Below are 43,445 nucleotides of genomic sequence, written 5' to 3'. Positions count from 1 at the left end.
GGTCGGGGCCGAGCCCGTCGTACGGTGCGGGGTGTCAGGCGCCGGTGGGCACCGTCCGGCCGGGCACCTGCGCGGTGATCAGCTCCGCGACGTACGGCAGATGGTCGTTCAGGAAGAAGTGGCCGCCGGGCAGCACATGCCGCTCGAAGGCCCCCTCGGTCTCCTGCTCCCACGCCTGTGCGCCCTCCAGGGTGACCCGGGGGTCGTTGTCACCGGTCAGCACGGTGACCGGGCAGCGCAGCGGCGGCCCGGGCACATGGACGCGGGCGGAGAGCATGGCGTAGTCGGCACGCATCGGAGGCAGCGCCAGCTGGAGGATCTCCGGATGCGTCAGCAGCTCGTCGTCCGTTCCGGACAGCAGCCGCATCTCCCCGACCAGGTCCTCGTCGGTGGGCGAGTCCGGCAGCCGTACGCGCCGGGGCCGCGAAGGCGCCTCGCTGCCCGAGACGAACAGGGCCGCGGGCTCGCGCCCCTCGGCCGCGAGCCGGCGCGCCGTCTCGTACGCCAGCAGGGCGCCCATGCTGTGCCCGAACAGGAACAGCGGCCGGTCCCCGGTCACCGGGATCGAGGGCAGGACCGCGTCCACGACGTCGCCGAGCCGTTCGGCGAACGGCTCGGCGATGCGGTCGTGCCGCCCCGGGTACTGAACGACCAGTCCTTCCGCCGACCCCGCGAGCGCGGCCGACAGCGCGTGGTAGCCGCTGGCCGAACCGCCCGCGTGCGGAAAACACACCAGCTGCGCCCCGGCTTCGGGGGCCGGGTGGAAGCACCGTATCCAGTTGTCCACGACATCCCTTCTCTCGTGCTCTCGTCCGGTACGTGACCGGACGGCTTGGGTCTTTCTCCGCTCAGCGCTCGGCGGCGATCCAGCTCTCCAGTTGTTCCCGGGTGGTCGCCGGGTCCGCGACGAGAACGGCGAGTTCGTTGTCGCGGGGCTCCAGTGTCGTGAGGGCGGGACAGCGGTGGCAGGCCTCGACACCGGCCTGGTTCCACCACTTGCAGTGCGGGCGGAGATGGCACCGTGGTACAGCGGTTGGATCGGGCTGGGCCGGCACGGTCCTGATCCGTTCGATCAGCCCGCAGGCCTCGCCGACCCGGTTCGCACAGTCCGACACGCAGTGCGAGGCGAACCGGAGCACCCGGTTGGGGGCGATCCCCTCCGGAATGCTACCGAGAACATCGGCGGCGGGTACGGGTTCTGCCAGGTAGACAACCTGATCGTGTTCCCCGGAACGTACGCCGAGGACAACGGTCTCCGGGCGGCGGGCATCACCGCTCGGACACCACCTGAGGGGTTCTTCGCTCCCGTCGGGGGCGCGGTCCGCAGTGCTGTCCACGGTGCTCACCTCCTTCTCGTCAGCAGAGGCCGCGGACGTCCGACGTCGAGTCGGCCACCATGCCGCCGATGACCCCGCCGGTGACCGGACCGCGCTCCTGCTCGGCCGCGACCGCCAGGGCGATGGACCGGGCCAGCTGTTCCTGGCTGGTGATCCGCTCCGGCCGCTCGGCGGCGGCCGCGCCGCTGGTGCCGGTGGCCGTGACGAGACCGGCGACGAGAGCGGCGGCCGCGGCGGCCGTACGGATGTTGTTGTTCATACCTGTCCTCCATGGCGTCGGTACTTGCGTTCGGTACTTGTGTGCAGGAATCGACCGTAGGGTCGGTCACCCCGCGTCGACCGGCAGTACCGGCGGCGGTTTCGAAGGGGTGTGTCCCACCGATTACTGTTGCGGTCATGGCATCGAGCGTGCAGCAGAAGCGAACCCGCAAATCCCCGTCGGACCGGCGTGCGGAAATCGTCGAAGCGGCGTCGGCCATCGCCCTGACCGAGGGGCTGGAGTGCATCACGCTGCGGCGGATCGCCGAGGAACTGGGCGTCCGTCCCGGTCTCATCGGCCACTACTTCCCCGCGGTCGAGGAGCTCGTCGCCGAGGCCTTCGGTACGGCGGCCGGCGGCGAACTGGACACGCTGCTGCCCGCGGAGCCCGCGGGGGAGAGCCCGACGTCCCGGCTGACACGCTTCTTCACGCTCGCGACGGGGCCCGCGTACGACGACGTCAGCCGGCTGTGGATCAACGCCCGGCACCTGAGCCGCTACCGCCCCGTGCTGCGCGCCCGGGTCGACCGGCAGGAGGCCCTGTGGCGCGGCCGGCTGGAGAAGCTGATCCGTGACGGGGTCGAGGACGGCGAGTTCCGCACCGCCGACCCGTATGTGACGACCATTCAGATCCTGGTCGTCATCGACGGTCTCGGCGCGCATGCCAACACCTCGGCCGTGGAACGCCCCGCGGCGGTCACGCGCATGGCGGTCCGCACGGCGGAACAGCAGCTCGGCCTGGCGAGCGGCGCACTCGGGGCCTGACCGGCCGTCCCCGCGCCCGGAGGCGATGGCGTCGCGTCACGACAGGGCCGCGCCGACCACGGACGCCGCCTGCGCGATCAGCTTGTCGTCGGCGGGGGCGTCCTTGCTGTCGCGGTGGGAGAGGATGGCCATGACGACGGGGGCGGAGTCCGGCGGCCACACGACGGCGATGTCGTTGCGGGCGCCGTAGTAGGTGCCGAGCCCGGTCTTGTCGCCGACCTTCCAGCCCTTGGGCACCCCGGCCCTGATCAGTGCGTCGCCGGTGGTGTTGTCCTCCAGCCACTTCGTGAGCTGCGCCCGCTCCCGCTTCGCGAGGACGTCGCCGAGGACGAACGCGCGCAGGTCCTCGGCGATGGCCCGGGGCGTCGTCGTGTCCCGCCGCTCACCGGGCACCCATCGGCTCAGCTCGGTCTCGCGGCGGTCCATCCGCGTGACGTCGTCCCCGATGGACCTGAGTACGGAGTTGAGGCCGGCGGGCCCGCCGAGCACGTCGAACAGCAGGTTGGACGCCGCGTTGTCACTGAAGCGGACGGCGGCGTCGCACAGTTGGGCCAGCGTCATCCCCGTCTCGACGTGCTTCTCGGTCACGGGCGAATTGGAGATCAGGTCGTCCCGCGAGTACTTGATCACTTCGTTCATCCCGTCGAGGGAGTACTTGCGCAGCACGGCACCGGCCTGCAGGGCCTTGAACGTGGAGTTGTAGGCGAATCGCTCGCCGTCCCGGAACGCCACTTCCCGTCCGGTGCCGGTGTCGACGGCGTACACGCCCAGCCGCGCGTCGAACTCGCGCTCCAGCGCCTTGAGCCGGTCCGCGTACGGCTTCACGGCGGCGCCCCGCCCCGTCGCCGCCGAAGCGGTCGCCGACGGCGAGGAGGACGAGGAAGCGGCCCGGTCTCCGGTACCCGGACCGCAGGCCGCCAGCGGGGCGAACGCGAGAAGGGCGGCGAGCGCACCGAGAGCGGCGCGGCGGGAACGTGTGTGTCGCATGGGTCCGGACCTCCGGGTGCCCCGCGCGGGGCAGGGCTGTCGGGGAGAGAGCGGCGTGCGGCTCCCTCCCGGTGGGTTGTGACGGGTGTGGGAACACTCTGACCACCGCGCGGTCATGCGGTCCAATGTGCTTGTGAGCAGTTCCATGCGGTTTCGACATGGAACCTGCCTAGGATGTGCGCGTGGACCTCGTGGGGGCGTGTCGCGCGTTCGTCAGTGTCGGCGAGCGCGGCGGCTTCACCGTCGGTGCGGCCGCGGCCCGGATGTCGCAGCCGGTGGCCAGCCGCCGCATCGCCGCGCTCGAGGAACGCTTCGGTGAGCAGCTGTTCGAGCGAACCTCGCGACGAGCCGCTGTCCTCACCCCGTTCGGCCGGGACATGCTTCCGGTGGCCCGGCAGCTCGTCCAGGCGGCCGACGCCCTGCTGCACGAGGCACGGACCGCCAGGAGCAAGCCGTTGCGGCTCGCGGTGCCCGGCATCTGTTCCACCGTCGCCCTCGCCCGTCTGGTGGCCGAGGCGCGGGACCGCGGTCTTGTCCTCGACGTCCGCGTCGCCGCGCCCGCGCAGCGCGCCGAACTCGTGCGCAGCCAGCAGGTACGTGCCGCCCTGCTGGCCGTGACGGCGGACCGGGCGACGTGGTCGGTCCCCCTCGGCCTGGCCGGTGTCCGGGATCCCGGGGTGAAGCGCTTGTACCTGGAGACACTGCGCCTCGGGCGGGGTTCCCCCGATCCGGCCCGCCGCGTGTGGCTCCAGCCCGAGGACGACGTGCCGCACGTGCGCGACCCGCTGACGCGACTGCGGGACGTGCTGGGCCTGCGCCCCGCACAGCTCGCCGTCGCGGCCGATCTGACGACCGCCGTGGCGGAGGTTCTCGGGACACCGGACCTGCTGTTGTGCTCCCCGGACCAGGCCCGGGAATTCGGCCTGTACTGGCGCCCCGTCGGAGAGCTCGCCCTCAGCCGCGGGTTCGCCCTCGCGGCAGCCGCGGAGGGCAATCCCCGGCACATCCGGGCACACCTGGACGACGCCATCGCCCGATACCTCGGCGCCACCACCCGGACAGCCACCACGCAAACCCTGCCGAGCACCGGACGCACCGGCAGCAGCGAGAAGGGCCCCACGACATGAATATCGAGCCTCTGCTGCGCGACCTGCGCCGCCGGCTCGACGACGGCGGCCTGCGCGGCTTCCTGCTCGTCCGTGACCTGAGCACCGGCGACGAGCTGGGCATCGATCCGGACACGCAGTTGCCCTCGGCCTCCCTGGTCAAGGTCCCGCTGGCACTGGCGACCGCGGAGCGCATCCACCGGGGCGAGCTCGACGGGGCAACCGTGCTCGACGTCCTCCCCGGCCGGATCACCACACCCGGCCCGACCGGACTGAGCCGTTTCCGCCACCCCGCCCGCATAGCGATCGACGACCTGCTCTACCTGAGCACCTGTCTGAGCGACAGCGCCGCCGCCGACGCGCTCTTCGGCCTGACCCCACCGTCCCGAGTCACCACGATGCTGCAGGAGTTCGGCCTGGACGGGATCACCGTCCGGCACACCATGGGCGAGCTGACCGACACCCCCGTCGAACACCTCGGCGCCGCGCGGACACACCTCGCCCACACTCTGGCCATCGACGCCGGCACCAGCGGCCGCGGGCACCGCGTGCCGCAGCTCGACACCACCCGCGCCAACACCGGCAGCGCCCGCTCCTTCGTCGACCTGCTGCAGGCCCTGTGGGTGCCCTCGGCGGTCCACCCGGAGGTGGCCGAGCGGGTCCGCGGCCTCATGGGACACAACATCCACCGGCACCGGCTCGCCCCGGACTTCAGCTCCGACGCCAGCATCTGGTCCTCGAAGACGGGCACCCTCCTCAACCTCCGGCACGAGATCGGTGTCGTGGAACACGCCGACGGCCAGACCTTCGCCATCGCCGTGCTCACGGAATCCCTCGTCCCGGCGAGCACCCAGCCTGGAGCCGAGGCTCTCATGTCCCAGGTGGCCCGGCGCCTCCGCGACCACCTGCGACAGCTGTAGCCCGCCGACCGGCCACACCGGGGGCGGTGACCGGCGTCCCGGGCCCGGACGCCGTCGGGATACGGCAGGAGGCAGCCGGCTCGTGCTCCCGGCGTCCGCCTCTCCGCCCTCGGCCGTCCCCGCCCCGGGGACGCCTCACGCTCCTGGACGACACCACGTGCGGGAACGGCACCACGACTCGTCCGGTGCCGGACACCCGGCCAGATACGTCATGCACGGCTCAACCATTGATCAGGCCGGAGGGCTCGACGCCGGAGGCGCGAGGGCGGGTGCGTCGTGGGAGCGCAGGGCCGCCTCGACTCTGCCGCGGAGCAGCTCGTACTCCTCACGGAGCCGGACGATCTCCGCGGGCCGGACGATCACCTCGCCGCCTACGACGGCCTCCTCCGGGGCGAACTGTTCGCGGGTGAGGTCGACTTCGACACCCATGCCCAGCCGGTTCCACCAGTGGTAGTCCACCCGCTCGCCGTTCACCCGCACCTCGCCGCGCATCAGGTCGCCGCCCAGCAGGTCGTGCACGACGAGCGCGGTGACTCCGCACTGGTCCCGTGCGGGGTTGTCCGGTGTCCAGTGCGGGCGATGGGCCGGGGTCGTGGTGTCCGCGCCCCAGCTGTCGCGAATGGCCCGTTCGAGTGCGCCGAAACTCCTCAGTGTCATGCCGTTCAGCCTCGCAGACGGCACTGACAGCGCGCCTCGCCGCTCATGCCCGCGCGCGCTTCTGCCGATGACCCGATGCGGGAAGCCGGAATGCCGGAAGCACCACGGAAGGACGAGCCAGCATGAACACATCGCGCAGTCACGGGGTCGACCCGGGGCGCCGGACCGTCGTCGTCGCGGCCGGGACCGCCTCGGTGGCGGCCGTACTCGCCGCCTGCGGAAACTCGAAGGAGTCGAGTGGTTCCAGTACCGCCGAACCGTCCGCGCACACCACCGCCGCCACCCCCACCGCCACCACCGGCGGTGGCACCGTACTGGCGGACACGGCCGAGATTCCCGAGGGCGGTGGCAAGATCTTCGCCGACCGGCATGTCGTGGTGACCCAGCCGAAGGCCGGCGAGTTCAAGGCGTTCTCGTCCACCTGCACCCATCAGGGATGCACGGTCTCGCGCGTCGCGGACGGCACCATCGACTGCCCCTGCCACGGCAGCAAGTTCAACGCGGCGACCGGTGCCGTGGTGCACGGCCCGGCGACCAGGCCGTTGCCGGCCAAGCGGATCACGGTCGCGGGCGGCTCGATCGCGCTCACTCCCTGACCGGGCGCTCCTGCCAGCAGGCCAGTACGTCGTCGGTACGGGTGATCGTGGCGACGAGGGCGAGGGTGTTGCGGATCATCGCCGGGGTGTACTCGGCCGGGACGCCCGCGATGGCGTCGGACGGCACCACCGCGGCGTAACCGAGGTTCACCGCGTCGAACACGGCGTTGGGGACGGCGATGTTCGCCGAGACCCCGGTGACGACCAGGGTCCGGCAGCCGAGGTTGCGCAGCAGCGCGTCCACGTCCGTGCCGGCGAGCGGCGAGAGGCCGTGCAGTCTGCGCACGATCAGGTCCTCGGCGGCCACTTCGATCGGGGCCGCGACCCGTACCGCCTCGGTGCCGCGGTGCTGTTGCACCGGCAGGCGCCCGGCGGCCCGGAACAGCCGGGCGTTGCTGTTGGCGCCCCGCCCGTCGGGGCGCCGCTCGGCCACGGCGTGCAGTACCTGGACGCCCGCCCGATGGGCGGCCGCGACGAGCAGGGCCACCCGGTCCAGCGCCCCGGACGACCTGGCCTGATCGGCCAGTTCGGGCAGCGCGCTCCCGGGGCCCACCACCCCCTGCTGGCACTCGACCGTCAGCAGGGCGGTGGTGTCCGGATCGAGCTGTTCGACGAGATGGTTCTTCGGCGGCACGACTGCCCCTTCTCCACGGCGGACGGGGCGCGCGAGGCTATCCGCCATTGCGTGATGAAGGAAGAGGCCACATGCTCTCTGACACATAGTCAGACATCGGGAGGGGACAGCATGGCCACCATTCAGCGCCGGGGCCGCCGGATCATGATGACGGACGCGGAGCGCGACGCGTACCTCGCCGATCAGCGCACCTGCCGGGTGGCCACGGTGGCCGAGGACGGACGCCCGCACATCGGCGCGCTCTGGTTCGCCTGGGACGGCCGGTCGCTCTGGCTGTACTCGATCACCCGCAGCCTGCGCTGGTCCCAGCTGGGGCGCGATCCGCGGATCGCGGTGGTCGTGGACGACGGGGTCGAGTACGGGGAGCTGCGCGGCATCGAGCTCTCCGGGGAGGCCGTCCCGGTCGGCGAAGCCCCACGCACCGGCGAGCCATGCCCCGAACTCGACGCGCCGGAAGCGCTGTTCGCGGCGAAGTACTTCGGCATGGACGCGATGCCGCACGACGGCCGTCACGCCTGGCTGCGCCTGACTCCGCAGGCCATCACCTCCTGGGACTTCCGGAAGATCTAGCAGCGATTCGCCCGGGGCCGGGCGACGGCTACGGGGACTGCGCCTCCCGCCCGGCCAGGCACAGGGCCGCCACCGCCGCTCTGACCGACGGGCGCCGGTCCGCGTCGGTGCGCCAGACGGCGTGCACATGGCGACGCATCCGTTGCCGTACCGGCACGAGCCGCACCCCGTCCGGTACTGGCCCGCGGCCGAGCCGTGGCGCCACGCAGACTCCCACCCCGGCGGCGATCAGGGCGAGCTGGGTGTGGTGCTCACCCGCCAGGTGCGAAATGCGCGGCTCGATGCCCTTGGAACGGAGGGTGAACATCAGCCAGTCGTAGCAGAACTCCCCCTCGGGCCAGGACACCCAGTCGTCTTCCGCGAAGTCCTCCAGATCGACCTCGTCCCGGCCGGCGAGCCGGTGGCCGGCCGGCATCGCGATGTCCGGCGCGTCCTCCAGAAGCTCGACCCTGGCCAGCCCGCCCGGGACCGGCAGCCGTTTGTTGCTCCAGTCGAGCACCACCGCGAGGTCGATGTCGCCTCTGATCACCGCACGGATTCCGTCCTCGGGCTCCAGTTCCCTGGTGTGCACCCGCAGTTCGGGGTGGTCCCGGCGCAGCGCGCCGAGCACCGCGGGGAAGAGCCCGCGCGCCGCGGTCGGGAAGGCGGAGAGCCGGATCTCGCCCACCACCTCGCCGCGCTGTGCCTCGATGTCCGACTGCGCCAGCTCGACCTGGGAGAGGATGCGGGCCGCATGGTCGGCGAGCAGCCGTCCGGCATCGGTGAGCCGGACTCCTCGGCCGTTCCTGGCCAGCAGCCGCTGGCCCACCTCCCGCTCCAGCTTGGCCATCTGCTGGGAGACCGCCGACGTGGTCACATGCAGCCCGGTGGCCGCGCCGCTCACCGAGCCGTGCCGGGCCAGCGCGTCCAGGGTGCGTAGCCGCTCCAGGTTCAACATGTAAGCAATGCTACGCAGAGCTGCTCACAAACTCTCGCTTGTCCTACTTGGTTGCGCTCGTCATCGTTGAGCCCATGAGCGTCGCCAGACCCGAGACCGCGTCCCCCGCCCGGCCGTCCGCCCGCACCTCCGCCGCATCCGCGCCTCCACCGCCTTCCCCCTCCCCCGCCCCCTCCGCTTCCCCTTCCTCGCCCTCATCGCCCTCGCCCTCGTCCCGGGCCCTGGACTGGCGGATCCGGTTCGGGGCGCTCTCGCTGATCTGGGGCTTCAGCTTCCTCCTGATCAAGGTCGGCACCGAGGGATACGCCCCGTTCCAGGTCACCCTCGGCCGTCTGGTGTTCGGGACGGCGGTGCTGGCCGTCGCGATGCTGGTCCGCCGCGAGCGGCCGCCGCGGGGCGCCCACACCTGGGCGCATCTGGCCGTGGCCGCGTTCTTCCTCAACGCGTTGCCGTTCTCGCTCTTCGCCTACGCCGAGCTGACCGTCCCCTCGACACTGGCCGGTATCTGCAACGCCACCTCACCGCTGTGGGGCATGGCGCTGTCACTCGTCGCGCTCTCCGAGGACCGGCCGACCCGGCGCCGGGTCGCCGGACTCGGGCTCGGCTTCCTCGGGGTACTGACCGTACTCGGCGCCTGGCAGGGCTTCTCCGGGCTGGATCTCGGGGGTACGGCCATGGCGCTGCTCGCCTCTCTCAGCTATCCGGTCGGCTGGATCTACGTCCGCAGGATGCTGGCGGGCAGCGGCTCGTCGACGCTGTCGCTCACCGGCAGTCAGCTACTGCTGGGCACCGTGCAACTCGCTCTGGTGACACCGCTGTTCACCTCGGCCCCCACGCACTTCCCGCTGCTCCCGACCCTGGCGGTGGTGGCCCTCGGGGCGCTCGGGACCGGGTTCGCGGTTCTGGTCCAGTACGGGCTGGTGTCCGAGGTCGGGCCCACGACCGCGCAGATGGTCACCTACTTCATCCCGGTGATCGCGACCGCCGCCGGGGTGTTCGTGCTCGGCGAACGGCTGAGCTGGAACACACCGGTGGGCGCCCTGGTGGTCCTGGCGGGGGCCGCACTCACCCAGAGCGGCCCCCGGTCCCGGTCCCGGCGCCGCTCCGCCGGGCGCTCCGGGGGCGGAAAGGGATCCGGCGCCGGAAATCACCCGTAGGTCAGCGGTCTCACCGGCCCCACCGCCGCCGCCACCGCGTCCGCGAGCGGCCCGATGTCGGCCTCGGTGAGCGGGGAGACCGTGAGCCGCACACCCTGGGCCGCGGTCATCCGGAACCGCGCGCCCGGCGCCACGGCCCAGCCCGAGTGCATGAGCCGCGCCACCACACCGGTCTCGTCGGCGACCGGCACCCAGACGTTCATCCCACTGCGCCCGTGGGCCGGGACGCCCCGCTCCACCAGCGCGTGCACCAGGCCGTCGCGCCGTATCGCGTACGCCCTCGCCACCTCGGCCGGATCGACGGCGCCCGACCGCCACAGATGCACCACGGTCCGCTGGAGCAGTCGGCTGACCCAGCCCGGGCCGAGCCGCTGCCGCCCCGCGACCCGGTCCAGCGTGACCGGGTCGCCGGTCAGCAGGGCGACCCGCAGGTCGGGCCCGTACGCCTTGGCCACCGACCGCACGAAGGCCCAGCGGTCGGTGGCACCGGACAGCGGATGGAGCGGCAGGTCCACGATGCCGTGTCCGTGGTCGTCCTCGATGAGCAGGACGCCCCGGTGGCCGGCGAGGACGGCCCGCAGCTCGACGGCGCGGCCGGCACCGATCGCCGCACCGGTCGGATTCTGCGCGCGGCCGGTGACCACGAGCGCACGGGCACCGGCGCGCAGGGCCTGCTCGACGGCATCCGGCACCGGCCCCTCGTCGTCCACCGCGACCGGCACCGGGCGCAGCCCCAGCGCCGGGACGAGATCCAGCATGCTGCCCCATCCGGGATCCTCGACCGCCACCGCGTCACCGGGCCTGAGGTGGGCGGCCAGCACGCGCTCGATCGCGTCCAGCGCCCCGGAGGTCACGGCCACCGGGCCGGCCGCCACACCGTCGGCGTCCAGCGCGGCGCGGGCGAGCGCGGCGAACTCCGGGTCCATGGGCGGCTGCCCGTACATCGTGGGCGCCCGGTCGTACTCCGCCGCGACCGCGGCGAACACCTCAGCCAGGCCGGGCAGCAGGGCCGGGTCGGGGTTGCCGGCACCCAGGTCCCGCACCCCCTCGGGCGCCTCGGCCCAGAGCGCATCGCGCGCCGTGCTCGCGGGGCGGGACCGCACCCGGCTGCCCCGGCGCCCGGCCGTCTCGATCACCCCGCGCTCCCGCAGGATGCGATAGGCGGCCGCCACGGTGTTCGGATTCACGCCCAGCTGCTCGGCCAACTCCCGCATCGGAGGCAGCACTTGACCGGGCTCGAGCTCACCGGCCCCGACCCCGCTCTCCACGCTGGCGGCGATTTCCGATGCGCGCCGCCCCACAATCCGATATTCTCCTAGCACAAACAACATTATGCACTAGTGCAATGGAGTACGCAATGCCGGAGACCGGTTCACCGCAGCCCACCGATCCGAGGACGACCACGTACGAGCCGACCGAGCGTACGGTCCCGACCCGCGCCCGCGAGCGCGCGGCATACGACCACGAGGTGGTGCACGCGATACTCGACGAGGCGTACGTCTGTCATCTCGGCTTCGTCCGCGACGGCGCGCCCGTCGTCCTGCCGACGCTCTTCGGCCGGGTGGGCGACCGGCTCTACGTCCACGGCTCGACGGGCTCGCGGCCACTGCGCGAGACGGGCCGGACCGACCCCGGACTTCCCGTGTGCCTGACGGTGACACACGTCGACGGCCTGGTGCTGGCCCGCTCCGCCTTCCACCACTCGATCAACTACCGCTCCGTGGTCGTCCACGGCATCGCACGGACGGTGACCGACCCGGAGGAGCGGCGCATCGCCCTCGACGCCATCGTCGACCATGTGGTGCCCGGCCGCTCCGCCGATTCGCGGCCCGCCGACGAGAAGGAGCTGGCCGCGACGGCGGTGATCCGCCTGGACCTGCGGGAGGTGTCCGCCAAGATCCGTACGGGCGGCCCCAACGACGAGGCCCGCGACCTCGCACTCCCCCACTGGGCCGGCGTCGTCCCGCTGGCCCGCGGATACACGGCGCCGCTCCCCTCGGAGGATCTCGACCCCGCGATCGCGGTTCCGGACTACATCACCGCGCTCTGACCGGTCGACGACGACCGCCCGCCACCCGGGGAACACCGGGCGGCGGGCGGCAGGGCCGTGCAGAGGGCATCACGTCACGGGCGCCCCGCGGGCAGCTCCCCCTCGGTACGGACCTCGGGGCCGCCACCGGCGTTCGACGCGACGGGGCCCGAGGGCGCCCGCGGTGTCGACGACTGGGCGATGAAGGCGCCGAGCAGCACCATGGCGCCACCGAGAAGCTGGGGAGCCGACAGGTGCTCGCCGAGCATCACCCAGGCGAGCACGGTGGCGATGACCGCCTCCAGGCACGCGACCACGCCCGCCACCGCCGGTGACAGCAGCCGCACCGAGATCACCCCGGTGACGTACGCGATCACGGTGGCCAGCAGCACGATCCAGACGAGCAGCAGCCAGGCCGGAACGTCCCGCCCGTCCATGCCCGCGGCACCGGCCAGCACCGGCCAGTCCATTCCCCAGGGCCGGGCGATCACGGTGAGCACCACCGCGCCGATCAGCAGCCCGTAGGCGATGACGCCCACCGGGTGCGGTGGTTCCTCGCCCTCCGCCCGGTCCGCGCTCCCCTGGTCCGACAGGACGAAGTAGCCGACCTGGCAGCAGGCGGCACCGAGCGCGAACAGCAGCCCCACCACGTCGAAGCTCAGCCCGGACCAGACCTCGACCACACACGTCAGCCCGCCGACCGCGACCACCACACCGGCCGCGGCGCGCCGGGTCACCGGCCTGCGCTGCACGAACCGGACCCAGCCGAGCACGAGCGCGGGTGCCAGGTACTCGACCAGCAGGGCGACGCCGACGGGGACACGCGAGAGCGCGGCGAAGTAGAGGGCCTGCACACCCGCGACGGCGAGCAGCCCGAAGCCGAGCAGCAGAACCGGCCGGCTGCGCACCAGGTCCCGATGACGCCAGGCCACCGGCAGCATGACCAGCGCCGCACCGGCCACCCGCAGCCACACCACATGGAGCGGATCGAGCCCCGCCTCGATCAGCGGCTTGGCCGCCACCCCCGAACCGCCGAATGCGAACGCCGAGGCCAGGGCTAGTCCCAGGCTGGCGCTTCTCCCCTGAGACGCGTGCATCGGCCCATCATGACAGCTGCGGTCAGCAGCGTCACCCCGGTCACCCCTGACCTGTCGCAGCGAACCGGACGGCTCCGCTCCGCCGTTCCCGAAAGCCCCGGCCTTCCGTCCGACGGCCTTCCGCGGCCCGTACGGCACAGACGCCGGACGGTCAGCCCCTCGCCTCCGGCACTCCCCGGTCGCGCACATCAGCGACCCGGGCAGCCAGCTCGTCCGCGTCGACGCCGGCCCGTGACAGCACTTCGACGGCCCGGCACTCGCGGTCCACGGCCAGCGCCGCGAGCAGGTCGAGCCCTCCGGCCCGTACGTCCCCGCGCTCCGCCGCCCGGCCGAGCGCTCCGGACATCGCCGCGGCGGCCGAGGGCGACCAGCCCTCCACTCCAAAATCCCGCACCGCGAGGTCGTTGCGCGAGACGACCGGGAGCGCTCCGGAGTCCTCCACCGACCCCTGCCAGCGGAGTCCGTACCCGATACTGCGCTGGACGAGGTAGCCGAGCACCCGGGCGAGCTGGGAGCCGCCCTCGAAGGCCGCCCGGACCTCCGGGTCCGATTCGATCAGGGAGTGCAGCAGATGCGCCGTATCGATCTGCCGGTCACCGTCGCGCAACGCACGCCTGCGGGCACCCGTCACCACGGCGGCCAGTTCCACAGTGAGTCCGGTGTCGGGCCCGGCATGGTTCAAAACGGGCTGCTGGGGAATCCACGGCATCCGATATCGCACGCTTCCTACCCCATCAGTCCTGCGGCGGCGGCACATCCCCGGCGGGACCCATCCAGTCATCCCACGCAAGTTGGGCACACCCGCACGACTTCTCCTCCTTGCGGATGAGATCCCGCCCATTCCTGACCCGATCGGGAAAAACGGCGCGCGCCGCCTTGCCACGCGCTCCCCGGGCAACCGGAATCCTTGCCCTTACGTCCCACAAGCCGTACTCGACGCACCAGCCGGAAGGGGGAGCGCGGTCTTGCCCTGGTTGGTCGCTCTGCCCGCGCTGGACGGACGGGAGTACGTGTACCGGGTCCACGCACCGGCCGACGCACTGCGCGCCGATCTCTTCTGGTCCGCGTTCCACTGCCACGACGACGGCCCGCACCCGCGTGCGTTCGACCGGTTCGACGACGCGCTGATCTGGCACGCGAACGCGGACGGCTCCGACCCAATCGACCTGACAGTTCATCAGTATTGAATGTTCCGGTCACTGCGGCTACGTTCCGCAACACCGGAACCCGCCGAGAAGGGGTGGTCGCATGGCCGAAGTCAGCGCAGAGGCACGCATCGAGGCGCCGGCCGAGAAGGTGTGGGCCCAACTGACGGACTTCACCGCGTACGGCCGATGGAACGCCACCCACACCAGCTTCCCCAAGGGCGGCCCGGCAGCACTGGAGCTCGCGGCCACCTACGAGGAGAACATGAAACTGATGGGCTTCCCCGCCGAGGTGACCTGGACGGTGGCGGAGCTGGAGACCGCCCGATTGCTGACCACCAAGGGCAAGGGGCCGATGGGCGTCAACCTGGCCATGCGGTATTCACTCACCCCCGACGGGGAGGCCACCACGGTCCGCATCGACGGCGAGTTCACCGGGGCCGCGGTCTCACTGATGGCGGGCAAGCTCAAGGACTCGGCGACGGCCGCGCTCGTCGAATCACTGCGCAAACTGGACGGGCTCGTCACTGCCTGACCACGCCCCGCCCACGGGAAAGGGCCTCGCGGCACAGCCGCGAGGCCCCGGACCGTACACGCCCACGGGCTCAGCCCTCGTCGGCGAGGATCAGATACATCTTCTTCCGGGCTTCGCCGACGACCGCGAGGGCCTTCTGGCGCTGATCGGCCGAACCGGTCCTCCAAACCTGGCCGAACGCCTCCATCAGACCGAAACCCGCCTGCCGGATCTCGTTGGCGCTCTCCCAGTCGATGCCGCGCCCGGCTTCCTCCCACGGCGCCTCGGACCCCGATTCCGCCTCGGTGCGACCGCTGTCGGTCAGCGTGAACAGCTTCTTGCCGCCCTCGCTCGCGCTGACGATCAGCCCCTCGTCCTCGAGCATCTGGAGGGTCGGGTAAACGGAACCGGGACTGGGCCGCCAGGCCCCTCCGCTGCGCTCACCGATCTCCTGGATCATCTCGTAGCCGTGCATCGGCCGGTCCTTCAGCAGCGCCAGGATCGAGGCGCGCACATCACCGCGCCGCGCCCTCCCCCTGCCGCCGCCCCGGCCACGCCCACCACCGAAGGGTCCGCCACCGAACGGCGGACCGAACGGACCGAAGGCCGCCCGTCGCCCCTCGAAGTCCCCACTCCCCGGATGACCGGGGCCGCAGGGCCCGCGCCCACGGCCATACCCGAATTCGTGCTCGTATCCGTGCGAACGCATCACCGCACTCCTCTCACCCTTGATCTGTCGCGATGCGTCAACGATATATCGGAACCAGTCGTCCGACAACCCTCTGACCGAGCACGGCCGATCTGCGACAGGGAGTGCTGACCTATTGCCAGGGAAGGTTGACCGAAGCTGCTTGATGTGAGTAGAGGCTGACCACTTGGGCATCTGCGCCGGACAAGGGCGACCGTTGCGGGTTGTTGCTCTGCTGAGCCGACACGTTCGAAGTAGAGGTCGATTGCCATCGGTGATGAACGCCCGCATGTCGGAGCAGGCGACGAAGTGCCCGGGTAGGCGCAGGCGAACGGAACGAGTCAAGCGCGCCGGCCGGAGAGGACGTCCGACCGACGTCGGGGTCGATGCCATTGCGGCCGGCGGTACGCATCACCGGCGAAGTGTTCCCCGTCGCCGCCCAGATCGCCTCCTGATGTCGCCGGGCTCCTCAAGACCCGCCCAAGCAGCCGAGCACCTCGACGGCGGTACCGGCCTGAGCAGACAGCGGTGTACGCCGACACCGCGCGATCGGCCGCTCGGCTGCTTGAGGATGGACTCCACGGGATTCCGCGGAGAGTGCGAGGGCGGGCGGTCAGGCGCCGGGGTCGACTTCGGGGTGCGTGAACCGCACCGGCTTGTCCAGCGACCGGGCGTAGGCGATCTCGGCTCGGGTGCTGTCTCCGATGTAGTCGCCGACAACGAGCACCTCGTCAGCGAGCCGGATCTTCGCTCGGTGCAGATCGTCAAGTCGGACCTTCAGTGCCTCGGCCTCGACAGGATCGGACCAAAGCGCGTGCGGCGACTTCATGTCACAGCCCGGCTTGACGACGATCCTTCCGTCTTTGGTCTCCCGCAGATCGGCCTCGGCCATCTCGGTCATGAAACGGGTGGAGCCGCAGATAACGACGATGCGCGGGAGACCCAGCCGCTGCTTCGCGTCGGCGAGTTTCTCCTCGGGGGTGAGCGGTCGCGGGGATGACACTGATTCCTCCCGGTGGTGTGGTGCAAGGGCTGCCTGTGGAGACGAGAACGAGGGTTTCCGAGATCGCCTTGGGTATTCTTCGGCCGCTCGGGCCGACCGCGGGGCAGTCGGCAGCACCTGCGCGAGCACCAGCCGCCCGGTCCAGCCGTCCTCGCGGCGGTCAATAGGTTTCCGGCACTGGCCGCAGGCCACCGGCTCGAAGAAGGCCGACGGGTGAACGCCCCCGGACGACCATGGGCGCCAACGGCGGCTGCACCAACGGTAATGGAGGGCGGCGGGCGACTTCGCTTCTGTCGGGATGCCGCAGAACACGCATGTTCTGGAAGGCAGAAGCAGCCCGCCCCGCTCGACCGGCCGGTCCCGACGGGAGACCCGCAGTTCGCATGTCTCCGAGCAGGCGTACCGGGCGACTGGACGGGCGGCGGCACGGGGCCTTCGCAACAGGCGCGATCGCGGAACGGCTGCCGGCCGGCGACCCCCTCCCCGCGGGAGCGACGTGCGGTGCGGGTCACCCTGCGGCAGGCAGAGGAACAGAGCCGGTGACGTCGGCCGGGGCCCGGCCGCGCGGATGACTCGGTCGGCCCGGTACGGGCCGGCCCCGAAGGCGCCGACGCCGAAACGGCTGAAGGTCACGCGGCGTACTGCCACGCTCCTGGCGTGCGTGCGGCGCCTGGAGACCGGAGCTTCGGGTGAACCCATGGGCTGCGAACGGGAGTCGACGCGTGCGATGCGGTCGGTGGCGGGGTGCCATCGTTTGCCGCCAGGCCGCACGCACCGCCTGGCGTCATCAACGCCCGGTCGTGCTTCACGCCTTGGAGAGGTGCCATTGGGCGGTGGCGTCGATGTTGGCGTCGGCCTGGCGGGTCGCTTCGACGGCGTTCTTGCCGCGCAGGGCGGCCAGGAGGTCTTCGTGTCCTGCGGGGTCGGCGCCGTCGAACCCGGGCCGCTCCCAGAAGGCGGACATGGAGGCGCGCAGTGGTTCGGTGAGATTGCGGTACAGCTCGGCGAGCAGCGTGTTGCCGGAGGCGTCGGCGACGCGGGTGTGGAACTCCCAGTCCGCACGGATCCAGGCGTCGAAGTCCCGGGCGGTCCAGGCGGCCGCACGGCGTTCCAGGGCGGCCGCCAGCGCAGCGAGGTCTTCGTCGGTGGCGTGGATGGCGGCGAGGTGGGCGGCCTTGCCCTCGAGGGCGGCGCGGACGTCGAGGAGCTCGGTGGAGGCTCGGTCGTTGTAGAGCCGCTGGACGGCACCGGAGAGTTCGCTGGCCGCCCGCACGTAGGTGCCGTCGCCCTGGCGGACCTCCAGGAGACCGGCGTGGGCGAGGGCCCGGACGGCCTCGCGGACGGTGCCCCGGGCGACCCCGAGCTGACGCATCAGCTCCGGCTCCGGCGGGATCCGGGTGCCGACGGGCCACTCGCCTTCGGTGATCTGTCGGCGGAGCGTGCCGAGCACCGCGGCGGACAGCGTGGGGCGGCGCACCGGGTCCAGGCTCATGCCTTCATGTTACATCCGACGATTTGACCGTCAAACGTTAGACGTCTTATGTTTGCCGTATGACCGAGACCACCCTCACCACTGGCAGGCCCCTCGGCCGCACCCGCGCCGCCTGGCTCGCCGGAGCCGGCGTGGTGCTCATCGCGCTGAACCTCCGCCTCGGCATCAGCAGCGCCTCCGCGCTGCTCGACGCCCTGCGGACCGACCTCGGATTCGGTGCGGCGGCCGCCGCCACTATGCCGGCTCTGCCGACCCTGAGCTTCGCGGCCGCCGGATTCTTCACCGGTCGCATCGCCGGCCGCCTCGGCGCGGAGCGGACCGTGCTGCTCGCGCTCGCGGTCCTCACGGCCGGGCTCGCTCTGCGCGGCATGCCCACGACCTGGGCCCTGCTCGGTGGAACCGTCCTGGGCATGTCCGGCCTCGCCCTGTGCAACGTCCTGCTGCCCACCCTGCTGCGCGCCCACTTCCCGGCCCGGATCGTGCTCCTCACCGGCGTGTACACGACCGTGATGGCACTCGGTTCGACCCTCGGCGCCGCCGTCGCCGTACCGCTCGCAGCCCGGGCCGGCTCACCCTCTCTGGGGCTGGCCGTGTGGGCGGTGCCCGCGCTGCTGGCCGCGCTGGTGTGGTCGTTCGTCCGGGCCCCAGCGGTTCGGACGGCGTCCTCCTCGGACGCCCGCGGAACGTACGTGTCACCGTGGGCGATGGCGCGCACCCGGCTCGGGGCGCTGGTGACCGCGTACTTCGCGCTCCAGGCGCTGAACTGCTACGCGATCATCGGCTGGCTGCCCACGATGCTGTCCGAGCAAGGCATGTCGGGCGGCGGCGCGGGCGGCGTCCTCGCGGTGTCCCAGGCCGTCGGGATACCGGCCACGTTCCTGGTGCTGGCCTTCGCCCGCGCGCCTGGCCGACTGCGGCTCGCGTTCGTGGCGATCTCCGCGGCAATGCTCGCCGGATTCACCGGACTCCTCCTGGCCCCGGTCGCCCTGCCCGTCGCCTGGGCCGTCCTGGTCGGGTTCGGACTGTGCTCCTTCCCCCTGGTCCTGGCCGTGATCGGCAACAGCGGCAGCAGCGCCGCCGAGACCACCGCCCTGTCCAGCCTGTCCCAGTCCCTGGGCTACCTGGTCGCCGCTCTCGGCCCCTTCGGCGTCGGCCTGCTGCGCAGCGCCTCCGGCGGCTGGGCCCTGCCCATGACGGCACTGCTCGCCACGGCCGCCGCTCAGCTCGCCGTCGGGATAGCGCTCTCCGCCCGGCGGCGCTGACCGGCGCACGGGTTCCGGAGCGGCGCCCGGGACCGCTCATGGCCCCCTGTCGCCGTCCTCGCCCAGCTCCGGCGTGTCCGGGGCGCACGGCTCGTCACCGATGCCAGGACCGGCATCCCGGACGAGCTGTCGCCAGGCTCCACCTGATCAGACCGGTGCGCCGAAGCCCTCGGTGCGCAGGTCATGGTCGCGGAACCGGGTGAAGTCGACGTCGGGTTTCGGGTCGTACGCCTCGGGCTGGATGCCGGCGTGGGCGGAGCAGTAGAGCGCTCGTACGAGGTGGCACGGTTGGGCGCAGCGGGCGGCGCCCCCGGATCGGTGCGTCCAGGTGGTTGCCGACTTGACGGAGCCTGCTTCGCAGAGAGCGTCGTGGCCCTCGGGCGGGGCGGCCGATATCGGCGCCGACGGCGCGATCGTGCCCGGCGAGAGGGATTCCTTTCTGTGCAGTTATGAACGGCAGGGTCGGACAGGGGGATTCCTGTCCGACCCTGCTCGTGAATCCATGCACCCGACGCGGCCTCAGCAGTCGCCGACCCGGGAGGCTCCACGGACATTGGTCGTCAAGCCGAGCCCGGTGTCGGAGCCGGCCCCCACACAGATCTTCTCGTCGGGCCAGAGGATCTTGTCGATGTTGATCTTCTCGCTGGTCGTGATGCAGTTGCGCCAGTACCGGTACTGCTGGTCCAGGACCTGGTGGGTGTGATTTCCGCAGGGGTCGGCCGCCCGCGGGGCGGAGAGCGCCGACGTGGCGCCCGTCGGGGAGGTCGCGCCCAGAGCCAGGACCAATGCCGCGGCGCCGACTCCCAGGCATCGCGAGATGCGTAGTGACTTCATTCCACAGTCCTTCCAGTTCGTACGGGACGGGCCGTCACGGAGTACGGTGTCCACGCGAGCGCCGCACGGGGCGATTGCCTCAGCAGTGGGGCCGGCAGCTGCTCATCGCAGTCCGTGGCACCTTCCGCCCGCTCCGGCCCATCACGGGGCAGTGAGAAGAACGGATGCGGCCCGTGCGCGGTGTTTCAGCCGCTTGAACCGCGGATACGCGGTCCGCTCGATCGAAGTCGCAACCCGCCCCAGGCCCGGACGGCAACATCACCAACGAGGCCGGGCCGAACGGGTCACGGGCCGGATCTCTCAAGGCTTCAATGCCGTCCCGTTGTCCCTGTGACCTTGTATCCCGGTCGGGCCTCCTGACGGGTCAGCAGGGCGCTGGCTACGGCCTGGGCGTGCTCCCGCAGCGGCAGGTCCTACTCGTCCGAGGTGGCGGCTACGCGGTTGAGGCGTTCGGCGCGCAGGGAGGGTTCCGGATCGTGCAGGTGGCGCAGCGTCCGACGTGGCAGGCGTGGGAGGTGCGCCGGGCGGGCGGTCAGGCCTGCTCCTTCGGCTCTGCGTAAACGATGGCCGGGCCGCGGACTTCGTGTGTGCTGCGGGCGACGGCAGCGCGGTGCCACGCGGCGGGGCACGGGATCAGCGAGCCGCGACGTACCGACCCGGTACGGCTTCCGCGGCAATCGGGTCCACCGGTCCTCCCAATCCCACGGATCGTCCGCCGTGGCGTCCGGCCACTTCTTCCCACTCCCCCGCGGAAGGTGGAAGAGCAGGCAGTGGTCATCCCTGTGGTTCCGCACCGCCGTGCGCGCACCGGGGGCCCCGCCCCCGAAGAAGCCGTTCTCGACGAACTCCTCTGTACCCGCCGAGATTTCCTCGGCAAAGCAGCATGGCGGACCTCCTCGTCGGCCGGGTCCCGGCGACGGAGAAGGAGAAGGAGAAGGAGATCGTCTCCACCCAGGAGCACGTCGTGCGCGGCATCAGGCTCCAGCTCGGTGGTGCCTGCGACCACCCGGCCGCAGCTACCGAGCTGGCCGGGATCACCGGCGGCCCGGACGCGAAGGGGTGGACCCCCGACCGGCTACGGCTGAGAACGCCCCGGACAGGTCCTGGCCAGGCGCACCGCCGGTGACACTCTCCTGGCGCCAACGGTGCGTCGTCACCACCGACTCGACCGGCATCATCGCCGACGGCGTCGCCGGCCGATGTCCCGGCCCGGCCGTCCTGAACGATCTCCTCCTGGTCGCCGAGGACGCCGTCCCGGACGCGAAGGTGTCGATCACCACCGGTATGCGGTCGCTCCTCGACCGGGTCGGCCCCGTCTGCCGTGCTCGGCATCGCGGCTGTTCCCGAAACCCCCGCCCGCTTCGTCGGACGGCACCCGGTCACCAGCGTGTGCGGCGGACACGTCGACATGGAAGCGGATCGATGCCGGGTCGGTGCTCCCTCCGCAGGTCGTGACGGCTTCTCCGGCCGAGGCCTCCGGGACGATCGGTCAGGACCGCGGGCCGGCACCGACCGCGGGGCCGGTCCAGGTGATCTCGAAGTACCGGAGCTCTTCGTCCTGTCCGGCCGGTCGCATGCCCGCCGCCGTCATGACGCGATGCGAGGCGACGTTGTCGAGGTAGGCATCGCCCTTCACCCGCGCGACGCCGTGCGCACGTGCGAACTCCAGCAGTACGCGGAGCGCCTCGGAGGCGTATCCCCTGCCCCGGGCCGACGGGACGAGGCCGTAGCCGATCGTGACATCGCCGGATTCGTCCGGAGGGCTGTGGAAGCCCAGGCCGCCGATCGTCCGCCCGTCCTCGCGGCAACGTATCTCGTAGTTGCAGAACGGCCCGGGATCACCGGTGCGGGCGCAGGCGTCCAGGAATCGCCGGGCGGCCAGCGCATCGCCCTCGGAGGGATAGCCGGGTGCCCATCGGGTCGCGCTGTCCGGCTCGCCCGCCACCACCCGCTCGGCCTCGTCGGCGCTCATGGGGTGCAGTACAAGCCGTGCCGTCATCAGATCGTTCGGGGAATCGCTCATGGGAGAGAGAGGTACCACGCACGGCGGCCGGGCCGCCCACGGATTTGTCCGGCTGGTTCCACGGCCCGGACCCCGCCCCGCCGGAAGACCGGCGTCCGGCCGACCGGATGCGGTGACAGAAGTACGCGGCGACCGTCGCACACGAATACGCCACCCGCTCCGGCCTATCGACGAACGCCCGGTCGAGCCTTGGGCCGCGTCCGCGTCGTCGGAGTGGAGGAGAGACAACCGGGCCGGGGTCCTGGTAAGCGGCGGCCGGACGGACGGTCGGCGCGTCCAGCGGATCGTCCACCGGTCGGCGAAGCCCGGCGGTCTCCCGGTACGCGACCGCGTCGCGTACCGGATCCGTTCCGGCGGGGGCGGCGAGGATGATCAGGATGTCCTGGGCGTCTACGGCCAGGTGCCGCACCAGGTCCCGTACGAGCCGTCCGGCGCCGCCGGACGGCTGGGCGAAGTACTCGTCGGTGAGCCCCGCGACCGCCGTGCGTGGGGCCGTCCAGGAGCGCGGGAAGAGATCCACCCCGGCAACCTGGTGCGCTGCCGCCGGGCCGGACACGCACCCGGGGCCCTGGCGGTGCGCCGGGGGCCAGTGGGTCCGGATTGGCCTTGGTGCCGGGATCGCCGCCGTGCCTAGGGTCGCGGCATGAGGATCCGAATCGTCGACACATTCACCGACCGTCCCTTCACCGGCAATCCCGCGGGAGTCGTGGTGCTGGATTCCGGCACCGTCCCCGAGGACGGCCGGCTCCAGCGGATCGCCGCGGAGGTGAACCTCTCGGAGACCGCCTTCACCCACCCGTTGCCCCCGGGCGGCGAGGCGGACTGGGCGCTGCGCTGGTTCACCCCCGCCACGGAGGTCGACATGTGCGGGCACGCCACGCTCGCCACCGCGCACGTCCTGCACACCACGGGAGCGGCGAGCGGCACGGTGCGCTTCTCGGCGCGGTGCGGCATCCTCACCGCGACCGCCCACCCGGACGGTGGCATCACGCTCGACTTCCCCACCGCGCCGCTGGCCCCGGAGCCGGTACCCGCGGGGCTGGCCGCCGCGCTGGGCGCCGAGCCGCTCTCCGTCCACGACACCGGCCCGCACATCGGCGACCTGGTCGTCGAACTGACCGACGAGGAGACCGTGCGGACGCTGTCGCCCGATCTCGCTGTACTGGCCGAGGCCTCCCGGCGCGGTGTCGTCGTCACCGCCGCGGCCGCGGATCCCTCGCTCGGCTACGACTTCGTCTCGCGCGGCTTCTTTCCGCGCATCGGGATCGACGAGGACCCGGTGACCGGCAGCGCGCACACCGCGCTGGCCCCCTTCTGGGCGGCCCGGTTCGGCCGCACCGAGCTGACCGGACTCCAGGCGTCAGCCCGTTCCGGCCTGGTCCGCACCACGTTGCGCGGCGACCGTACGCTACTGACCGGCGGCGCCGTGACGGTCATCGACGGCGAACTGCTCACGGGGCCCTGACCGTCGGCCGGGGCTCACGGCGTGGGCAGCCATCCCACCTTCCCGGCCAGCAGGGCGTACCCGACGAAGGCGCCGACGTCGAGCAGGGTGTGGGCCGCGACGAGCGGCCCGACCCGGCCCCAGCGCCGGTACAGCAGGACGAAGACGACGCCCATCACCATGTTGCCGATGAAGCCGCCGATCCCCTGGTACAGGTGGTACGAGCCGCGCAGCAGCGAACTCGCGGCCAGCGCGGCCATCGGCGACCACTCCAACTGTCCGAGTCTGCGCAGCAGATACCCGACGACGATCACTTCCTCCACGACGGAGTTCTGGATCGCGGACAGGATCAGGACCGGGAACTTCCACCACACGTCGGGCAGCGATTCCGGAACCACGGTCAGGTTGAACCCGGCGGCCCTGGCCACCAGGTAGAAGGCGAGGCCCGCGCTTCCGATGCCCGCCGCGACCATCGCGCCGCGGCCGAGGTCCGGCCAGGGCCTGGTGCGGTCGAAGCCGATGACGCGCAGTCCGGTGCCCTCTCTGATCAGGAGGTGCGCGACCAGGGCGACAGGCACCAGCGCCGTCGCGATGCCGAAGAGCTGCCAGGCGAGATCCAGCCATGGGCGCCCCGGAGCGTAGGAACTGTTGAGAGTGGCGGCCTGATCCTTCAAACCCCCTGGTTTCGTTAGCGATCCGACAAAACTGATCAGGGCAGACACCCCACTGGCACCCAACGAGAGAGCCAGCACGAGGACCGTTTCGGACCGCAGAATCCTTCGCGGCACGGCCTTTTGAGGGAAAGAATCAGCCATAAGCCCCACCTCCACCTGTACACCTGCCTTCAGTTGTGCATTCACGCCCCATCCAACTCCCCGTCCGGCTAGGGTCTCGAATGCAGGTACGAAGATCATGCGCGACAGGCCGGGGGGCGAGCGCCATTGCCGTTGGTGCGGTCCCCCTTTTCCTTGTACATCCTCAAGGAGGGGCACCACCGACATGGGACGTCACAGCTTGCCGGACGACTACGCCGACGACGGGAGCGGGGACCGGTCGCCGCCGCGCCGACGGCGCACCGTCGTGATCGCGACCATGCTCGTCCTCGCGATCGCCGCGGGGACGGCCGTCGCGGCCCAGGGCGGTCTGCTGTCGTTCTCGAAGAGCTGTGGGGACTCGGCCGTACGTCTGTCCGTGGTGGCCTCGCCGGACATCGCTCCCGCCGTGCGCGCCATCGCCGACAAGGCGCGCGAGGACGAGGTACGGACGGACGGCCGCTGTCTGGACGTGTCGGTCCTGGCCCGCGACTCGTACAAGGTCGCCGACACCCTGTCCCGCAACACCCGCGCGCCGGACTTCCAGGTCTGGCTGCCCGACTCGGACCTCTGGGTCGACCGGGCCAAGGGAACCGGCGACGGTGTCCCGGTCACGGCCGGTGACTCCGTGGCCACCTCCCCCGTCGCCGTCGCCATGGTGCCGTCCGCGGCCAAGGGCCTCGGCTGGCCGAAGAGGAAGTACACCTGGGCGGAGCTGACGGCCGCGGTCATGGAGTCGGACAAGGTGCGTCTCGGCTCGGCCGATCCGGCCCGCAGCGCCGCCTCGCTGATCGCGCTCGCCAGTATCGGGGCCTCCTCCGAGAAGGAGGGCGACGACAGCGGCACCCGGGTCGCGGCGACCGCCAAACTGCTGGCGCAGCGCATGTCGGACAGCGACTCGCAGGTGCTGTCCACCCTGGCGCAGAACGATTCGGGCGCCGAGCGGGGCAATCCGCGGCGCAATCAGGCCGTGCTCCTGTCCGAGCAGGCCGCCTTCACGCACAACGCCGCGTCGTCCGGCGGGGACGGGCTCGACGTCTTCTACCCGAAGGACGGCGCCCCGCTCCTCAACTACCCGTACACGCTGGTGGACGACGCCGGAATGGGTACGCCGGAGAGCCGGGGGGCGGTGCGTTTCATGACTCTGCTGGGCGAGCCCGGCCCGCAGGCCGTCCTGGCGAAGCACGGATTCCGGGATGCCGACGGCGCCGCCGGGCCGGACGTGGTCTCCGCGGCCGGCGGCAGGAAGCCGCAGCCGTACGCCACCGCCGCCGAGGCCCCGGACGCCAAGGCGCTCCAGCAGACGCTCGGCATGTGGACGATCACGGTGCAGAGCGCCCGGCTGACCACGGTCGTCGACGCGTCGGGCTCGATGGCCACGATCGTGCCGGGACGCAACCAGTCCCGGATGGACGTCACCAAGGCGTCCCTGATCCAGGCCCTCGACCAGTTCACCCCGAACGACGAGATCGGCCTCTGGGAGTTCGCCACCTCGCTCGACGGGACCAGGGACTACCGACGGCTGGTCCCGGCGGCACGGCTGGGCGATCCGGTGAAGGGAGGCGGCACCCACCGCCAGAAGCTCTCCGGCGCCTTCGCCGCCCTCCAGCCGGTGCCGGGCGGCGCGACAGGGCTGTACGACACGATCCTGGCCTCGTACAAGGACGCCCAGGCGACCTATGTGAAGGGCAAGTTCAACGCGGTCGTCATCCTCACCGACGGGTCGAACCAGGACGATCTGTCGATCTCCCGCAGCGCCCTGATCGCGGAGCTGAGGCGGATCGCCGACCCGGAGCGCCCGGTGCCGCTGCTCGCCATCGCGGTCGGCCCCGAGGCCGATCGCGAGGAGCTGAACGAGGTGGCGAAGGTGACCGGTGGTGGCGGCTACCAGGTCATCGACCCGGCCGAGATCCAGACGGTGATCCTGCAGGCCATCATGACGGCCGGCCAGAGCGGGCACGCCGCCCAGGGGTAGAAGGCCCGGCCCCCTCACCAGTCGGCCGCTCCGGGCCGCGGCCCGGAAGCGTCACGGCTTGGGGGCGCCGGTCGGCCAGGTGTGCACGGGCTCACCGCTGTGCATCAGTTCGGCGTACCGGCGGGTGGTCGCCGCCAGCGCCGCGTGCCGGTCCAGCCCGGCCTCCCGTGCCCGGTGGTAGGTGTCCGCCTGCCAGGACGCCCCGTTCACCCGCCGTCTGCACCGCTCCTCGATGACGCCGAGGAAACGGTCGCGGTCCGCGGGCTCGATGTTCCACGCGTCGAGCCCGGCCGCGGCCAGCGGCAGCAGTTCGTCGCGTACGAGCTTCACGGCGGGCACCCGGGCGAACCCGCCCGCGCGGCCGGGGCGCGGCCAGATCAGCTCCGCGTCGATGCCCATGCGGCAGGCGGTGTCGAAGTTCTCCTCCGCCGCTGCGAACGGCAGCCTGTTCCATACCGGGCGGGGATCCTCGGCGAGCGCGCGCACCAGGCCGTAGTAGAACGCCGCGTTGGCGATGAGGTCGATGACGGTGGGTCCGGCGGGCAGCACCCGGTTCTCCACCCGCAGATGGGGTACGCCGTCGACGAGCCCGTACACGGGCCGGTTCCAGCGGTAGATCGTTCCGTTGTGGAGCACCAGCTCCGCCAGCCGCGGCACCCCGCCCTCGTCGAGGACGCGCAGCGGCTCCTCCTGGTCGTGGATGGGCAGGAGGGGCGGGAAGTAGCGCACGTTCTCCTCGAAGAGCTCGTACGCCGAACCGATCCACCGCTCCCCGAACCAGGTCCTGGGCCGCACCCCCTGGTTGCGGAGCTCGGGCGGGCGGGTGTCCGTGGCCTGCTGGAAGAGCGGCGGCCGCGACTCCCGCCAGAGCTCCCGGCCGAACAGGAAGGGCGCGTTGGCACCGAGTGCGATCTGGACACCGGCGATCGCCTGGGCCGCGTTCCACACGGCGGCGAACCGCGCGGGCGTCACCTGGAGGTGGAACTGGACCGAGGTACAGGCGGCCTCGGGGGCGATCGAGGCGGAGGTGGAGACCAGCCGCTCCACGCCCTGGATGTCGAGGGCGAAGACCTCGCCGCGGGCAGCCACCATCTGATCGTTCAGCAAGGTGTAGCGTTCCGCGTCCGAGAGACTGGAGAGCACGAGATCCTCACGGCGCAGCGTGGGAAGAATTCCGATCATCATGAGCCCGGCATCGACCTCACCCGCCTTCCGGTGGGCATATCCGAGTCCAGCCCTGAGCTCTTCGGCCAGCTGATCCAGAACCCGTCCCCCCAAGCGGTGCGGGACTATGTTCACCTCCAGATTGAACATCCCGAGTTCCATCTGGAAATCGCGGCTGGCGATGCGCGGAAGGACCTCTCCATTCATCATCTTCGGCATGCCGTCGGCACCCGCGAGATTGAGTTCGATCTCCACGCCCATGAGGTTGCGCGGCCGATCGAACCGTTGCTCCACAAGAAGTCGCTCCAGCCCCTCCAGACACTCGTGGAGCTTCTTCCGGTACCTCTGCCGATCGGACAGGTCAAAGGCGCCCGCCACGACCTTCTCCCCCATCGAAGCGTCCCTCCCTCGGTGGGCGGCCCGCGGCCAGACCGCTCGCATCAGGATCGATAATGCCCAGGCGGGGTGATCCATAACGCCCACGAGAAGGCCACCGACCCACTAGTCTGAGAACAGTCGCTCCGGGCACATTCCAATGGCATGATGCGGGATGCGATTGCCGGTCGATGAGTCCTGAAAAGCCGACGTGTTTCAGCCGTCCACGTCATGGGAAAGTCCCCAGGCAGTGACTGTGCCACCGAAACGGAATCATCAGTTTCTCCGCATAATAAAGTCTTGATACCGCCTTGCCCGCAGCACCCGCAACGGCTAGTGGAAACACCGCATGAACACATTTCGTATAAACTCCGCGGACGAGGCAGAGAGTTGACGTAGCCGCTCGGTCACCGGCCCCTCTGGCCCCGCATGCCGACAGCGCCGTCTGCATCCGCCCGCGCACCACCGTGTCTCCGAAGCGAGAGGCGACCCACTATGCCGCTGCATGTCTTCCCGGCTCCCGCGCCCGCTCTGCGCAGCGTTCTCGCGGCACTCGGTTCACCCACCGCGGTACGCGAAGCCCGCACCCCCGCCCTCCGGTCCGCCCAGGGACCGCTCATCCCTGAACTCCCGCTCCCCGTCCACGTGCTGGAGCGGATCGGTCCGAACACTCCGGCCCCGGCCACCCGGCTCACCGGATGGCGGTTCCTGATCCGCGACGCGGAGCGGGCCGTCGCGGCGGCGGAGACCATGCTCACCGCGGACGGCTGGGCCTTCTCGCACTTCTTCGAGGGTCCTTACATCGCCTCGACCGAGCTCGCACTGCGCCAGGCCGAGGCGGTGACACCGCACTACCAGCCGCGGCTGCTGTCCGTCCCGGAGCTGTACATGCTGGCGCTGTGGCTGCACGGCGACGCCGAGGCGGACGCCGCCGACGGAGCGCTCGCCCCCGCCGACCTCCTCGTCCCGCTGGCCCCCGCCCCGCCGGGCATCGCCGCACACCGGCCGCACCGGGTGGCCGACCTGCTCCGCGTGATGACGCTGCGCATCCCGCCCGACCCGGGCCCCCTGCTCGGCTCCCCGGCCTGAGCCCCCGGCCCGCTCCGGCCGTCCGTGCCCCGTCGCCGCCCCCGGTGACGGGGCACGGTGCTGCCGGGCGCGTCCTCCCGGTCCCGGCCGAAGAGCCGCCACGCCCGGGAGGCGCACTTCCCGCCCATCCGGACTAGCCCGTAATGGCCACCCCGAACCACCCGAAATGACAGTGCAGTTGCGATGAACCGTCCGCGCGGGTGACACGTCCTTCGGGTAAGGAGAAGTGCTGGTCCGAAATCCCTGCGGATTGACGCCCGTGGGGCAACACTGGGACCGGACCTATCGATACGGGGGGCGGCCATGAACACCTCGTCCAGCCGCAGCACATTCACTACAACGCAGCGAGAGAACCCAGCCATGTGTCAACATCAGCCACCATGCCCGACCGCCGACTCAGCCGACCGGGAGGCCGCCCGCCTGACGGCGCACCACCCGGAACAGGGCTGGAGCCTGCTGTGCAACGGCGTCCTGCTCTTCGAGGACACCGGCGAGCTGCTCCCGGACGGTCAGATCATCGCCCCGCACCGGCCGCTGGCGACCGGCCGGGTGATGAAGGCCGCCTGACCGCGGCCGCAGACGAACAGGGGCCGGCCCGGAGAATCCTCCGAACCGGCCCCGGCGCACGTCCGCCTCACACAGTGACGCTCACGCGTCAGTTGTCGTACTCGTCCAGCGGCGGGCAGGAGCAGACGAGGTTACGGTCGCCGAAGGCGCCGTCGATCCGGCGCACCGGCGGCCAGTACTTGTCCGCGGCCACGACACCGGCCGGGAAGACGGCCGTCTCGCGGCTGTAGGTGTGCTCCCACTCCCCGCCGGCCATCGCCGCGGTGTGCGGAGCGTTGCGCAGCGGGTTGTCGTCCGCGCTCCACTCGCCGGAGGCCACCTTCTCGACCTCGCCACGGATGGCGATCATCGTGTCGCAGAAACGGTCCAGCTCCGCGAGGTCCTCGCTCTCCGTCGGCTCGATCATCAGCGTCCCCGCGACCGGGAACGACATCGTCGGCGCGTGGAAGCCGTAGTCGATCAGCCGCTTGGCGATGTCGTCGACGCTGACGCCGGTGGCCTTGGAGATCGGCCGCAGGTCCACGATGCACTCGTGCGCGACCAGCCCGGCCGGTCCGGTGTACAGGATCGGGTAGTGCGGCTCAAGACGCTTGGCGATGTAGTTGGCCGCGAGCACCGCGACCTGCGTCGCCCGCTTCAGGCCCTCCCCGCCCATCAGGCGTACGTACGCCCAGGAGATCGGGAGGATCCCGGCCGAGCCCCACGGAGCGGCCGAGATCGGCCCGACACCCGTCTCGGGGCCCGCCGTGGGCTGGAGCGGGTGGTTCGGCAGGTACGGGGCGAGGTGCGCGCGCACACCGACCGGGCCGACACCGGGGCCGCCGCCGCCGTGCGGGATGCAGAAGGTCTTGTGCAGGTTCAGGTGCGAGACGTCGCCGCCGAACCGGCCCGGCCGGGCGAGGCCGACCAGCGCGTTGAGGTTGGCGCCGTCGACGTACACCTGGCCACCCGCGTCGTGCACCTCGGCACAGATGTCGGCGACGTGCTCCTCGAACACACCGTGCGTCGACGGGTACGTGATCATGAGGACGGCGAGCTCGTCGCGGTGCTTCTCGATCTTGGCCCGCAGGTCCTCGACGTCCACCTCCCCGTCGTCGGCGGTCTTCACCACGACGACCTTCATCCCGGCCATCACGGCGCTGGCCGCGTTGGTGCCGTGCGCGGAGGACGGGATGAGACAGACGGTGCGCTGCTCGTCGCCGTTGGCCCGGTGGTACGCCCGTACGGCCAGGAGACCGGCGAACTCGCCCTGCGAGCCCGCGTTCGGCTGGATCGACACCGCGTCGTAGCCGGTGACCTCGGCCAGGCGCTCCTCCAGCTCACGGATGAGGGTGAGGAAGCCCTCCGCCTGCTCGGCCGGGGCGAAGGGGTGCAGCGCGCCGAACTCGGGCCAGGTGATCGGCTCCATCTCGGTGGTCGCGTTCAGCTTCATGGTGCAGGAGCCGAGCGGGATCATGCCGCGGTCCAGCGCGTAGTCCCGGTCGGCGAGGCGGCGCAGGTAGCGCAGCATCGCGGTCTCGGAGCGGTGCTGGTGGAAGACCGGGTGCGTGAGGACCGCATCGGTGCGCAGCAGTCCCTCGGGCAGCGCGTCGGCGACGGTGGCGTCCAGCGCCTCGATGTCGCCCTCGGTTCCGAAGGCGGCCCAGACGGCGGCGATCTGCGTCCGGGTGGTCGTCTCGTCACAGGCGACGGAGACCAGGTCGGCGTCGACCAGGCGCAGGTTGACCCCGCGCTCGCGGGCCTCGGCGACGACCTCGGCCGCCTTGCCCGGGACGCGCACGGTGAGGGTGTCGAAGTGGGCGCCGGTCACCACGTCGACACCGGCGGCGCGCAGGCCCTCGGCCAGGATCGCGGCGTAGCGGTGGGTACGCCGGGCGATCGTCCGCAGCCCGTCCGGGCCGTGGTAGACGGCGTACATCCCGGCCATGACGGCGAGCAGCACCTGGGCGGTGCAGATGTTGCTGGTGGCCTTCTCGCGGCGGATGTGCTGCTCACGCGTCTGCAGGGCCAGCCGGTAGGCCTTGTTGCCGTCCGCGTCGACGGAGACACCGACGAGGCGGCCGGGCAGGCTGCGGGCGAACTTCTCGCGGACGGCCATGTATCCGGCGTGCGGGCCGCCGAAGCCCATCGGGACGCCGAAGCGCTGCGTGGTGCCGATGGCGATGTCCGCGCCCAGCTCGCCAGGAGAGGTGAGCAGGGTCAGGGCCAGCAGATCGGCGGCGACCGTGACGATCGCGCCCAGTTCGTGGGCCTGCTCGATGACGGAGCCGATGTGGCGGACCTCGCCGGACGCGCCGGGGTACTGCAGCAGGACGCCGAAGACACCGCGCTCGGCGAGCTCGGCCGGGATGCCCTCGGACAGATCGGCGACGACGACCTCGACACCGGTCGGCTCGGCACGGGTCCCGATGACGGCGACGGTCTGCGGCAGGGCGTCGGCGTCGACCAGGAAGACGCCGTTCTTGACCTTTCCGACGCGCCGGGACAGCGCCATGGCCTCGGCGGCCGCGGTGCCCTCGTCGAGCAGGGAGGCGCCGGAGGTGGGCAGTCCGGTCAGGTCGGCGACCATCGTCTGGAAGTTCAGCAGGGCCTCCAGACGGCCCTGCGAGATCTCCGGCTGGTAGGGCGTGTAGGCCGTGTACCAGGCGGGGTTCTCCATGACGTTGCGCAGGATCACCGGCGGGGTGAAGGTGCCGTAGTAGCCGAGGCCGATCATCGGGCTCAGCACCTGGTTGCGGTCCGCGAGGTCACGCAGCTCGGCGAGTACCTCGGCCTCGGTGCGCGCGGACGGCAGCCCGAGAGCCTCCGTGCTCTTGATGACATCGGGCACCGCGGCCGCGGTGAGCTCGTCCAGCGAGCCGTAACCGACCTGGGCGAGCATCTTCGACTGCGCCTCGGCATCGGGTCCGATGTGGCGCTGCTCGAACGGAATGCCCTGCTCCAGCTGGGAGAGCGGAGTGCGGCGGGGGGTCATGGTGGAGGCCTCCTGGTCTGTCACGACCTGCGAGGGGCACCTCGGCGCGGGTGCCCGAACGGCCTCCCCCTCTGTCATCTCAACCTGAGAGCTTCACCGGCGCGCCCTGGGGCGTGCCGGCTTTCACCGTCGGTGAGGTAGGGACTCGTACCGGCACCCGGCCGCACGAAACCCGCCCTGCTTTCCAGAGTGACCTCGTCCGTGCGGTACGGGGGCCTGAGAGATTCCGGGGAGGATTTGCTCCTTCGGCGCCCTCCGGATCAGCTCCGAAGGACTCTCCCGCACGGGGTCAGCGGCCATGACCAGCCTACCAGCGGGGTTCATGGCCGATTTCTCGAGTGGCCAACCACCCGGATCTGCCCTTTTGTAGTGCTTGTGGAGTAGCCGCGACCAGTGGGAGGGATCGTGCAGACCGACATCGATCCGCGCAGCCTGATCGGCCGCAAGGCATTCGACCGCAAGGGCACCAGGATCGGGACCGTCGACGAGGTGTACCTCGACGACGCGACCGGGGTCCCCGAGTGGGCCGCCGTACGTACCGGGCTCTTCAGCCGGGACGCGTTCGTGCCGCTGGAACCCAGTGAATTCGTGGAGGACACGCTCCGCGTCCCCTTCGACCGGGCCCTGATCAAGGACGCGCCCGACTTCGGCGTGGGCCGCCACCTCTCACCGGAGCAGGAACTCCAGCTCTACCGCCATTACGGACTCGACTCCCCGCCCGGGGACGTCCCCCCGGACCGGGACTTCGGCAGGCTGGCCGGCCAGGACGAGTAGTCCGGCGGATTGCGCACCAGGGGCAGCGGGTCGGCCGGCCGCAGCTGCGGATCGTCCACCCGGAAGGTGCGCACCCGGCCGGGCGCCGACTCGGGCTCCTCGAACCGCACGGTCACCCGGCCGACACCGCTGCCCTGCACCCAGCCATGTCCGTAGGCGGTGTGGTGCACGTCGTGTCCGGCGGACCAGTGCCGGGCCGCGCGCAGTTCGGCGGTCTCCGTCTCCGGTGGCTTCGCCCCGGACTCGTCCGGCGGCTCGGCGCCGTCGTCGACGAGCCCCGGTGCCGACGGCTCCTTCGCCTGTTCCCCGGCCGCCGCCCGCTCCTCGGCGGCCTGGGCGAAGAGATCCTCCTGCGTGTAGTCGGCGAGCCCCGAGACGCCCACACCGAGGAGCCGGACGCCCCCGGTGGTATCCACGGCCTCAAGGAGCCGTGCGGCGGCCTCACGGACCACCACGGGGTCGTCCGTGGGGCCGCGGAGCGTCTCGGACCGGGTGAGCGTCGAGAAGTCGTAGCGGCGCACCTTCAGCACCACCGTGCGCCCGGACCGCCCCGCGCCCCGCAGCCGCCCGACGCACCGGTCGGCCAGCCGCTCGACCTCCGACCGGATCCGGATCCGGTCGTGGAGATCGGCGTCGAAGGTGTCCTCCACCGACACCGATTTCGCGTCCCGCTCCGCGACCACCGGCCGGTCGTCGTGGCCGAGGGCCATCCGATGCAGCGAGCCGCCGTGGGCCTTGCCGAGCAGGCGTACGAGCTCGTCCTCACCGGCCTCGGCCAGGTCATCGACCGTGGTCATCCCGGCTCGGCGCAGATGGTCCGCCGTCGCGGGCCCCACCCCGGGAAGGATCCGCACCGACTTCGGCGCGAGCAGCGCGCGCTCCGTGCCGGGGACTATCAGCCGCAGCCCGTCGGGCTTGGCCTCCTCCGAAGCGATCTTGGCCAGCATCTTGGAGCCGGCGAGCCCCACCGAGCCGGTGAGCCCGGTGACCGCCCTGATGGCCGCACGCAGCCGCTCGCCGATCTCCAGCGCCGAGGCCGTGTCGTCGGCCGTCCCGCCGGCCTCCAGGTCCACGAAGGCCTCGTCCAGGCTGAGCGGCTCCACCAGCGGGGAGAGCCGCGCGAGCAGCTCCATCACCTGATCGCTCACCGCCCGGTACAGCTGGAAGCGGGGCACCAGATAGGCCGCGTTGGGCGCGAGCCGCCGCGCCTGCGCCATCGGCATGGCGGAGTGCACCCCGAAGCGCCGCGCCTCGTACGACGCGGTGGCGACGACCCCGCGCGGCCCCAGCCCGCCCACCACGACCGGCTTGCCGCGCAGGCTCGGCTTGGCCGCCTGCTCGGCCGAGGCGTAGAAGGCATCCATGTCGAGATGGAGGATGGTGGGTGCGGCTCTCACACCCACCGATGCTGCCCTACGGCACTGACAGTCGCCGCACGGCCGGATCAGCCGGCCCGGTTGCGGCGTCGCGCCAGCTCGTCGGCGGGGTTGTTCCCGACGAGGGTCTCGCCGGTGTCCACCCGCTCGCCGTGCAGCTGCGACAGCGCGGCGTCGACGTCCTGCCACACCACGCCCACGGCGATGCCGAAGACCCCTTGGCCGCCCTGGAGGAGGCTGACGACCTCGTCGGGCGAGGAGCATTCGTAGACCGTCGCCCCGTCGCTCATCAGCGTCATCCGCTCGAGATCCTGGAACCCGCGGGCTCGCAGGTGCTGCACCGTGGTGCGGATGTTCTGCAGCGCCACGCCGGTGTCCAGGAACCGCTTCACGATCTTCAGCAGGACGACGTCCCGGAAGCTGTAGAGCCGCTGCGTGCCGGAGCCGTACGCGGGGCGCACGCTCGGTTCCACCAGCCCCGTGCGCGCCCAGTAGTCCAGCTGCCGGTAGGTGATCCCGGCGGCCGCGCAGGCGGTCGGCCCGCGGTAGCCGATGTCGTTGGCCGATGCCACTGCGCCCCCCGCCACCGCCGGATGAACCGGTTGCACGATGGTGTGGTCGGCTGTACTCCCCTGCTGCGGACACGGCGCACCCGCTGCCGTACCGTCGCCGCTGCTTCTCACGCCGACCTCCGTCCTTGACCTGCCCTCTCGAAGGTAGGCAGTCACTCGGGGTGCGTCAACGATCGCCACACTCGGCACGCCGAGTGATAATCACCCCGAGGGTGGTTTCCCCCGCCTCGCAAGCGGGAAAGGCTTGTCGGATGTGCTGGCGGCAGCCCTGCGGGACGGTCACTGGCTGTTGGTACCGAAGTCTTCCGGGGAGATCTGGTCGAGGAACTCGCGGAACTTCTCCACCTCGTCCTCCTGCTCGTCCGGAATCGCGATGCCTGCGTCGTCGAGCACCCCGTCGCTGCCGTAGATCGGCGTTCCGGTGCGCAGGGCGAGCGCTATGGCGTCGGACGGCCGCGCGCTCACCTCGACCCCGCTGGCGAAGACCAGCTCCGCGTAGAAGACCCCTTCGCGGAGGTCCGTGATGCGGACCTCGGTGAGCTCCTGGCCCACGGCCTCGAGCACGTCCTTGAAGAGATCATGGGTCAGCGGCCTGGCCGGTGCCATGCCCTGCTGGGCGAAGGCGATCGCGGTCGCCTCCCCGGGACCGATCCAAATGGGGAGGAACCGGTCGCCTCCCACTTCACGCAGGAGCACGATCGGTTGGTTCGAGGGCATTTCCACCCGGACACCCACAACGTCGAGCTCGTTCACACAGCAACCCTAGGACGTGCTTGGCAGGTTTGGGTAGTCGGGCACCGGCGTGATCAGTGGAGCCGGACGTGCAGAGCGCTCTGCACAAAGGCCGAATGGAGCCGCACGGACAGCTCCGCAAGCTCTTTCGCGGTGGCCTCCGCATGGGCTCTGGTCTGCGGATTCCGATGTCTGCGCAAGGGCGCGACCACCTGCTCGATGAGCCCGACCTCACGATCCGCAGCCGACCGCATGGCACGCAGGTGACGCGGCTCGAGACCGAACCTGCCCAGATCCGCCACAAGCTTGGCGACGGTGACCGCCTCGGCGTCGTAGCCGCCCTCCGGGGTCGGGGTGACCAGACCGTACGACTCCCACTCGTCGAGCTCGCTCTCCGTCGCCTCGGCGGCGGCCAGCAGCTCGGCACGGCCGATCCGGGCGGCGGTGGGCCGTCCGGCCTCCGCCCCGTCGGCCAGGTCCCGCGGGCCGCCCCCGGACGGCAGGGCGGCCTGTTCACCACGGGCGAGGGCATCCAGATGCTCGCGGATGACCTTCAACGGCAGGTAGTGGTCCCGCTGCATGCGCAGCACCTGGGCCAGCCGCTCCACATCGGCACCGCGGAACTTGCGATAGCCCGAAGGAGTCCGCTGCGGCTCGACGAGCCCCTCGGCCTCCAGGAAACGGATCTTGGAGATCGTGACCTCGGGAAACTCTTCCCGCAGCCGCAGCAGCACCGTACCGATGCTCATCGGGCGGTCGTCGCCGGTGGCGGTGCCGGTCACGGCACCGCCCGTCGGTGTTCTGAGCATGGACCTTCCCTGACGGGTCAGATACCGCGCTGGCTCGCGTAGAAGACCAGCCGGTACTTGCCGATCTGCACTTCGTCGCCATTCGACAGGGCGACGGAGTCGATGCGCTCACGATTGACGTAGGTGCCGTTGAGACTGCCGACGTCCCCGACCGTGAAGCTGCCGTCGGCGCCCCGGTGGAACTCCACGTGGCGACGCGACACCGTCACGTCATCGAGGAAGATGTCGCTCTGCGGGTGACGGCCCGCCGTGGTCACCTCACCGTCCAGCAGGAAACGACTGCCGGAATTCGGACCACGGCGCACCACGAGGAGCGCCGAGCCGAGCGGCAGCGCCTCGACGGCGGCCTGCGCCTCGGGCGAGAGGGACGGGATGGCGGTCTGGCCGGTGGCCTCCGCGTCGTACGCCTCAAGGCCGGAGATGGAGATCGTCGACGTCGTCTCCGAGGCACGCTCCGGAATACCGCCCTTCAGCGGCGCACCGCAGTTGGAGCAGAAGCGGCCGGCCTCGGAATTGCGATGGCCGCACCTCGGACAGACCGGCATGGACGAACCCTCCTGCCTGGGGGCGAACCCTCCGCCCGAGCCCGACGATTCCCCGAAACCTATGCGGGCGGCGCCGGCAGGGTCAACAGACGACGCGCCGGTTGCTCCCGAATTGTCACTGCCCGTACCCGCCACCTGATCACGGAAGAGCGGGCGTTCCGAACCCTGCTCCTCCGCCTGGCCATGGCGCGGTGCGCGATGGCGGGCGGCCTCGTCTCGAGCGCTCTTGCCGAACAACTTCCCAAACAACTTCACGGGCGATTCCCCTTGACCGAAATAGACCCGCCCGTGGGGCAGGACGAACCCTGAATGAACACACCTGCCGACCCGGACATCTTCACAACGTCCGTATCCACCCGACAGTTTCCACCACGCACCGCCAATCCGATGCGGCGACCCCCCGCAACCTCGCGCCCGTGTCCTTCGACCCTTCCGCGCCGCGATGTCACGGTGACGACGACCGAGCGTAGTCAGGCTGCTCCGCTGGTCGCAAGGCATCCACGACAATGTCGTCGGCCTGCGCGACCTGCACGGTGGCCTGCTCCTTCTCCAGCGTCTGCACCACCCCGCCCGGAATGTTCAGCGCCGGCTCCAGGTCCTGGGGTTTGCCGATCACCTTGAAGACGTACGGCTCAGTGATCTTACGGTCGTCGACGCTCACATTGCCGCCGTCGCCGGAGAAGTAGGTGTTGGCCACCACACGCACCCCGTTGACCTCGATCGCCTCGGCGCCCGCCGCACGCAGCTCCTGGAGCGCGTCCAGCAGCATGTCCGCCTTCACGCCGTCCCCGGGGTCATGGACGGTGAGCGTGATCCCGGGCCCGTGAGCCGCCACGGTGCCCGCGAGGATACCCAGCTGGCGTTCCTTCTCGACCGTCTGCTTGCGCGCCTCCTCGGCCTGGTCGGAGCTGTTCTCCAGCTCCGTGCGCTGAGCTGCCAGCCGCTGCTTCTCGTCCTCCAGACGCTGCGTCCGGTCGTCCAGCTCGTCGAGGATGCGGACCAGGTCCTCCTGCCGGGCGCCGCGCAGCGCGCTGTTGTCGCTGGTGGACCGCACCTGGATGGCCAGCCCGAGACCGAGGACGAACAGCAGTACCGCGACGGTCAGTTGAGCCCGGGTCACCCGCGGCGGCCAGAGACCGGCGATCAGGCGCTGACGGCCGGTGATTTCCTCGGCGGGGCCCGGTGCCGGCTCCTCGGCCCGCTCGGGGCCGTCGGGAAGTTCTTCGTTGCTCATCGGCGTCAGGCCCGGAAGACGTGCCGGCGGATGGCCGCGGCGTTGGAGAAGATCCTGATCCCGAGCACGACCACCACACCCGTGGACAGCTGCGCGCCGACGCCCAGCTTGTCGCCCAGGAACACGATGAGGGCGGCGACCACGACGTTCGAGAGGAACGACACGACGAAGACCTTGTCGACGAAGATCCCGTCGAGCATGGCCCGCAGGCCGCCGAATACGGCGTCGAGTGCCGCCACGACGGCGATCGGGAGATACGGCTCGACCACGGCCGGCACCTCGGGCCGGACCAACAGCCCGACCACGACGCCCACGACGAGGCCCAGTACGGCGATCACGATGTGCCCTTCCCTGTGTCTGCCGCACCACTGCCGGTGTCTGCGGCCCGATAAGGCTCTGCTGTACGTACGATCAGGCTCGGTGCGACCGGAAGGCTGACCTTCTCCTGGACCGACAGGCTCGTCCGGATGTCGAAAGTGTCCTTCAGCGCTTGCAGGTACTGCCCGTCGGCACTGTCCTGGAAGGCCGCGGCGAGCTGTTTCCCGTTCCCCACCGCCAGCACTGTGTAGGGCGGCACCAGCGGCCTGTTGTCGACCAGTATGGCGTCGCCCGCGGCACGGATCGCCGACAGGGCGGTCAGTCGCTGGCCGTTGATCGCGATCGCCTCCGCCCCGGACTGCCACAGCCCGTTGACGACCCGCTGGAGGTCCCGGTCACGGACCCGTCCCGTGTCGGCGAATCCGCTGGTCTCCCGCGGACCGCCACCGCCCTGGTCGGTGTCCTTGGCGTCGTCGACGACGAGCTTGACGCCGGGGCCCTCCACCGGGGTCGCCCCGGCGAGCAGCGCCACCCGCTCCCCCTGGTCCCCACCGTGCTTCTCCAGGGCCTTGCGCTGGCGCCTGCCGACGTCGTCGCGGAGCTTGTCCACCTCCGCCTCGAGGGTGTCGGCGGCGGCGGTCTCGTCGTCGATGCGCCCGATCAGCTCCTGGCGTTCCTTGGCGAGGACCGGTGCCGAGACCCGCGCCTCCGCGGCCCCGAGCGTCACGACGAGCGCGGCGAGCACCAGACAGGCGGCGAGCCCGAGCTTCGACTTGAGCGTACGGGGCAGGCCCGCGGTCCCGTCGGCCTGCCGGCGTGCCGACGCCTCGGCGTATCCGTCGTCGAGGCTGTGATCCATCACATTGGTCAGCAGCGACATGGAGGCGTCAGGACGCGCGGGCGGCGAGGCGGTACTCCGATCGGGGGGCTGCTGCGACATGCCGCACATCGTCGCACGTCGCCGCGGCTACCGCCGAATGGCCCCACCGGTGACCCCGCGGTCGTACGTGACCGCCGCGGGGCACACCGGTGGCGGTGTCAGCGCCCCGCGCCCTCCACCACGGCCGCCCACTCGTCCAGCAGTGCCTGTGCGGAGGCGTCGTCCGGTCCCTCGGCCCACAGATGGGTGACGGCCTCGGCCGGGTCCGGCAGCACCATCACCCACCGTCCGTCGGCCTCGACGACCCGTACGCCGTCCGTCGTGTCGACGCTGCGGTCCCCGGCGGCCTCCACGACCCGTCGCATCACCAGGCCCTTGACGGCCCACGGGGTGGGCAGGTCACGGGGCAGGACATGGGCACGGGGAATGCGGGCATCGATCTGGCTGAGGGTGAGCTGGGTCCGGGCCACCAAACCGAGGAGCCGCACGAAGGCGGCCGATCCGTCGAAGACACTGCTGAATTCGGGAACGATGAAGCCGCCGCGCCCGTCTCCACCGAAGATGGTGCCTTCCTCACTGCCCACCCGCGTCAGGTCGTCCGGCGACGTGGTCGTCCATTCGACCTGCGTGCCGTGGTAGGCCGCCACCTGCTCGGCGACGCGTGTCGTGGTGACGGGCAGGGCCACCCGTCCGCTGCGCCGCTCGGCGGCGACGAGGTCGAGCATCACCAGGAGCGCCCGGTCGTCCTCGATGATCCGCCCTCGCTCGTCGACCAGGGAGAGCCGTTCCCCCACCGGGTCGAACCGCACACCGAACGAAGCCCCTGCCGAAGCCACGATCTCGCCGAGCCGCACCATCCCGGAGCGCCGCCCCTCGGCCGTCTCGGTGGGCCGCGATTCGTCAAGGCCGGGATTGATCGTGAGCGAGTCGACCCCGAGCCGCCCGAGCAGACTGGGCAGTACGAGCCCGGCGCTCCCGTTGGACGCGTCGACGACGACCTTGAGGCCCGCGTCGGCGATGCCCGAGGTGTCGACGTTCCGCAGCAGTGATCCGGTGTACGAGTCGAAGACGCTGGACGGGAAGTGCAGGTCCCCGATCTCACCCGGGAAGGCCCGGCGGTATTCCTGACGTGCGTAGACCCGGTCCAGCTTCCGCTGGCGGGCCTGTGACAGGTCCGCTCCCCGTTCGTCGATGAACATGATGTCGACGGAGTCGGGCACACCGGGAGAGGTGCGGATCATGATCCCGCCCGCGCTGCCGCGTGCGGTCTGCTGACGGGCGACGGGCAGGGGCACGTTCTCCAGGTCCCGTACGTCGATGGCACTGGCCTGGAGGGCGGAGATCACTGCGCGCTTCAGGGCGCGGGCACCGCGGGAGTGGTCGCGAGCGGTGGTGACCGTCGCCCCCTTCTTGAGGGTGGTGGCGTACGCCCCGGCGAGTCTGACCGCGAGTTCCGGGGTGATCTCGACGTTCAGGATTCCGGACACCCCTCGGGCACCGAAGAGATGTGCCTGCCCACGCGATTCCCAGATCACCGAGGTATTGACGAAGGCACCGGCCTCGATGGTCTTGAACGGATAGACCCGGACATTGCCCTGAATGATCGATTCCTCGCCGATCAGACACTCGTCGCCGATGACGGCGCCGTCCTCGATGCGTGCCGCACCCATGACGTCGGTGTTCTTGCCGATCACGCACCCACGCAGATTGCTGTGCTGGCCGATATAGACGTTGTCGTGGATCACTGCCTTGTGCAGGAACGCACCGCTCTTGACCACTACATTCGACCCGATGACCGTGTGCTCGCGGACCTCGGCACCGGCTTCGACCTTTGCGTAGTCACCGATGTAGAGCGGCCCGCGGAGCACCGCGTCGGGGTGTACTTCCGCGCCTTCCGCGACCCATACGCCCGGCGAGATCTCGAAGCCGTCGATGTCGACGTCGACCTTGCGTTCCAGTACGTCGGCCTGCGCCTTCACATAGCTCTCGTGTGTGCCGACGTCCTCCCAGTAGCCCTCGGCGATGTAGCCGTAGATGGGCTTGCCCTCCTTCATGAGCTGGGGGAAGACGTCACCCGACCAGTCCACCGACACATCGGCTGCGACATAGTCGAATACCTCGGGCTCCATGACGTAGATGCCGGTATTCACGGTGTCCGAGAAGACCTGACCCCAGGTGGGTTTCTCCAGGAAGCGCTCGACCTGGCCGCCCTCGTCGACAATCGTGATGCCGAATTCCAGTGGGTTCGGCACACGGGTCAGGCACACCGTGACCAGACCGCCCTTTTCCTTGTGGAAGGCGATGAGATCAGTGAGGTCGAAGTCGGTGAGCGCATCCCCGGAAATGACCAGGAATGTATCGTCCTTCAGTGCCTCTTCGGCATTCTTCACACTCCCGGCGGTGCCGAGCGGCTTCTCCTCGTTGGCATAGCTGAGCTCCATCCCGAGCTCCTCGCCGTCCCCGAAGTAGTTCTTGACCAGCGAGGCAAGAAACTGGACCGTTACGACGGTCTCGTTCAGCCCATGACGCTTGAGCAGCCGAAGCACGTGCTCCATGATCGGCCGATTGGCGACGGGCAGAAGGGGCTTGGGCATGCTTGAGGTCATCGGGCGAAGACGTGTGCCTTCGCCACCAGCCATCACGACGGCCTTCATGTCGGAAACGTCCTCCTTGAAGAGACGACGGTCTAGCCGACTTCGCCCGTCAGGGCACCATGCGGATCATCAGCGGCGGGCCGGCCACACTGCGCGGCACCGCGGCAACGAGCTCAATCGGCTTCTGCGTCCGCCTTGACGAGCCGGCGGACCTGAACCACGTAGAGGATCCCTGCCCACCAATAGAGCGTTGTACCCCAACCTGCGAACGCCCATCCGAAAATAGCGGCCAGCGATGCCAGCCAACCACTTCCGTCGCTGAGCAGCAACAAGGGGAACGCGTACATCAGGTTGAACGTGGCGGCCTTGCCCAGGAAGTTCACCTGCGGTGGCGGATAGCCGTGACGCCGCAGGATTGCAACCATCAGGAGGAGCATCAGCTCGCGGGCCAGCAGTACTGCGGTGAGCCAGAGTGGCAGGATCTCGCGCCAGGTCAGGCCGACGAGAGTCGAAAGGATGTAGAGGCGGTCCGCAGCGGGATCGAGAAGCCGGCCGAGGCTGCTGATCTGGTTCCACCGGCGGGCGAGCTTACCGTCGAGGTAATCGCTGATGCCGCTGAACATCAACACCAGCAGAGCCCAGCCGTCGCTCTGCGGTCCACCGAACACGGGGCGAAGAATCAGCCACAGGAAGAGCGGAACGCCGACAAGGCGAGCCATGCTGAGGATGTTGGGGATGGTGAGTACCCGGTCCGTCTGAACCCGAGTCTCCTGGACCTCCACCCGGGGGCCTCCTGTGAAGAAAGTGCCAATGATGCCCCCTGACCCTACCCTCAGCCACTGCTGCCGGTTGCACAGGGGTGACAATGCATGCCCGGTAAACGCGAAAAAGCCCCGTGTCCTGACGGACACGGGGCTCATTCACAAAAGGAGTTCGGCGGCGTCCTACTCTCCCACAGGGTCCCCCCTGCAGTACCATCGGCGCTGAAAGGCTTAGCTTCCGGGTTCGGAATGTAACCGGGCGTTTCCCTAACGCAATGACCACCGAAACACTATGAAATTAACCAACACCGGACAACAACACGGCAGTTCGTTATTTCAGAACAAACACAGTGGACGCGAGCAACTGAGGACAAGCCCTCGGCCTATTAGTACCAGTCAGCTCCACCCGTCACCGGGCTTCCACATCTGGCCTATCAAC

General features: G+C 70.7%; 45 protein-coding genes, 1 rRNA gene and 1 riboswitch. Of the genes, 16 read left to right on the top strand and 30 right to left on the bottom strand.

The features are described from left to right. Positions 1-34: 34 nt before the first annotated feature. The 3 genes from ACFCV8_RS15415 to ACFCV8_RS15405 form a co-directional block, all read right to left on the bottom strand. Positions 35-787: a thioesterase II family protein gene (locus tag ACFCV8_RS15415; protein ID WP_376685832.1), complete on the bottom strand. Its 753-nt coding sequence runs from the start codon at positions 785-787 to the stop codon at positions 35-37. 61 nt (positions 788-848) lie between these two features. Then, a complete protein-coding gene (locus ACFCV8_RS15410; protein ID WP_376685831.1) occupies positions 849-1,115 on the bottom strand; it encodes a hypothetical protein in 267 nt (88 codons plus the stop codon). A 241-nt stretch (positions 1,116-1,356) separates the two neighbouring features. Then, positions 1,357-1,596, bottom strand: a complete 240-nt coding sequence (locus ACFCV8_RS15405) for a hypothetical protein (protein WP_376685830.1) — start codon at positions 1,594-1,596, stop codon at positions 1,357-1,359. A 137-nt stretch (positions 1,597-1,733) separates the two neighbouring features. Between ACFCV8_RS15405 and ACFCV8_RS15400 the strand changes: the two genes are divergently transcribed. Beyond that, the gene (locus ACFCV8_RS15400; protein ID WP_376685829.1) at positions 1,734-2,360 is read left to right on the top strand and encodes a TetR/AcrR family transcriptional regulator; all 627 of its coding nucleotides are present in this window, start codon (positions 1,734-1,736) and stop codon (positions 2,358-2,360) included. 36 nt (positions 2,361-2,396) lie between these two features. Here ACFCV8_RS15400 and bla read toward each other — a convergent pair whose 3' ends face one another. Beyond that, positions 2,397-3,347 (bottom strand): class A beta-lactamase, encoded by a 951-nt coding sequence (bla, locus tag ACFCV8_RS15395; RefSeq protein ID WP_376685828.1) that lies wholly within the window; start codon positions 3,345-3,347, stop codon positions 2,397-2,399. A 182-nt stretch (positions 3,348-3,529) separates the two neighbouring features. Here bla and ACFCV8_RS15390 point away from each other — a divergent pair, with 182 nt between their 5' ends. Together ACFCV8_RS15390 and ACFCV8_RS15385 are read left to right on the top strand one after the other, a co-directional pair. Continuing rightward, entirely contained in the window at positions 3,530-4,474 is a 945-nt protein-coding gene (locus ACFCV8_RS15390) for a LysR family transcriptional regulator (RefSeq protein ID WP_376685827.1), read from the top strand. Beyond that, a complete protein-coding gene (locus tag ACFCV8_RS15385; protein ID WP_376685826.1) occupies positions 4,471-5,373 on the top strand; it encodes a serine hydrolase in 903 nt (300 codons plus the stop codon). Before ACFCV8_RS15390 ends, ACFCV8_RS15385 begins: the two co-directional genes overlap by 4 nt. Positions 5,374-5,604: 231 nt before the next feature. Here the strand turns inward: ACFCV8_RS15385 and ACFCV8_RS15380 are convergent, their stop codons facing one another. Next, positions 5,605-6,030 carry a hypothetical protein gene (locus ACFCV8_RS15380; protein ID WP_376685825.1) on the bottom strand — a complete coding sequence of 142 codons (426 nt, stop codon included), beginning with the start codon at positions 6,028-6,030 and terminating at the stop codon, positions 5,605-5,607. A 122-nt stretch (positions 6,031-6,152) separates the two neighbouring features. On the opposite strand from ACFCV8_RS15380, the gene ACFCV8_RS15375 reads away from it, so the two are divergent. After that, positions 6,153-6,626, top strand: a complete 474-nt coding sequence (locus tag ACFCV8_RS15375) for a Rieske 2Fe-2S domain-containing protein (RefSeq protein ID WP_376685824.1) — start codon at positions 6,153-6,155, stop codon at positions 6,624-6,626. On the opposite strand, the gene ACFCV8_RS15370 is transcribed toward ACFCV8_RS15375, so the two are convergent. Then, positions 6,616-7,260: a cysteine hydrolase gene (locus tag ACFCV8_RS15370; protein WP_376685823.1), complete on the bottom strand. Its 645-nt coding sequence runs from the start codon at positions 7,258-7,260 to the stop codon at positions 6,616-6,618. The genes ACFCV8_RS15375 and ACFCV8_RS15370 overlap by 11 nt on opposite strands. Positions 7,261-7,371: 111 nt before the next feature. Between ACFCV8_RS15370 and ACFCV8_RS15365 the strand changes: the two genes are divergently transcribed. After that, positions 7,372-7,830 (top strand): pyridoxamine 5'-phosphate oxidase family protein, encoded by a 459-nt coding sequence (locus ACFCV8_RS15365; protein WP_376685822.1) that lies wholly within the window; start codon positions 7,372-7,374, stop codon positions 7,828-7,830. A 28-nt stretch (positions 7,831-7,858) separates the two neighbouring features. Here ACFCV8_RS15365 and ACFCV8_RS15360 read toward each other — a convergent pair whose 3' ends face one another. Next, complete coding sequence (locus tag ACFCV8_RS15360) at positions 7,859-8,767, bottom strand: LysR family transcriptional regulator (RefSeq protein WP_376685821.1); 909 nt, start codon at positions 8,765-8,767, stop codon at positions 7,859-7,861. Positions 8,768-8,841: 74 nt separating this feature from the next. Between ACFCV8_RS15360 and ACFCV8_RS15355 the strand changes: the two genes are divergently transcribed. Next, positions 8,842-9,924: a DMT family transporter gene (locus ACFCV8_RS15355; protein ID WP_376685820.1), complete on the top strand. Its 1,083-nt coding sequence runs from the start codon at positions 8,842-8,844 to the stop codon at positions 9,922-9,924. Here the strand turns inward: ACFCV8_RS15355 and ACFCV8_RS15350 are convergent. Beyond that, positions 9,915-11,246: an aminotransferase class I/II-fold pyridoxal phosphate-dependent enzyme gene (locus ACFCV8_RS15350; protein ID WP_376685819.1), complete on the bottom strand. Its 1,332-nt coding sequence runs from the start codon at positions 11,244-11,246 to the stop codon at positions 9,915-9,917. The two genes, ACFCV8_RS15355 and ACFCV8_RS15350, sit on opposite strands and share 10 nt — an antisense overlap. Before the next feature lie 35 nt (positions 11,247-11,281). Here ACFCV8_RS15350 and ACFCV8_RS15345 point away from each other — a divergent pair, with 35 nt between their 5' ends. Beyond that, the gene (locus tag ACFCV8_RS15345) at positions 11,282-11,974 is read left to right on the top strand and encodes a pyridoxamine 5'-phosphate oxidase family protein (protein ID WP_376685838.1); all 693 of its coding nucleotides are present in this window, start codon (positions 11,282-11,284) and stop codon (positions 11,972-11,974) included. A gap of 74 nt (positions 11,975-12,048) precedes the next feature. Here ACFCV8_RS15345 and ACFCV8_RS15340 read toward each other — a convergent pair whose 3' ends face one another. Together ACFCV8_RS15340 and ACFCV8_RS15335 are read right to left on the bottom strand one after the other, a co-directional pair. Continuing rightward, complete coding sequence (locus tag ACFCV8_RS15340) at positions 12,049-13,050, bottom strand: DMT family transporter (RefSeq protein WP_376685818.1); 1,002 nt, start codon at positions 13,048-13,050, stop codon at positions 12,049-12,051. Positions 13,051-13,201: 151 nt separating this feature from the next. Next, positions 13,202-13,807, bottom strand: a complete 606-nt coding sequence (locus tag ACFCV8_RS15335; RefSeq protein ID WP_376685837.1) for a Clp protease N-terminal domain-containing protein — start codon at positions 13,805-13,807, stop codon at positions 13,202-13,204. A gap of 208 nt (positions 13,808-14,015) precedes the next feature. Here ACFCV8_RS15335 and ACFCV8_RS15330 point away from each other — a divergent pair, with 208 nt between their 5' ends. After that, complete coding sequence (locus tag ACFCV8_RS15330) at positions 14,016-14,237, top strand: hypothetical protein (RefSeq protein ID WP_376685817.1); 222 nt, start codon at positions 14,016-14,018, stop codon at positions 14,235-14,237. A gap of 61 nt (positions 14,238-14,298) precedes the next feature. Beyond that, positions 14,299-14,730, top strand: a complete 432-nt coding sequence (locus tag ACFCV8_RS15325) for an SRPBCC family protein (protein WP_376685816.1) — start codon at positions 14,299-14,301, stop codon at positions 14,728-14,730. 70 nt (positions 14,731-14,800) lie between these two features. On the opposite strand, the gene ACFCV8_RS15320 is transcribed toward ACFCV8_RS15325, so the two are convergent. The 3 genes from ACFCV8_RS15320 to ACFCV8_RS15310 form a co-directional block, all read right to left on the bottom strand. After that, a complete protein-coding gene (locus ACFCV8_RS15320) occupies positions 14,801-15,418 on the bottom strand; it encodes a PadR family transcriptional regulator (protein WP_376685836.1) in 618 nt (205 codons plus the stop codon). A 592-nt stretch (positions 15,419-16,010) separates the two neighbouring features. After that, positions 16,011-16,400 carry a hypothetical protein gene (locus tag ACFCV8_RS15315; protein ID WP_376685815.1) on the bottom strand — a complete coding sequence of 130 codons (390 nt, stop codon included), beginning with the start codon at positions 16,398-16,400 and terminating at the stop codon, positions 16,011-16,013. Between the two features lie 805 nt (positions 16,401-17,205). Beyond that, the gene (locus ACFCV8_RS15310) at positions 17,206-17,892 is read right to left on the bottom strand and encodes a FadR/GntR family transcriptional regulator (RefSeq protein WP_376685814.1); all 687 of its coding nucleotides are present in this window, start codon (positions 17,890-17,892) and stop codon (positions 17,206-17,208) included. Positions 17,893-17,951: 59 nt separating this feature from the next. On the opposite strand from ACFCV8_RS15310, the gene ACFCV8_RS15305 reads away from it, so the two are divergent. Beyond that, positions 17,952-19,154, top strand: a complete 1,203-nt coding sequence (locus ACFCV8_RS15305) for an MFS transporter (protein WP_376685813.1) — start codon at positions 17,952-17,954, stop codon at positions 19,152-19,154. 519 nt (positions 19,155-19,673) lie between these two features. Here the strand turns inward: ACFCV8_RS15305 and ACFCV8_RS15300 are convergent. Then, positions 19,674-19,988 carry a hypothetical protein gene (locus ACFCV8_RS15300; RefSeq protein WP_376685812.1) on the bottom strand — a complete coding sequence of 105 codons (315 nt, stop codon included), beginning with the start codon at positions 19,986-19,988 and terminating at the stop codon, positions 19,674-19,676. A gap of 883 nt (positions 19,989-20,871) precedes the next feature. On the opposite strand from ACFCV8_RS15300, the gene ACFCV8_RS15295 reads away from it, so the two are divergent. Beyond that, positions 20,872-21,114, top strand: a complete 243-nt coding sequence (locus ACFCV8_RS15295; protein ID WP_376685811.1) for a hypothetical protein — start codon at positions 20,872-20,874, stop codon at positions 21,112-21,114. Between the two features lie 363 nt (positions 21,115-21,477). Here the strand turns inward: ACFCV8_RS15295 and ACFCV8_RS15290 are convergent, their stop codons facing one another. Together ACFCV8_RS15290 and ACFCV8_RS15285 are read right to left on the bottom strand one after the other, a co-directional pair. Next, complete coding sequence (locus tag ACFCV8_RS15290; protein ID WP_376685835.1) at positions 21,478-21,933, bottom strand: GNAT family N-acetyltransferase; 456 nt, start codon at positions 21,931-21,933, stop codon at positions 21,478-21,480. Continuing rightward, positions 21,827-22,531 (bottom strand): maleylpyruvate isomerase N-terminal domain-containing protein, encoded by a 705-nt coding sequence (locus tag ACFCV8_RS15285; protein WP_376685810.1) that lies wholly within the window; start codon positions 22,529-22,531, stop codon positions 21,827-21,829. Before ACFCV8_RS15285 ends, ACFCV8_RS15290 begins: the two co-directional genes overlap by 107 nt. A gap of 123 nt (positions 22,532-22,654) precedes the next feature. Here ACFCV8_RS15285 and ACFCV8_RS15280 point away from each other — a divergent pair, with 123 nt between their 5' ends. After that, positions 22,655-23,476, top strand: coding sequence for a PhzF family phenazine biosynthesis protein (locus ACFCV8_RS15280; RefSeq protein ID WP_376685809.1), 822 nt, complete (start codon positions 22,655-22,657; stop codon positions 23,474-23,476). 14 nt (positions 23,477-23,490) lie between these two features. Here the strand turns inward: ACFCV8_RS15280 and ACFCV8_RS15275 are convergent, their stop codons facing one another. Beyond that, complete coding sequence (locus ACFCV8_RS15275; protein ID WP_376685808.1) at positions 23,491-24,270, bottom strand: CPBP family intramembrane glutamic endopeptidase; 780 nt, start codon at positions 24,268-24,270, stop codon at positions 23,491-23,493. 184 nt (positions 24,271-24,454) lie between these two features. Here ACFCV8_RS15275 and ACFCV8_RS15270 point away from each other — a divergent pair, with 184 nt between their 5' ends. Then, positions 24,455-26,242 (top strand): substrate-binding domain-containing protein, encoded by a 1,788-nt coding sequence (locus ACFCV8_RS15270; RefSeq protein WP_376685807.1) that lies wholly within the window; start codon positions 24,455-24,457, stop codon positions 26,240-26,242. Positions 26,243-26,293: 51 nt separating this feature from the next. On the opposite strand, the gene ACFCV8_RS15265 is transcribed toward ACFCV8_RS15270, so the two are convergent. Further along, entirely contained in the window at positions 26,294-27,799 is a 1,506-nt protein-coding gene (locus tag ACFCV8_RS15265) for a glutamate--cysteine ligase (RefSeq protein ID WP_376685806.1), read from the bottom strand. A gap of 477 nt (positions 27,800-28,276) precedes the next feature. Between ACFCV8_RS15265 and ACFCV8_RS15260 the strand changes: the two genes are divergently transcribed. Then, a complete protein-coding gene (locus ACFCV8_RS15260) occupies positions 28,277-28,870 on the top strand; it encodes a hypothetical protein (protein ID WP_376685805.1) in 594 nt (197 codons plus the stop codon). Positions 28,871-29,230: 360 nt separating this feature from the next. Then, the gene (locus ACFCV8_RS15255; protein WP_376685804.1) at positions 29,231-29,437 is read left to right on the top strand and encodes a DUF5999 family protein; all 207 of its coding nucleotides are present in this window, start codon (positions 29,231-29,233) and stop codon (positions 29,435-29,437) included. Between the two features lie 88 nt (positions 29,438-29,525). Here the strand turns inward: ACFCV8_RS15255 and gcvP are convergent, their stop codons facing one another. Next, positions 29,526-32,411 carry an aminomethyl-transferring glycine dehydrogenase gene (gcvP, locus tag ACFCV8_RS15250; protein WP_376685834.1) on the bottom strand — a complete coding sequence of 962 codons (2,886 nt, stop codon included), beginning with the start codon at positions 32,409-32,411 and terminating at the stop codon, positions 29,526-29,528. Between the two features lie 194 nt (positions 32,412-32,605). Beyond that, positions 32,606-32,703: riboswitch (glycine riboswitch) on the bottom strand. A 113-nt stretch (positions 32,704-32,816) separates the two neighbouring features. On the opposite strand from gcvP, the gene ACFCV8_RS15245 reads away from it, so the two are divergent. Further along, entirely contained in the window at positions 32,817-33,185 is a 369-nt protein-coding gene (locus ACFCV8_RS15245) for a PRC-barrel domain-containing protein (RefSeq protein ID WP_376685803.1), read from the top strand. On the opposite strand, the gene ACFCV8_RS15240 is transcribed toward ACFCV8_RS15245, so the two are convergent. The 11 genes from ACFCV8_RS15240 to rrf all read right to left on the bottom strand — a co-directional run bounded on the left by ACFCV8_RS15240 (position 33,110) and on the right by rrf (position 43,293). Then, the gene (locus ACFCV8_RS15240; protein WP_376685802.1) at positions 33,110-34,582 is read right to left on the bottom strand and encodes a DNA polymerase IV; all 1,473 of its coding nucleotides are present in this window, start codon (positions 34,580-34,582) and stop codon (positions 33,110-33,112) included. The genes ACFCV8_RS15245 and ACFCV8_RS15240 overlap by 76 nt on opposite strands. 47 nt (positions 34,583-34,629) lie before the next feature. After that, a complete protein-coding gene (locus ACFCV8_RS15235; protein ID WP_376685833.1) occupies positions 34,630-35,172 on the bottom strand; it encodes a MerR family transcriptional regulator in 543 nt (180 codons plus the stop codon). Positions 35,173-35,412: 240 nt separating this feature from the next. Further along, positions 35,413-35,886 (bottom strand): bifunctional nuclease family protein, encoded by a 474-nt coding sequence (locus tag ACFCV8_RS15230; RefSeq protein WP_024493232.1) that lies wholly within the window; start codon positions 35,884-35,886, stop codon positions 35,413-35,415. Between the two features lie 53 nt (positions 35,887-35,939). Next, entirely contained in the window at positions 35,940-36,674 is a 735-nt protein-coding gene (locus tag ACFCV8_RS15225) for a MerR family transcriptional regulator (protein ID WP_376685801.1), read from the bottom strand. A gap of 17 nt (positions 36,675-36,691) precedes the next feature. Beyond that, on the bottom strand, positions 36,692-37,474 hold the full coding sequence (locus ACFCV8_RS15220) for an FHA domain-containing protein (protein WP_376685800.1): 783 nt from the start codon (positions 37,472-37,474) through the stop codon (positions 36,692-36,694). A gap of 190 nt (positions 37,475-37,664) precedes the next feature. Beyond that, positions 37,665-38,453, bottom strand: a complete 789-nt coding sequence (locus ACFCV8_RS15215) for a DUF881 domain-containing protein (protein ID WP_376685799.1) — start codon at positions 38,451-38,453, stop codon at positions 37,665-37,667. 5 nt (positions 38,454-38,458) lie between these two features. Further along, a complete protein-coding gene (locus tag ACFCV8_RS15210; protein WP_003970459.1) occupies positions 38,459-38,791 on the bottom strand; it encodes a small basic family protein in 333 nt (110 codons plus the stop codon). After that, positions 38,788-39,711, bottom strand: a complete 924-nt coding sequence (locus ACFCV8_RS15205; protein WP_376685798.1) for a DUF881 domain-containing protein — start codon at positions 39,709-39,711, stop codon at positions 38,788-38,790. Before ACFCV8_RS15205 ends, ACFCV8_RS15210 begins: the two co-directional genes overlap by 4 nt. A gap of 98 nt (positions 39,712-39,809) precedes the next feature. Then, positions 39,810-42,305 carry a sugar phosphate nucleotidyltransferase gene (locus ACFCV8_RS15200; RefSeq protein ID WP_376685797.1) on the bottom strand — a complete coding sequence of 832 codons (2,496 nt, stop codon included), beginning with the start codon at positions 42,303-42,305 and terminating at the stop codon, positions 39,810-39,812. A 113-nt stretch (positions 42,306-42,418) separates the two neighbouring features. After that, positions 42,419-43,027, bottom strand: a complete 609-nt coding sequence (locus ACFCV8_RS15195) for a CDP-alcohol phosphatidyltransferase family protein (protein ID WP_376685796.1) — start codon at positions 43,025-43,027, stop codon at positions 42,419-42,421. A gap of 149 nt (positions 43,028-43,176) precedes the next feature. Beyond that, positions 43,177-43,293: ribosomal RNA gene (gene rrf, locus ACFCV8_RS15190) — 5S ribosomal RNA — on the bottom strand. Positions 43,294-43,445 lie beyond the last annotated feature (152 nt).

Origin of the sequence: Streptomyces sp. NPDC056347, from assembly GCF_042262625.1 — a bacterium.
Lineage (GTDB): Bacteria > Actinomycetota > Actinomycetes > Streptomycetales > Streptomycetaceae > Streptomyces.
The sequence above is the reverse complement of the archived record's forward strand: the minus strand, read 5'-3'. Positions and strand labels throughout refer to the sequence as shown.

Bases quoted from the DNA above. Each gene is read 5' to 3' on its own strand.
- ACFCV8_RS15355 (WP_376685820.1), top strand. From the start codon at position 8,842: ATGAGCGTCGCCAGACCCGAGACCGCGTCCCCCGCCCGGCCGTCCGCC.
- ACFCV8_RS15215 (WP_376685799.1), bottom strand. From the start codon at position 38,453: ATGAGCAACGAAGAACTTCCCGACGGCCCCGAGCGGGCCGAGGAGCCG.
- ACFCV8_RS15335 (WP_376685837.1), bottom strand. From the start codon at position 13,807: ATGTGCCGCCGCCGCAGGACTGATGGGGTAGGAAGCGTGCGATATCGG.
- ACFCV8_RS15365 (WP_376685822.1), top strand. From the start codon at position 7,372: ATGGCCACCATTCAGCGCCGGGGCCGCCGGATCATGATGACGGACGCG.
- ACFCV8_RS15270 (WP_376685807.1), top strand. From the start codon at position 24,455: ATGGGACGTCACAGCTTGCCGGACGACTACGCCGACGACGGGAGCGGG.
- ACFCV8_RS15225 (WP_376685801.1), bottom strand. From the start codon at position 36,674: ATGCTCAGAACACCGACGGGCGGTGCCGTGACCGGCACCGCCACCGGC.
- ACFCV8_RS15320 (WP_376685836.1), bottom strand. From the start codon at position 15,418: ATGCGTTCGCACGGATACGAGCACGAATTCGGGTATGGCCGTGGGCGC.
- ACFCV8_RS15275 (WP_376685808.1), bottom strand. From the start codon at position 24,270: ATGGCTGATTCTTTCCCTCAAAAGGCCGTGCCGCGAAGGATTCTGCGG.
- ACFCV8_RS15400 (WP_376685829.1), top strand. From the start codon at position 1,734: ATGGCATCGAGCGTGCAGCAGAAGCGAACCCGCAAATCCCCGTCGGAC.
- ACFCV8_RS15260 (WP_376685805.1), top strand. From the start codon at position 28,277: ATGCCGCTGCATGTCTTCCCGGCTCCCGCGCCCGCTCTGCGCAGCGTT.
- ACFCV8_RS15305 (WP_376685813.1), top strand. From the start codon at position 17,952: ATGACCGAGACCACCCTCACCACTGGCAGGCCCCTCGGCCGCACCCGC.
- ACFCV8_RS15205 (WP_376685798.1), bottom strand. From the start codon at position 39,711: ATGTCGCAGCAGCCCCCCGATCGGAGTACCGCCTCGCCGCCCGCGCGT.
- ACFCV8_RS15345 (WP_376685838.1), top strand. From the start codon at position 11,282: ATGCCGGAGACCGGTTCACCGCAGCCCACCGATCCGAGGACGACCACG.
- ACFCV8_RS15310 (WP_376685814.1), bottom strand. From the start codon at position 17,892: ATGAGCCTGGACCCGGTGCGCCGCCCCACGCTGTCCGCCGCGGTGCTC.
- ACFCV8_RS15405 (WP_376685830.1), bottom strand. From the start codon at position 1,596: ATGAACAACAACATCCGTACGGCCGCCGCGGCCGCCGCTCTCGTCGCC.
- ACFCV8_RS15375 (WP_376685824.1), top strand. From the start codon at position 6,153: ATGAACACATCGCGCAGTCACGGGGTCGACCCGGGGCGCCGGACCGTC.
- ACFCV8_RS15300 (WP_376685812.1), bottom strand. From the start codon at position 19,988: ATGAAGTCACTACGCATCTCGCGATGCCTGGGAGTCGGCGCCGCGGCA.
- ACFCV8_RS15380 (WP_376685825.1), bottom strand. From the start codon at position 6,030: ATGACACTGAGGAGTTTCGGCGCACTCGAACGGGCCATTCGCGACAGC.
- ACFCV8_RS15325 (WP_376685816.1), top strand. From the start codon at position 14,299: ATGGCCGAAGTCAGCGCAGAGGCACGCATCGAGGCGCCGGCCGAGAAG.
- ACFCV8_RS15200 (WP_376685797.1), bottom strand. From the start codon at position 42,305: ATGAAGGCCGTCGTGATGGCTGGTGGCGAAGGCACACGTCTTCGCCCG.
- ACFCV8_RS15280 (WP_376685809.1), top strand. From the start codon at position 22,655: ATGAGGATCCGAATCGTCGACACATTCACCGACCGTCCCTTCACCGGC.
- gcvP (WP_376685834.1), bottom strand. From the start codon at position 32,411: ATGACCCCCCGCCGCACTCCGCTCTCCCAGCTGGAGCAGGGCATTCCG.
- ACFCV8_RS15295 (WP_376685811.1), top strand. From the start codon at position 20,872: ATGGCGGACCTCCTCGTCGGCCGGGTCCCGGCGACGGAGAAGGAGAAG.
- ACFCV8_RS15385 (WP_376685826.1), top strand. From the start codon at position 4,471: ATGAATATCGAGCCTCTGCTGCGCGACCTGCGCCGCCGGCTCGACGAC.
- ACFCV8_RS15255 (WP_376685804.1), top strand. From the start codon at position 29,231: ATGTGTCAACATCAGCCACCATGCCCGACCGCCGACTCAGCCGACCGG.
- ACFCV8_RS15340 (WP_376685818.1), bottom strand. From the start codon at position 13,050: ATGCACGCGTCTCAGGGGAGAAGCGCCAGCCTGGGACTAGCCCTGGCC.
- bla (WP_376685828.1), bottom strand. From the start codon at position 3,347: ATGCGACACACACGTTCCCGCCGCGCCGCTCTCGGTGCGCTCGCCGCC.
- ACFCV8_RS15360 (WP_376685821.1), bottom strand. From the start codon at position 8,767: ATGTTGAACCTGGAGCGGCTACGCACCCTGGACGCGCTGGCCCGGCAC.
- ACFCV8_RS15265 (WP_376685806.1), bottom strand. From the start codon at position 27,799: ATGGGGGAGAAGGTCGTGGCGGGCGCCTTTGACCTGTCCGATCGGCAG.